Below are 57,671 nucleotides of genomic sequence, written 5' to 3'. Positions count from 1 at the left end.
TCAATCGAACAGAGGTGTCTTTCTTCGTTTTCCAAATCTCTTTACTGGTCATTGGATAGTAGATCGTTTTCAAATACGTTTCTGTGGACGGACGGTCTGGGTGTGGTGTCTTGGCAAAACGGATATTTACCGAAGTGACCGGATGGTATGTGACATAGGTCAGCTTTTCCTCATCGTAATAATTCCGAACAACGCCTCGGTTCAGAAAATCAGTTGCGCTAGAGAAATAGGGGCTGTAGGCATAGGTCATGGTCAAGCCTTCCACCGGATACTTCACCTGATGGAGAAGCTCGTAATTGACGTACCCCCGCTCATTCCAGTCCATATCCAGATACTCGGAACTCTCTATACCTTTATAGTCCAGTGGAATCTCTTTATTCTGCGCGGAAAAATAGTAGTTGGGACGAAGGTTAAACTCAGCTTTCCCAAAGACTTCGGAATCAAGGTAAGAGTATTCGGCAATGACCTTGCTTCCCCCTCCGTTGACATCGTGCTCGATGACACGGTCTGGAGTCGTGCCTGTTCCCCATGCGTACTCGATATGCTTCAGCAGCTTGCTTTTGGAGGTATCGGCATACACCTTCAGGCTTTTTCTCGTTAACTCGATATACCGTCCGACGCTATCGGTAATCTGTATCGGATCATTGTTATACGGAATTTTGTAGACAATGGTATCGCCGTATGCATTCCTTTTGGTGATGACATCAACAGGGGAAGGATCGTAAACGCCCTCCCTGGTGAAGCTGTAGTGGTAGCCGTTGTAATCGACCCAAGCGATCGACTTGACGCCATTTGTTGGATTTTGGTCTTTGGAATAGAAATGCATCGACGCTCCTTTGTAGGGATAATTCACCCAATCTTCACCGGAGCGTGAGGAAGATTCAAGCACCGTGCCATCATCCAGGGTGAAAACATAACGAAATTTCCCGGATGTTCTTCCGCATACGTAAGGTGGATTATTCTTATCAACGTAGTTGCACGCGATTCCATCTTCGTACATTTCTTCAGCCATCGGGATGTTCAGTCTCCAACCGAGCGGCATGTTGTACTTTTCCCAATGATTGTTGTTATAACTGGTCTTGTTGCCGCGTGTGCTGTAGTAGAAACGCTGTTCAATGGAATCAAACTGCGAATAGGTCCTCTCCAGCCTCAGATCCATCCCGTGCTTGCCTTCGAGAACCAGGTCCGTCTCCGTGATAGTAGACGTTCGGTAGACATCATCTACCGGCGAATCAATCGAACGCTTGTATTGATAGGTCAGCCCCGTCGGATCGTACACGGCATCCGGCAGGTCGGAGCTGAGCAGCCCGGCGTTTGCCGCTTTCGTTGTCGATGTCTCGCTTTCTTGCTTTGAAACGGCCATTTTTTCTTTCGGCTGTTTCGGTTCGGCCTGCTTTGCCTGCACGCTTTTCCACTTGCTGTAGTGCTCTGCGATAACCGGAACTTCCTTTGCCAGCCGGTTGTACGCATCAGCCGGAAGCTTCGCGATCTTGGCCATCACATCCCGATCGGTCCAGCCGTACTTCTCTACCTTTTCATTGTGGGACAGCAGCCGGTCCACCTGGGGATAAAACCAGGCGGCTACCTGCAGGCTGGTGCGATCCAGCTCAGCCTTCATGCGGATGATCGCGTCGGCGGCAAACGGGTCCCACTCCATTGCCCTGATCTCCTCGTCCTTATAGGAAGGAATTTCTGCCGGTTCGAGCGTCGTTTCGGCTGTCTCCTGGGCAGCCTTGGTGAATTGCGCCAGCCATTCCTTTGTGCTCGGCAGCTTCGTTGCGTCAGGGGCTGCATTCGCCTTGCCGCTATGGAGCAGCCCGTTTTGCACCGCCCCCTGGGCCTGAACGACGCTTGGAATCAGCAAAGCCGCCGACAAAAGCAGCTTGAAGCCGATGCCGATTGACTTGTTTCGTCTCATAGTTTGCCTCCTTTTCGTTCTTCTAGCGAACGACTTTTCGTATCAAATTTCCGTTATTGTCGTAGTAGAAATCGACGAGGACTTTGCCGTCCTGCTTCATCTGGACAAGCAGCCCTTTTTCGTTGTACACGTACTCGACGCCGAGGTAGCGGACAGCGAGCCTGGCGTGAACTGCTTTCCCGTTCCAGCCTGACACGCTGAGGAAGTAGTTCCGTCCTCCGTTCAGAAGCAGGGTGACACTGGAAAAGGGCGGCTTCTTGCCGTCGTCATTGGTCGCCAGATGGCGGGTCCGCTCGTAGTCCTCGTAGACCGAGAGGATCGTATCGCTGGTGCCCTCCGCGGGATTTCCCAGAAAATAGTCGGTGTAAATCTCATAGGTACCCGTCGCGGGCGGGGTAAATTTTATGAGCTGATACTGCGAGGCAGCGACGTCCAGATCCCTGGGTGCCTGCAGGGTGACAGCAGGCGTGTCGGTAAACGCAAAGGAGAACGGATTCGTCGTCACATCCTCCAGAGCCCCGACAATCGCCTCCTTGTAGATAGTCACGGATGCTTCGCCGGAATCCTTGTTTTCATGCGAGAGCGCTTTTCCGCTGAAACGGATTGCCAGCTGTTTATCGTTCAGTCTGACCACCTGGGTCTCCAAGCCTTCCGGAAGGTTGTTGAAGCTGACCCGGCGCGAGGAGACAGTTGGAGCAAATACGCTTCCCTCCAGTGTGATGATCTGCTGCTCCGCCACGCTGCCGTCGTTGGCTTCGGTTTCGTGCAGAATCGGGACTTCTGCGGACACATTCGGCTTGGATGCAGCCGTCAGCCTGGCGTGGACCTGGCCGTCGTTTGCCGAAGGAGCCACGTACAGGTAGTAGGTCAAGCCTTTTGTCAGATTGACGTCAAGCTCTGAAAAGACGGTATCTTCTGACGCATTGTCATTTCCGCCCAACAGTTTTTGCATAAGCTCATCCTCGAAAAGCAAAAGCAGCGTGTCGTTGGGCAATCCCGTCCCCGCATAAGGAGATGTGAAAAAGCGGAAATTTCCCGTCGCCGGAGCCGTAATCCGATAACCCGGCACCACGCCTTCCGGAACATCGATATCTACCGGCGTTCCCCATGCGAGCTCGGACGGGTTGCCGACTATGAGGTTGTATCGGTCCGTCGTGCTGAAGTGCTGATCCATGCTGAAGACGACAAAATAATACGTTGTCCCGGCTTTAGCCTCGAAGGCAACCTTCTCCGCCGCCCCCGGTTCGCGCCCGAGACTTGAGCCGACGTTTTTGCTGGTCCCTTCCATGACGATCAGGTCGTAGTTCTTGTCTTTCGGGACGGTAAGCTTGACCGTCAACATGCCGGAGTAGGTTCCGGAGTCATAGCGGTAATAATCGAAATCGGACTCTGTCGAAAGCAATGACAAGTAAGAATACCCGTTTTTTGCCGGGTAGGCTTCCGGATAGTCGTCATTCGGTTCAAACGTATCGCGGACCGCAGCCGCACCAGCTTGAGGCTGCCGTGCCGCACTAGCGCTTGTGTGTGACATCCTGTCCTTTTTTCTCTTGGAAATGTAATCAAGCGCTTGTTGCGTCCTTTCGGGGCTTTCCGGCTCAGGATTCGGATTGTAGCTCCTCTGAAACAATTCAATGATTTCATGCGCGTGGGCCGTCTGGCTAAAGCCGGGCATCGTCATGACCACCAGGATCAGGCACCCCCAAACAGCCAGACGCCTCCACTTTCCTATGCGTGTTGGTTTCACGTTACTCACCTACCTTTTCTTTGATATCGCGCAGCTCGCCGATAATCACGTCGTATTTTTCGCTGAACTTGTCCAGCAGGTCTTGCAAGCGGTTTTCCCGCTCCCGGTTGGCTCTCATCACATAAAACAAGAGCCAAACAAAAAGAGCCGCGAACGGCCCCTGCTGCAAGATCGACTCCAGATGCAATTCCTCCATCACTCATCCCTCCTTTCACACAATGTCACACTGCCATCGTAACAAGCAGAGGAAAAACATGTGTGCCGCATCCGTTTCGAAATCGTTTCACGCGGGACTCTCCTCTTCGTGATATACTTCCATGCCAAGCCCCCCGGCCAGCTTGCGAAACGCACTGCTGCGGGTCCGGTAGTACGATGAATGCGTCATATTCAGCATGATGTAGGCCTCTATATCCGTCCGGTCCTCGCCGTCAAACCAGCGCGTCCAGATCAGCTCCCGTTCCCGGGAAGACAGGCGATTGACCGCTGCGAGGATTCGCTCGACGTACTCCCGCCGCTCCTGTTCGATCGTCGCGTTGCGGACGGCTGCGTCCTCTGTGCTGCTGCGAAACTTGTTCGTGACCGTAGAGGGTGTTGAGTGCCAGCCCGCTGTCGTCCGTGCCTCGATCCCCGGATGAAATCCCATGCGAATAAAATCGCGCGCCAGATCGAGCGCTTTTTTCACTCTCCGCTGTGTAGCCGGCCAATTTACTTTTGCTGTAGAAAATGCAAACCATGTTTCCATCATCTCACTCCTCACTTACAGGATATTTGTACTTTTTCCACATTCATACAGGACAATCCGATCATAAAGTACAAGTATCTTGTTAGTCAATACATTTATCACAATTTTTTCATACACACTTCCCTAAATATCTCCAATCATGTACAATATAGTTGTACTCACTAACAGGAAGGACTGGTTCGTTCATGCTCTCCCAGCGCTTACGAACAGCCCGCAAGGCAAAAGGACTGACGCAGGAAGAACTGGCGGAAAAAGTCCAGACAACCAAAGGCACGATCAGCAACTACGAAAACAACCACAGTTCACCGCCAAATGAGATGCTGGCGCAGTTGGCAGACATCCTTCAGGTCTCCACAGACTGGCTGCTTGGCCGCGTGGACGATGAGCTTGCTTCCTCCTCTGCTGCCGCGGTCCAGAGCCACAACCGATCATTGGAGGATTTGCTGCAGGAAAAAATCGACGACCCGGATGACTATTATTTTCTCGACGGTTATCTGGAAGCGTCCGAAGAAGAGAAAAAAGAGATTCGCCGATACTGGTATGATTTGAAAAAACAGATGCGGGTTCATCAGGTGAAAGAATCCCGCACTCCATCCCTGTATGCGATTACGGAAAAAATAAAAAGAGAAAAATAAAAATAGCCCCTCTTAACAGGGGCATTCTTTCCGCCACAAAAACGAACAAACGTTCCCGAATCAAGGAGGTCGTCACTCATGTTCTCACTAGTCTCCGACGTCTTCGAGCCGCAGACCTGGCTAGAGTCGCGCGTCTATGATTTATTGGAGCTTCATGACATCAAGCAGCCGGAAGAGATTCACCTGACCGAGCTTTGTGCAGCGTACGGGATCGAGCTGTGGAACATCACCGGACGCAGTCGGGCGCATCCGCATCCCTATCTGCCCAACCGCTACGTGATCGCTGTAGACGAGCGCCTCCCTCTGCCTTCGAGACGGGAAAAAATCGCCCATGAGCTTGGACATCTGCTGCTGCATGAAGGAATCCAGCCGATAGGGAGCACATCGATGATCCATTGGCAGGAAGCGCAAGCGAATCACTTTGCCGAGCATCTGCTCATGCCGTTTCCGATGTTTGTGCCACTGCTGGAAAACTGCAACCGCTATGAGGCTCCCTTTTTGCTGGCCCGAATCTTTCGCGTTCCTCTCGCCCTGGCCCAAAAAAGATTCGACCGCTTGCTGGGCAGGCTTTACGCAAAAGGCCACCCCATCAATTGGTAATAAACCGATAAAAAGGAAAAAGGAGTTCGGAATGAAAAAAGTATTTTTGGCCGGAGACGCTTACAGCTCCCGCTTTTTTGACTTGTCTTTGGATGACGAAGAGCTTTCCTTGATGCCCTGGATTGCCGCAGCGAGCTATCATGTAGCCCGCTTTGCCTTGCTGATGCAGGACGACGGTCTTGCCGGACTCGGCATTTCCAGCGGAGATGCCCTGCTCATCTCTGATTTTTCCATGGAACCGATCACAGGCAGGCCCGTCCTCGTACGTCAAGAGGGACAGTATATCGTTCGTATTGCCAAAGACGTCAATCCGGTAGAATGCGTTTTTACCTGCACGAACGATCTTCCGCCTCTGATCCTGCCCTCCGAAAACATACGCATTACAGGGGTGGTTTCCGGGATCATCTCTGAGCCGGCGATACACCGCGGAATCGACAGGCAATGAGACGGCTGTCATTTCATTTTCGATCCAATCCGGCGACCGTCGATTTCATCCATTCCTTCAGCACAGCGGCGGTCTGCTGCCACTGGTCTCCCGGGGGAATTGCGGCGGGCTGGTCTCCTTTTTGGGCCCCATAGCTTCCGAATTGAGCATGATTGCCCCCGGGAATCTTCAAGTAGACCGTATTGTCAGGGAGATACTGACGGGCCATTTCATAGGCCGAGCTGTTCACCACACCGTCTCTTGATCCGATCAGAGACAGCACCGGAATGGTTTTTTCCTTCAAGCTCCCTTTTTGATCGGGATACGATGCCAGAAAAAAAGTCCCCAAGACACGCTCGGGATGACTGGCTGCATACCGTGAGGCCATCGTCCCGCCGAGTGAATGCCCGCCGATCACGAACGGTTCCTCCGGATAAGCCAGCAGCACATCATTCGCACGGTCAACCCCGGTAAAGGCAAGATTCAGCGGCATTTTCACAATAACGGTCCGATGGCCGGACATAGCCATCAGCCTGGCAAGAGGCGCATAGCTCTCCGGACCGACCAATCCGCCCGGATACAGGATGATCCCGGGAGGAATATTTTCACCGCCTTCAAAGACGATCAGCCCCCCTCGTTCAGTTACGTTGACGCCATCCCCGTCACGCATAGCCTGCATCGCGGCATCATCCGGCTGATACGGATCGAGATACCAGGCGGCAATCGCTACCAGCACAGCCACGGCCACAAATACATAGATCAAGTAGCGGATAAAGTTTTTCCTCATCACTGTTCCCCCCTCTCGCATTGACTCATTTTTCCTATCAGTAGTATGCACTTTCATTGAAATCGTTTTCTCGATTTTTATTGACAATGAGATTCGACTATTTTTATAATGAATTCAGAGAATACGAAATAGGAACACTGTTCCTTATTATGGAACAATCAGGAGGTGGAGAAAGATCAAGACTCCAAGAGATACCTCTTCGGTTCAATCCGTCGATAGAGCTCTGCACATTTTAAACCTGCTCAAGGAAAATGTGGACGGCTTGGGTATTACTGAATTATCCAACCGGATGGAACTCGCGAAAAGCACTGTACACCGCTTGCTCTCTTCCCTGAAAAACCAGGGATTCGTCAGACAAGACCCGCTTAGCGAGCGTTATCTTCTCGGTCTGAAGCTGATTGAACTGGGGTCGATCGTATCACAATCATTGGAAATACGAAAAATTGCCAACCCGATCATGAGCCGGCTGGTGCAGGAAACGGGCGAAACCTCCCATTTGGTCGTGCTGGAGGATGGAGAAGTGGTCTATATTGAAAAAATTGAAAGCCCTTACACCATCCGCATGTATTCGCTGATCGGCAAACGTGCCCCCGTTCATTGCACGGGTGTCGGAAAAGCGATCATTGCCCATATTCCGGAGAGTGACGTCAGAAAAATCGTCGAGCAGAAGGGTCTGAAGAAGTTTACCGAAAACACGATCACCACGATCGATGATCTGTTCGCGAATCTCCAGGAAATCCGAGAAAAAGGCTACTCGCTTGACAAAGAAGAGCATGAGCCCGGCATATACTGTGTCGCAGCTCCCATTCTCAACCACAATGGCGAGTCCGTCGCCGGTCTCAGCGTATCCGGCCCAACGATGCGCATGGATGAAGAGAAAGTGAAGTTTTGCATGGATCGCGTCGTCTTTTACGCTCGTGAAATTTCCAAACACCTTGGATTCCGAGGGTAATTTTTTTCACAGTATTTAGGAACAATGTTCCGCATTAAGGAACAAATGACTTATAAACAAATTGTCTACGCACTGCCCATGTACTGCTTTCAAAGGAACACTATGAACACATTCCTTAATTATTGGAGGATGACATCATGAAATTGAAAAGCATTTTCTCTGGTCTCGCCGCTACCGCTCTTATCGCATCTCTCGTCGGATGCGGTTCTGGCAACTCCTCTGCTCCCTCTGGCGATCAAGCAGCAGGAGAGGCAGAAGCGTATCCGAAAAAGCAAATCGAACTGATCGTTCCTTACGCAGCCGGCGGCGGAACCGATGCAGTCGCCCGGGCATTTGCGGACTCTGCGAACAAAGTTCTGCCCCAATCCATCGGCGTCGTGAACAAGACAGGCGGCGGCGGTGCCGTAGGCATGAGCGAGGGAGCCAAGGCAAAGCCGGACGGCTACAAGCTGACGCTGGTCACAGTGGAAATGACAACGCTTCCTCCACTCGGTTTGGCCACCTTCAAGCCGGATGACTTCAAACCGGTTGCCCGCCTGAATGCGGACCCGGCAGCCATTACGGTCAGTGCAGACGCTCCTTGGAACACGATCGAGGAATTTGTCGCCTACGCCAAGGAAAACCCGGGCAAGGTGCGTATCGGAAACTCCGGTACAGGCGCGATCTGGCATCTGGCTGCAACCGCGCTGGAACAGAAAATTGATACCAAATTCAACCACATTCCTTTTGACGGGGCCAATCCTGCTGTGACAGCTCTGCTCGGCGGGCACATCGAAGCTGTTTCCGTCAGCCCGGCAGAAGTAGCTGCACAGGTGGAAGCGGGCAAGCTGAAAATGCTGGCCGTCATGGCTGACGAGCGCCTGCCGAAGTTCAAAGACGTACCGACGATGAAAGAAAAAGGAATCGATCTGTCCATCGGTACATGGAGAGGAATCGCGGTTCCGAAAGATACACCGGACAACGTCGTCACCGTATTGAAAGACGCCGCGAAAAAAGTAACGGAAGACAAGGCGTTTACAGATGTACTGGAAAAAATGAACCTGGGCGTATCCTATGCTGACGATGCAGCCTTTTCAGAAGCTGTGAAAAAAGACAGTGAGCTGTTTACGAAACTCGTCTCCGATCTGGGGTTGAAAAAGTAAGAAGCGCTGGACACGGGCGATGCTGTAGTGCACTCCCCGTGTCCTCCGTTTTAGGGAGGGTAGCTCGTGAAGAAGACTGATCTGTTTGTCGGTATTGCTCTCATTCTTTTGTCCGTAGCGGTCTGGATCACGTCGGGGCAATTTCCGTCGGTCGGCGATACAGATGTCGGCCCCGGATTCTTTCCCCGCCTGATCGCCGGCGGCCTGATCCTGATGTCGCTGGTGCTGATCGCAGCCGCATTCCGTCCCGGACAGGCGGCCGAAGAAGCCGGGCCTCCTACGTCCTGGAGACGGACCATTCTTGGTTTTGTCTGTATGTTCGTATTTTTGGCACTCGTCTACCTCGGCGGTTTCCATCTGGCGACACCAGTGTTTTTGCTCGGTTTCATGTGGCTGTTCGGCTATCGGAAGCCGTTTGCGTCGATTCTCGTAGCCGTCCTGGTTACGCTGTTTATCTACCTCATCTTTGAAACAGTGCTGCAGGTTCCCCTTCCTGCAGGCGTCTTGTTCGAGTAGAGAATAAGGAGGGAACCGCATGTTTGATCTATTTGTAAACGGGTTAACGAACATCCTGACTGACCCCTTTGCCCTGCTGATGGCTGTCGTCGGCGTCATTATCGGGATCGTGGTAGGGGCTCTTCCCGGACTCACCGCCACCATGGGAGTCGCACTGATCTTGCCGATGACGTTTGGAATGGAGCCTGTCGCAGGTCTTTTGCTGCTGTCCGGCGTATATTTCGGCGGCGTCTACGGCGGCTCGATTACAGCGATTTTGTTGAAAACACCAGGAACTCCCGCAGCCGCGGCTACCGCTTTGGACGGCTATGCCCTGGCACAAAAAGGGATGGCGGGAAAAGCACTCGGTGCCGCGACTCTCTCCTCCTCTATCGGAGGCACGATCAGCATCATCATCCTGATGTTTCTCTCCCCTGTTCTGGCTACGATCGCTCTCGAATTCAGCGCACCGGAGACCTTTGCTCTGGCTGTATTCGGTCTTAGCATCATTGCCAGCATTTCCGGCAAATCGCTGGTCAAAGGACTGATTGCCGGTCTGGTCGGGCTTTTGCTCGCCACGGTCGGACTTGATCCGATCCTCGGCTTCCCGCGTTTCACCGGCGGCAGCGAACAGCTTTTGAACGGCGTCCCGTTCATTCCGATCATGATCGGCCTATTCGCCGCCTCGGAGGCGTTCAAGTCGCTCTCTGACATGAATGTAAAAGAAAAGGTCAAAGTGAAAATCGAAAAAATCGTACCGAGCTGGGGCGAATTCCGCGGCATTATCCCGACGATCCTCCGTTCGACCGGGCTTGGAACCTTTATCGGAATTATTCCGGGAGCGGGCGCCGATATCGCAGCCTTCGTGGCGTACAACGAAACGAAACGGTTCAACAAAGACAAAGAGCCTACGGACAAAAGCAGGATGGCTGGCGTTGCCGCATGCGAATCAGGTGCCAATGCATGTACCGGCGGCGCTCTGGTGCCGCTTTTGACACTGGGAATTCCCGGAGATGCCGTTACTGCTGTCATGCTCGGCGCTCTGATGGTCCAGGGACTGCAGCCAGGTCCGCTTCTGTTTAAAAACAACGGCGACCTCGTCTACACCCTGTTTATCGGGATGATCATCTGCTACGTGGTCATGTGCTTGCTCGGATTGTTCACGGCTCGCTACTTTGCCAAGGTTGTGCAAATTCCGAAAGAGATTTTGACCCCAGTCATCCTGGTTCTATGCATTGTCGGATCATATGCGATCAACAACAGCTTCTTTGATGTGTTGATCATGGCGGTAGCGGGTGTGATCGGCTTCTTTATGCAAAAACACGACTTCCCGGCTTCGCCGATCGTGCTGGCTCTGATTCTCGGCCCGATGGCAGAAAGCCAGTTCCGCAGAGCGCTAGCGCTTTCCAGCGGCAGCTACGATATTTTTTATACGCGGCCCATTCCGCTCATTCTTTTGCTGCTGTCGGTCATTACCCTGCTCACTCCGATCGTAAAAGCCATTTGGCAGCAGAGAAAACGCGCTCATCAATAACGCAGCCTGGAGGAAATCATGATGGACGTAGTCACTTTTGGAGAAACGATGGTACTGTTTACTCCGGAGAGCACTGGACTGATGCGCTATGCGCACACCTATACGAGAAAATTTGGAGGCTCGGAAACCAATTTTGCCATTGGGCTTGCCCGCCTCGGCCATTCTGTCGGCTGGATCAGCAGGGTAGGCAACGATGAGCTGGGCAAAGCGATGCTCTCGTTTGTCCGGGGAGAAGGGGTGGACACGAGCTGCGTCCGCCTTGATCCCGATGCGCCTACCGGCCTTTATTTCAAGGAAATCCGCAACGCCAGCGATGTCAACGTGTACTACTACCGCAAGGGCTCCGCTGCCAGCCGGATGACCGCTGCCGACCTCGACGAAGCCTATCTCGCGCAAGCCCGCTATTTGTTCGTGTCGGGGATCACGCCTGCGCTGAGCGAATCGTGCCGCGAGATGGTATTTGAAGCGATTCGCATGGCAAAAGCAAGCGGATTGACTGTCGTCTTCGACCCGAACCTGCGGAAAAAGCTGTGGACGGAAGAACAGGCCCGCGAAACGCTGCTTGCCATCGCCGCCCAGTCCGACATTATTTTGCCCGGACTGTCCGAAGGGACGTTTCTCTTTGGAGAAACCGATCCTGTCAAACTGGGAGAGCGATTCCTCAGCCTTGGTGCCAAAATTGTCGTTTTGAAGCTGGGCGAAAAAGGAGCCCACTACTTTACGCCAGAGGAAAACCTGCACATTCCCGGCTTTCATGTCGAGCAGATGGTTGACCCTGTCGGTGCCGGTGACGGATTCGCGGCCGGGTTTGTCTCCGGTCTGCTGGATGGCCTTCCGCTTCCCGAAGCGGTCAAACGGGCCAATGCTGTCGGTGCCATCGTCACGATGGTGAACGGCGATGTCGAAGGCCTGCCGGAACGCTCCGATTTGAAACGGTTCGTGGAATCGCCCGGCGAAGAAGTGATGCGGTAAAAGCTCGTTTTCGATAATGGGAAGGAGAATATGAGATGACCAAACTAGAGAAAATCCTCGACAGTGGTGTGGTAGCCGTGATTCGCGGGGCCAAGCCGGAAAAGATCATGGCGGTGGCAAAAGCGCTCTACGAAGGGGGCGTGACTACACTGGAGATTACGGTGGAAACGCCGAAAGTGCTCTCTTTGATCGAACAGGTTGCCAGCGAGTACGGAGACAAGCTGGTTATCGGTGCGGGAACAGTGTTGGACCCGGAAACAGCCCGCGCCGCCATCATGGCCGGGGCCCAGTTCATCTTTTCCCCGACCGTGAATCCGCAAACGATCCAGATGGCCAAGCGCTACGGTGTCGTGAGCATTCCCGGCGCCCTGACACCGACCGAGATTTTGACGGCGTATGAGCACGGCGCAGACGTGATCAAAGTATTTCCGGCCAACGTATTTGGCCCCGGCTACTTGAAAGACGTGCACGGTCCGCTTCCGCACATTCCGCTGATGCCGACCGGAGGCGTCGATCTCTCCAATGCAGCCTCCTATATCAAGGCCGGCGCGGTCGCCGTTGGCGTAGGAAGCTCTCTCGTCAGCTTCAAGGGAGCGGTGGACGAGGCGTATCTGAACAGTCTGACCCAAACAGCGCGCCAATTCGTCGAGATCGTCAAGGCAGCGCGATCCTAGAGAGGAGTCGAAACAGATGACAAAACCGCTTGTTTTTGTCCCTCACCGCATCGCTGAATCAGCGCTTGCCCTGCTACGCGAGCGCTGCGAAGTGGATTATCGCGACATCGAGGAAAAGCTGGACGACGCATCGTTTGCAGCCGGTCTGCAGCGGGCCGACGGGTTGATGATCTACTCCCGGCACAAAATCAATGCCTCCGTCCTGGAAAAGGCTCCCCGTCTGCGGGTCGTCAGCAATATCGCGGTCGGTTACGACAATCTGGACCTTCCCGCATTGACAGCCCGCGGCATCCTCGCGACGAATACCCCGGACGTCTTGACCGAGACAACCGCCGATCTGACCTTTGCCCTGCTGATGGCGGCTGCCAGACGTGTACCGGAGGCTGACCGGTTTGTGAAAAACGGTCAATGGAATGAATGGCTCCCCAGTCTGATGCTCGGAAAAGACGTGCACGGCGCGACCATCGGGATCGTCGGGATGGGCAGGATCGGAGAAGCTGTCGCCCGGCGAGCCAAAGGCTTTGACATGAACATTCTGTACTTCAACCGCTCCCGCAAGCCGGAAGCGGAAAAAGCTCTGGGGGTACAGTTCACCTCGCTTGACGATCTGTTGTCCCGGTCCGACTACGTGGTGGTGATGACGCCATTGACCCCGGAAACAGAGGGCCTCATCGGAGAACGCGAGCTGGCTCTGATGAAAAGCGACGCCATTTTGATCAATACCTCCCGGGGACGTGTCGTCGATGAACAGGCCTTGATCCGTTCTCTGACGGAGCGCCGGATAGGCGGAGCCGGCCTGGACGTCTTCCAGATGGAGCCAACGCCAAAAGACAATCCGCTGCTTTCCTTGCCCCACGTGGTCACACTCCCTCATATTGGCAGCGCCACGAGGGAAACCCGGGAGAAGATGGCGCTCAAGGCCGCGCGCAACATGCTTGCAGGTCTTTTTGGGAAACGTCCGGAAAATTTGTTAAATCCTTCTTGACTCCGCTTTTTCAGCGTGATAATATCTAACCCATACGAAATCGGAAGGGTGACTTATGAACAATGGACATCTAATCCTGTCTCCATGAAAACAACCGTTTGAAAATAACCATGTCTGTGGGAAACGAAACGGTTTCTGGATAGGATTGGTATGGGTGTTCATAGTCGCAAGCATCTTTTTTCGCTGTCAACAGCTTGCTTTGTTGTCGGTACGAGGATGCACTCCTGAAGGGTGAACTTGCTTCCCAGATTCATAGAAGCATGGCACATTCCTTTGGATAGAAGGAAGCCCCTTTGAGCTGTTTTTGGGCTTATGTTTTGTCTTCCTTGCGATCACGATCTCTTCGCCTCCTGTCCAGGAACTTGGATGAGGAGGTTTTTTTATGCGAGAAAAAGGAATCTTTCGCAATAAAGTCATACAAACGATCCTGCTGTCTGCGCTGTTTTTGCAAATCGGCGTATGGGTCCGCAACTTCGCGATCCTGCTGTTTGTCATGCAGCAAACAAACGGCGATCCTTTGGCTGTCTCGATGATTTACGTGGCGGAATACGCTCCGATCTTTATTTTTTCCTTTATTGGCGGGACGTTCGCTGACCGTTGGCGCCCCAAGCGAACGATGGTCTGGTGTGATATTTTAAGCGCGCTGTCTATCTTCGGAGTCCTGCTTGCTTTTGTGTTCGGAACCTGGAAAGCGGTCTTCTTCGCGACGCTGATCTCGGCCATTTTGTCCCAGTTTTCGCAGCCGTCCGGCATGAAGCTGTTCAAAATGCACCTTCCTGCCGAGCAGATGCAAGCGGGTATGTCCATCTATCAAACGCTTTTTGCCATTTTCATGATCCTTGGCCCTGCCCTCGGGACGTTTGTGTTTCAGACATTTGGGATCGGTGTAGCAATCGCGGTGACCGGTGTCGCTTTCCTGCTCTCCGGCGCCGTTCTTGTGCGGCTGCCCGCCGACCACGTAGAGGAAAACGGGCAGCCGCCGACAACTCTATGGCAGGAAATGGTCGACGGCATCCGTTATGTGTTGAAAAGCAACATTCTGACAAAGCTGGGCTTATGCTTTTTGGCAGCGGGCCTAAGCATCGGACTCATCCAGCCTCTGAGCATTTTTCTCGTGACGGAGCGATTGGGCTTGCCTATGGAATCCCTCAAATGGCTGATGACAGTCAACGGGATCGGCATGATTGTCGGGGGTGCGCTGACCATGACCGTTGCCAAAAAAGCCTCTCCGCAAAAGCTGTTGGTCATCGGCATGCTGGTCAATGCAGTCGCCATGAGCATCGCGGGCTTATCGACCAACCTCTGGCTGACGTTGACGGCCCAGTTGTTCAACGGCCTGTTTATGCCTTGCATTCAGATCGGGATCAATACGATGATCTTGAAGCATACCGAGGGCGCTTTTGTCGGCCGCGTGATGGGAATCCTGAGCCCTCTCTTCACCGGAGCCATGGTTTTGACGATGAGTATCGCGGGTCCATTGAAAAAACTGCTCTCACTCGTCTCTGTTTTCGAGATGGCTGCGCTTCTGTTCATTGTCGGCCTGCTCTTCATCGTACCGCTTTTGCGGTCGCAAGCAGGTTCGGAACAAGAAGCTTCCGGTTGAACCTGTTGAATGACAAAATGAAACCACGCGGGAGAATTGCACCTGCGTGGTTTTTTGTATCCTGCCGGAAGAGTTCCGGTTTTTGGGTTTTTGGGTTTTTGGGTTTTTGGGTTTTTGGTTCTGCCGACTGTCAGGATATGTCGGCTTTCCGGCTTTCCGGCTTTTCGGCTTTTCGGCTTTTCGGCTTTTCGCCTTTTCGGCTTTTTAGCTTTCCGGCTTTCCGGCTTTTCCGCTTTCCCGCTTCCAGCCTTTCCCCTACCCGAACGCCTGTGCAGCAATTGCGTACAAGCGGCCGTTCCTCTCCGGCAGCTTTTCCGCATTCCTGATCATGATCGGAGGCTGGCTCGCCTTTTGAAATCCGCACTGCTCCAGAAAAGCCAGGAATTCTTCATGTCCAGACGGTACATCGATCCGCAGCTTGCCTTGATATCCGCTCGCAAGCTGTTCCACGATTTGTTTCGCTCCCTGCAGGTCAAAAGCGACGATCGGGCCGAGTATCAGGTTGACCGGCCCCTCTACAGACAGGCCATAGCCAATGACAGCTCCATCCTGCCGCTTCAAGACGACGCCATTTTGCGCCTGCTGGATGCGATGAATCAAAAATCTTCTGCGTTTCGCGCCGACTGCGGCCTTGTCCAGCTCCACGATTTGCTCCAGATGCTCCCCGGTCAGCTTCTCTACAAATGTATCTCCTGTATCAAACGATGCTCGATGCCGCTGGTACGCTTCGCATAAGTATTTGTGCACGCAATCTACGGACACAAAGCCCATGCTTTCGTACATCGGCTTTCCCTCCGGTGTGGCGATCAGCATCAGGGCTGTATCCGCTGAAGTCGAGGCGGCATCGATACAAGCCTGTGTTACTTGTTTCCCCAGCCCCATCCCTCTGCATTCAGGATGAACGATGACCATGCCGATGGAGGCAAGCGTTTCGCCGTATGGAACAATCGCGGCGCTTGAGTACACTTTTCCCTGGTCATCACGGTGTCCGAATACTCTCCCTGCAGCAATGAGGGTTGCCAGCTCTGCTTCATGGTAATCCCAGCCTACCGAAGCAGACAGCTCGATCAGCCCCGGAATATCCCCGCTGGCAAGCTCGTCCAACCTCAATTCGTGCCGTTTGCTGACAGTCATGTTCTTTTCTTCTCCCTTTCTCCCGATCTTCCTGGATTTATGTGTCTTTCCTCTCCTTTTTTTGCCGCTCGCGAAAGCGCCGCACTTTCATCAGGTTGCCGCACGCCTTATCGTCGCACCAACGGCTGGAGCGGTTGCGGCTCTCGTCGTAATACACCCAGAGGCAATTGGCGTTTTCGCAGATCTTCAATCGCCGCAAATCGGTACCAGCCAGAAGCTCGGCGAAGGAAAGTGCGATTTTCCCCATGACCAGGTCCCATTCTTCGCCTCGTACAACCTCCTCTATTTGAAAGCCATCCGGCCGATGAACGATGCGGCGGCAGCTAGGCACAGCCGCAAGCACCTGATTGATGCCGACCAGATCGCTTGGATCAGGTGCTTGTCCTGTTGCCACCGCTTCCGTGACATTTCGCATCTGCTGCCGCAGTTCTCTCAAGCTCTGGAGCAGCATAGGGTCTGTAGGAAGGGGGACTTTCAGCTCCCACTTCGTCAAAAAATACTGCCACCATTCAGGCTTGCCAAGCCGGTCATCCCGCTGTCCGGACCCTCGCCAGTCTCTGCAATCGCTGTTGATAAAATCAAGACATATCCACTCCACGGAGTTTTTTCTCCTCTCTTGAACCACTCGCCAAAATATGGTAAGGTATTGTTTGTAACCACCAAAATGTATTTAAGTAGTTACAGACGGTATTCTTCTCCAGATTCTACCTTCATTATACCGCCGTCAATCACTCTTTCCCAGATGAGGAGGACTTGCATGAACCGTATGGAGTTGCTGTTGCACGAGTGGGATTGTACATTCGCCAAAGAAGATTGGTATCCCCCCTTGAAAGACGCCTTGGCAGGACTCACCGCAGCCGAAGCAAGCTGGCGGCCGCCTGGCGAAGCTGCCAACACCATTTGGGAGAATCTGAGCCACTTGCTGTTTTACAAGGAACGGCTGCTTCACCGTTTGAAGGGCACCGAACAGCCTTCTACAGCTTCCACCAACGACGACACCTTTGCCCCATCCGGAGGACCAGAGGACGAGGAGGCCTGGCAAGCGGACGTCAAGCGGATGGAGACTCTCCACTATGAACTGAGAGACGTGCTCGCTTCCATTCCGGAGACCTCCTTCGATCAGCCGTCGCCTTCAAAGCCTTTGGGGCTGAGCGTATTCAGCATCATCATGCACGATGCGTTTCATACCGGACAGATTGTGCAGATTCGCAAACTGCAAGGCACCTGGCCCGCACGCAGGTCTTTTGATTAAGAATCCGCTTCCTAGACAAATACCCAAACCCGCCCGGCTATGCCCTCATACATTGTAGGGAAGTTCATCGGAGCGAGGCGATTCCATGAGTCAAAAGTCCGAAGGTTTGTCGGCTGACGATCTTGCTTTATTGGCGGCTGTGATTGTATTAATCGGAGACATTCTGGCGCTATTGGCCTTGGTGCGGGAGCGGCAGGAAAAGACTAAGAAATGAAGAAAAGCCGTTGCTCGCGACAGCAACGGCTTTCATTCGTAAATGAAGGAAATCGCCCTCTGCTTTTAGTAAGGCGATCCTTCTTTGCTTTCATTGATCGGATCACCGGGCTTCGGTGTGATTCCATACTGAAACGGGTTGCCTTTGCCCGATGGAGCCTCTACTTCAACGGCCGGAAGCTTGTCGACTGCCTGCTTGAATTCAGGGGCGTAATAGCTGGTCAGCTTGATTGTCGCCGTCATCCTGCTGTCTTTGGGGACGGTAAATTCATCCTTCTCCGCCGCAGCGACAGTGAATTCATCTACCCGCAAATATCGGGACAATCCCTGTACCTCCTTGAGGAAGAGGTACAGCTCATCGTATCCTCCCTTTACAGAAAGCGTGATCTCCACGCTTCCCAATGCGGTTTCCGGCAGCAGTCTCCTGAGCGTGTCTGCCGTGGGCATGGCAAGTGCAGCGCTGCGGTCCTTGGCATTGGGTTCAGATGCTATTCCTGTTGCTTCCGCTGTACCTGTTTCCTTTTTGTCCGTATCTGAGTTTGTTTTCGGCTCTTTGGCTCCAGTTGACTCTTCGGCCGCTGTATCCGCCCCCTGCTCTTCTTTCGAAATGATCTGCTCCACCATGTCTTTCGTCGACAGCACTTTTGGCTGGGCAAAGCTGGCCGTAAGAATCTCGACCTTGCTGATCGTCTGGAGCTTGCCCAAATCCTTCACGAGCTGATCTGTATAGGAAGAGACGGGGATTGCCTCCGTTACCTTTGCCAATGCTTCCTCGGAAACGGCATCATCCTTCTTTTCCTCTGCATTCCTGCTGCTCAGCCCTTGCACCGTCGCTTGCAGCTGAGCCAGTTCTACCGTTAGCTTGCTCTTTTTTGCCTGCAACGGCGTGAGATAGATATAGTAGAAGACAGCGAGCAGGGCAAACAGCAAAGCAACAAACAAGAACAGGTATTGACGTGTTTTCTCAGCCATGTTCACTCTCCTACTTCTTCTGCTCTTGTGTACGTGCAGCAAGCTGCTTGTTCAGCACGCCCAGGTCCAGGGTGAGTACCTTCACTTCAAATGTAGCCGTGTAGCGGGGCAGGATGTCTCCGCCCACCGCACTCAACGCTTCCGAAAGGGGCCTGCCTTTCTCGTCCACCGGCCCGGTCCACTTCACGGGTACGGAAGCGATTGTTTTTATCTGCGCTTCCAGTACGTATGGCGAAGCCTGCAAATTGTGCAGATAGGCGGCCACATCGTCATATTGCTCAAAGCGGCCGGTGAGCTGCACCGTGCCATCCAGGGCATAACTGATTTTCAGCAGCTTTCCCATCTCCGGCAGGTTTTCGGAAAAATTGTCGAGCAGGAGCGTTGTCGGGTAGAACAGATGCTGCATCTTCTCCGACAGCTCTACATAGTCTTGCAAAGTCGCTGTATTTGCTTTCAAGCCGATCCGCTTTTCCGCTGCCTGGACCATTTGTTTTTGCTGCGCGATTTCCTGCTGCAATCTTTCCACCGTTGCCTGATCGGCATAGTAGGCAAAGCCCATCCAAGCCGCCCCGATAAGCCAAAGCAGCCCTGTCGCGGAGAGCAACAGGACTCCGCCTCTAACCTTTTTCTTTTTTGGTAATAGGTTAATGGTTACCACTTGCGTCAACCTCTCAAGGTTAGTCCCGCCGCTGCCGTAAAGGCCTGAACATTCAGCGGTTGCGTATGCTGAAGGCGGATATGGTGGATGGGCAGAGGAACGATCTCAAAGCTCGTCATGCGATTTTTAAGAAGCTGGATGGTGTGCTCCAAATCGTCATCTTCACCGGTTACATAGATCGTCTGAATACGGGTCCCGTCATTTTTCATGCTGAACTGATAGAAGTTGATCACGCGGTCGACTTCCCTGACCAGATCAGCTACAAATAATGCATGGACGGCAGCAGCACCGTCTGTCCCCCCGGATGCGGAAGCCTGCTCATAATGGGCGAGATGGATCGGAATGTTTCGCAAAAACTCCGGAATATCGCTTTGAAAAATGCTGACGTTGACCGAATGCCGTCCGAGCTGCAGGAACATGAAGTCGGTTTTGTGGACTTCCCCGCTCTCCTCCAGCAGCCGGTACAGAGCAAGCGGTTCGATATCAACAGCCGTTACTTCGATATCGAGTACCTTCAACAATTCGATATATTGGTCGATCAAATCACCAGGAGCGGCAATCACCAAGTATTCATCCTCCGGCTGCGGCTCCTCCGCGAGGCTGTACTCTCCCAGCTCGTCCATCTCCAGCGACGGCGGCACTTCTCTGATCTTGTGAAAGTCAAAATAGGGCCTTGCAAAAGGAAGGTGAATGGTCGTCCCCAGCTCGATTTCGAGCAAAGAACGAATATCGTCCGTCGTCAGCTTGGGCTGAATGGTTTTTCGAATCACCACGGTTGACGTCGGAACGGAGAGAACCGCCTTCTTTTTGGAAAGCCGCAGCTCCTTCTTGGCTAGAGTCAGCTGTATTTTTACCCGCTCGATATCCGTGATCCGCCCGTTCTCGAAGGTTCCTTCCTCCAGCGGGATCAGACCTGCCTGCCGTATCTCCACGCCTGTGTCCGTTCGCCGTGCTTCTGTAAAGCGAAGCCCGTCTTCTTCCACGGCAATGCCGATACGAACGGGATTCGTCATAAAAGGGATGCGCAGTTTCATCCGCCTCTTTTCCTTTCTGTCAGCCCCAGAGCTGATGCAATTCCAGTTCCTGTGTTTGGGAAATCCGGTTCCTTAATGCATGCGCAAGCTTTCGCCCTGTCGATGATTATTGTGTTATAGGAAGCTTGCCACTTGACGAAATTCTTCATTTTTCGACACATTTCTTCTATCACTCACTTATTTTTCGACACACCTTCCCGGTCAACCTGCTGCTTAGCGGAAAAGGAAATTGCTATTTCATTTGCTGTCAGAAGAACACATCCACATACCAGCCGATGATCGCATCTCCTTTGAGATAGGCAAGCAGTGACCCGGCAGCGATGAATGGTCCAAATGGCACCTGCGTTTTCCTCCCCGTCCCTCGAAAGAGCATAAGTATGATGCCAAACAGCGTTCCCAACAGAGCTGACAAAAAGATGGAAAGCGCCAGCAAAGGCAGGCCCAGAAACAGACCCACTACGGCAAACAGCTTGATGTCGCCTCCCCCTACACCGCCGCGGGACAGTACGGTGAGCAGGAAGAACAGGCCAAATCCGACTGCCATGGCGATCAAGTGCATCCAGTAGGGCTGTGTCGGGTGGACGAGCAGCCGGAGTATGAGAAACAGAGCCAGCGCAGGCAGAGTCACCTTGTCCGGGATAAGCCGATAGGCGAGGTCAGCCACGCTCACAATGACGAGCAGCGAGACAAACAGCAAACCCATAAACATCTCGGCGCTCCAGCCGTAGGTGAGATAGACAAGGGCAAATGAGATACCGCAGATGCCTTCCATGACTGGATAAAGCAGCGAGACTTTTGTCCGACAATAGCGGCATGCCCCCCTATTCAGCAAATAGGAAAGAACAGGGATCAGATCGAGGGGACGCAGCCTGGTGTCGCAGCTTTTGCAATGAGACGGCGGTTGGACAATGGATTCCCCCTGCGGGACTCGCAGACCGACGACGTTGAAAAATGAACCGAATACGAGGCCGAATACAAACAGGACGGCCGTGATCAGGTACTCCATGGCTTCTCTCCTAGTTGGTGGAACGGGTATAGTTTGCTTTGATTCAGGAAAAAACTTCCTGCACCGCATTGGGATGTAGGAAGTTTTTATTGGTTCATTTTGTTGCCCGTGTTTTAAAAAGCGCTCGTAGCCGTGGCTGTAGTGGAAGAAGCCTGTTTCCAGGCTCCCTCCGGTTCCGCCCTGCATAGAAGCGGGGCCTGTACGCGCCGAGGCGATTCGCGTAGGAGCGTCAAAGTCGGACAGCTTTAGGGGCAGGGTCACTCAGAGGTGACGCTCCTGTTTCCTGCGACTCGCTGCTCTGCTGAGCCAGGCTGGACAAGTCGTACATCAGGAAACAGGCTTCTTCGGCGAGCGTTTGTTTTCTCAATAGATATATACTCTCTTATAAATCTTGAGTTGATTTTTTACTTTTTACCATCAAGGTATACTTTGTCTCGATCCAAGGCACTAATATCTTCATCTACAAAAACCCTATCTCCTTCCTGCAACTTTACTTTAATTACTTGCTTCGTAATTTTTGTATCATTGTCCTCTTTAGCGGTAATTGTGACTTCGCTTTTCTTAACATCGTAAGTTTTATCTTCCCCTGGAACCTGAATGTCACTAATAAATCCTTCTTTTTGCAACTCTTCCAAGGTATAATCCCCAGTCGCTTTCCCTTCAGCAGTAGCTGCCATTCTCGCCGCATTTGCCAACATTTGCGCATTCGCGATGTGCGCATCCTTGCGGCTATTTTCAATGATATTTCCTACTGACGGAATCGCAATCGCCGCAATAATCCCCAAAATCACCACAACGGCGAGCAGTTCGACCAGCGTAAGGCCTCGTTGATCCTTCAAATAACGTGTAAACATATAAGTTCCTCCCCACAATATCCTTCATGCCTAGCGTACTTTACCAAAAATTTCAAACATCGGAATCATGATGGCGAGTACAATCGTACCCACAATCGCCGCAAGCAGGACGATCATCAATGGTTCGATCAGCGACTTGATTTTGTCAACGGCACTGTCCACCTCCGCCTCGTAGAAATCAGCTACCTTTTCCAGCATCTGATCCAGTGATCCGGTCTCTTCTCCGATGGCGATCATGCGTGAGACGAGCGGCGGGATTACCCACGCCCGCTTCAGCGGCTCGGATAGCGGCCTGCCCTCGCGCAAGCTGGTTTTTGATTCATGCACGGCTTGACTGATAATCTTGTTGCCAACGACATCTTCTACAATCGTGAGTGCTTGCAAAATCGGCACCGAGCTGGAAAACAGCGTACTCAACGTCCGGCTCATGCGGGCCAGTGCGCCTTTCTGCATAAGTTTGCCAAATATCGGCAATCTCAGTGTAGCATAATCCGCAAAATATCGTCCATAAGAAGTATTTACAATAATGCGAAATACAAAATATATGCCAATTATACCTATAGCATATAGGTACCAAGAACTAACTACACTTTCACTAGCTGCCATGACCATCCGGGTCATCGCAGGGAGCTCGGCGTGAAAGCTGGCGAACATCGAGACAAAGGTAGGCACGATGTTGATCAAAAGGTACATCGTTACGGCAATAGACAAAATCCCGACCGTGATCGGGTACATCATCGCCGACTTGATTTTTTCCCGCGTGTAGTGCGACTTTTCGTAGTAGGTAGCAAGCCTGTCCAGGACGATTTCCAGACTTCCCGACGCTTCCCCGGCCCGAATCATGCTGAGAAACATTGCTTCAAAGACCTTCGGATGCTTGCCGAACGCCTCAGACAGCTGTCCGCCCTTGCGAATCTCCGCTTCTACCTCCTCCAGTATCTTGCGCAAGACTTTACTCTCGCTTTGCTGGGCAAGAATATGGACGGAATCGACAATCCCGATCCCCGCCCTGATCAGGGTGGCAAGCTGGCGCAGAAATACGACGAACTCCTGCGACTTCACCGGCTTGCCGAAATGGATTTCGCGCTGCAGGAAGCCTTTCGCTTCCTGTTCAATCGAAAGCGGGGCCAGCCCTTGACGCTTCAGCTCAACGATGGCGACTGGCTTGGCGGCAGCCTCGATCTTCCCGCGCTTGCGCCTGCCTGTGCGGTCCTTCGCTTCGTAAATAAACGTCGGCATCTACTCTAGCGCCCTTTCATTCAAATAGTGTTGCGCGGCTTCGGGAGTAATCTGTCCCTTGTCCACTAGCTCTTTGACGGAGCTTTCCATCATGTGCATTCCCAGTTCGCGTCCCGTCTGCATCAAGCTTTTGATTTGATGATTCTTCTCGCTGCGTATCAGGTTGGCGACAGCATGTGTATGAACGAGAATCTCAGTGGCGACTGCCCGGCCGCCCCCGACCTTCGGAAACAGGCGCTGCGAGACGATCCCGACCAGAACGGAAGACAACTGCATCCGAATCTGGGATTGCTTGTCGCCCGGAAAGACATCGATAATCCGGTCGATGGTCTTGGGCGCATCGGTTGTATGCAGCGTCGCGAGCACCAAATGTCCCGTCTCCGCCGCTGTGACTGCTGTCGAGATCGTCTCCAGATCCCGCATCTCGCCGACCAATATGACGTCAGGGTCCTGCCGCAGCGAAGCCCGCAGTCCGCTGGCAAAATCTTTGGTATCAAAGCCGATCTCCCGCTGATTGACCATGGAGAGCTGATGCTTGTGCAAATACTCGATCGGGTCTTCCAGCGTAACGATATGCTTTCTCATCGTCCTGTTCATGTAGTCGATCATCGCCGCCAATGTAGTCGACTTGCCGCTTCCCGTCGGCCCTGTAACGAGCAGTAACCCTTGGGGCTTGTGGCAAAGCTTCCGGATTACCTCCGGCAGTCCCAGCTCTTCCAGTGACGGGATGCCTGTCGGAATGACCCGGGCGACAAGCCCGATGCACCCGCGCTGGTGGTACGCATTGACGCGGAAACGCGAGATGCCCGGCAGTCCGTAGGAGAAATCCAATTCTCCCTTTTCCAGAAAGGACGGATACAAATGCTGCGGGATCAGCTCCTTGGCCATTTCCTCGGTGTCGCTTGGCGCAAGCGGAGAAATGTCGAGCCGGCGCAGTTCCCCGTCAATTCGGAATACGGGAGAGGTGCCTACTGTCACATGCAGGTCCGATGCCTTTTTTTCAAAAGCGTATCTGAGCAGCTTTTTGATTTCGACGCCAGCCATCCGTTCTTACCCTCCTTGGCATTGATCCGGCCACTATTCCGGCAGTGCGATCCGGTAGATTTCTTCCAGGGTAGTCAATCCCTGTCTCACCTTCAACAGGGCATCGTCAAACATCAGCACCATCCCGTTTTTTACGGCGTGTCGCTTGTATTCGACAGCGGGGAGACGCTGAATAATCATCTGCCGAAACGCATCGTCCATGACGAAGCTTTCGTGGACCGCCAGCCTGCCGCGATACCCTGTCATGCTGCAACTGCCGCATCCCACGCCGCGCCAAATCGTCTCAATGCGCAGTCCGCGCTGGGAAAAGATCGCTTTTTCCTGCTCGGTGGCCGGCATCTCTTTTTTGCATTCCTTGCAGATACGCCGGACGAGCCGCTGGGCTACGACTCCGTTGAGCGAAGAAGCCAGCAAAAACGGAGGAATGCCCATATCCAGCAAGCGCGTAACGCTGCTCACGGCGTCGTTGGTATGCAGCGTGCTTAGCACCTGATGCCCTGTCAATGCTGCCCGGATCGCGATCTCGGCCGTATCTTTGTCGCGAATCTCCCCGACCATGATAATATCCGGGTCCTGACGCAGGATGGAGCGCAGCACGGATGCGAAGCTCATGCCGAATCCGTCGTTTACGTGCACTTGATTGATTCCGTCCAACTGATACTCGACCGGGTCTTCCACCGTAATGATATTGACATCCTCCTGGTTGAGGTGGTTGAGTGCCGCGTACAGCGTGGTCGTCTTCCCGCTTCCCGTCGGTCCCGTCACCAGCATGATGCCGTTTGGCCGGTTGATCAAATTCCGGAAATAGGAGAGATTTCGATTGGTCAAGCCCAGCTTGTCTATTTCGATCAAGGCATTGGACACATCCAGGAGGCGCATGACGATTTTCTCGCCGTAAATGGTCGGAAGTGTCGATACCCGAACGTCGATCTCCTTGTAGTCCACATGCATCTGAATCCGGCCGTCCTGGGGAGTGCGCCGCTCCGCGATGTTGAGGTTGGACATGATTTTGATCCGCGCTGTCAAAATGCCGATCATGTGGCGCGGCAGCACGCGCTCGGTCCGCAAGACGCCGTCTACCCGATAGCGGATGCGGACCCCGTCCTCCTGCGGATCGATATGGATGTCGCTGGCACGCAGTTGGACTGCCTGTTCAAACATCTGGTTGACCAGGCGAACGATCGGGGAATCTTCATCGACGATGCGAGATTCTTCAATCTCGTCCGCCTCGATCTTTTCCATCAGCTCCTTCACCGAGCCCTGCATGCTGTACATCCGGGAAATCGCCCGCTGGACCTCGTCCCGGGTAGCAATGACCGGCTCGATGACAAAGCCTGTGCTGAGCCGCAGCTCATCGATCGCAAAGTAGTCGAGCGGATCGATCATCGCCACGGTCAGCTTGTTTCCCTCTTTTTTCAACGGAATGAGAGAATATCGTTTCGCCACCTCTTCCGAAACGATGCTGGACAAGGACGGGTCTATCTTGACGCGATACAGGCTGACGTGAGGGATTCCCAACTGGAATTCCAAAATCTCGATCAGCTGCTGCTCCGTAATGTAGCCCTGCTGCAGCAAATGATCCCCCAGCTTCAGCTTCGACTTTTTCTGCTCGACCAGCGCCTCCTGCAGCTGCTCTTCGCTGATCAGGCCGCTTTCGACGAGGATGTCCCCCAGCCGTTTCCTACCCATGCCCGTCACCTCTCAGGCGCGTCATGCAAAATAATGACGCCGTTGTTTTTCTCGACCTTTACCGCTGCTCCCGCACCAACCGAAGCTGAGCCTTGAGGAACGGCAGCCCCTGCGTTTTCCGGCAAAGGGGCTATATCGGGAGGTCTTGCGCTGCTGCCTGTATCGGCAGGCGCGTAGCTATCCCCGTATGGCTTCACGCTTCCGTAGATGATTTCCGGCGGCAATTCCTCTTCCGCTTCGCTGCCGACCCATGGCTCCGCTTCCGCTTCTGTCGGCCAGTCGTCCTCCCGGCTTTTCGTTCCGACCGCTCCCACTTCTCTCGGACCGACAGCGATCACGTTCGGGACAGGCTGATACAGGTTGTCCGAGACGAGCACCTTTTTATTCGAACCCGGATCGTAGAGGAACACCTTTGCCCGCAGCCCTTTTTCTCCGACGCGCACGATCCGCTCCTGATTCGGTTTCATATCGCGGTCTACCCGAACGATCGTACCGGGGCTAAAGGTTTCGGTCGTTTCCGCCATGAGCTGCGGCTTGCCCTTCTCCAATGACTGACCGCTTCCGTAGAGAGCGACCCGTAGACGGCCCTGCTCAACCGCTGCATGGATATAGACCGGCGTCTTCATTCGATTGGCCAAGCGCAAATCCATATCCCGTCCGTTTACGAATGCTTCCAGTCCGATCCTTTGAAAATCGACCGGGCGTTTCGCGCTGTGCCGCTCCACCACGCTCAGAGAGCTGGTGAGCGCCGTTTCGTACAACGCAGAGGCTACCTGTACGGCGCTTCCGCCAAGGCCGTCGGGTATTGCCTGCCGTTCATCTATAAGCTGGTAGCCTTTTGCTGTCGTAAACGGCCCGGCAGCTTCATTGAAGGAAAACACCTGGTCCGGCATCAGGATGGTGCCATTGAGCAGTTCGGCAGCCCTTTTCACGTTCACCAGGCGAGAAGGCCCCCCCGTGCCAATCGTCCCGTTCCACTCGCCCAGCAAATCCACGCTTTTCTCCAGATCCTTTCGTGTGATTGCCGGCTCGTCCTTTTTCGCCTTGATCGGTATGCGCAGGCCGTAGCGCAGGGTGCGAAACTCTGTTTCGACAGCCGAAACAGTCTCTTCCACATCGACCTGATAACCAGCCTGATCCGGTATCACGACTGCTTTATTGTTTTCGATTCGGAGTGTAGCCGCGGCCGCTTTCCGGTCAATTTCGCCGGCGATGCGCTCCACCTGCCGAACCAGCTCGGAGCGGTCGTAGTGAACGGCCAGCGGTACTGTGCCGTCCGCTTGTTTCCCTGCCAGCCGCTGAAACCATCCTGTCAATCCCGCAGAATCGCGAGAGCGCTCAACGGCTTGCCGGATCGTCTCTTCTGCCTCGAAACGCAATCCCAGCTTTTCCTTGTCAAGTAAATAGGTGCGATCTTCGAGGGTAAGCACGGCGGGCATTCCGGAGAGGTCCTCAACCTTTCGTTTCACGCTGGCCCGCGCTTCTTCTATCGTCAGCCCGGCTAGCGAAAGGCCGGCTACCTGTACATCGGACAGCCTCCCGCCCGCCTCCGAATCCGGTTGGTCCCACAAGCCGGAGGCGAGCAGGGAGACCGCCCCGAACACACATGATTGGATAAGCAGGAGCGCAAAGGCCCCGCCAAACAACTTGTACTGTTTTTTTTCCAACACGATCCCGCTCACTTCCGATTTGATGTGTCCTGCTCATGCTTTGCTACCGAGGCATGGCCCGGCGATGTTCCAGTGCCTGTCAATGTTCCGGCACCTGTCAAAGAAGGATCATCCACACGGTCCAGTTCTTCCTCGAACCGGCTCAACAGCCTGCCGGATTCATCATGCAAAGACCCGACCAGGGAGAGCTCCTCCCAAAAACGTTGTCCATCAGGGGACGTCGGCGGCTCCCCTGGCTCCGTTCCGGGTGAATCTGCGTCCTGCGAAAAGAAATCAGCGTTTATCGGCTCATCCGAAAATCTCCACCCGAAATCGTCCAAGTCCTGCTCCGCCGATTCTGCCGTCATTTCAGAACCTGCTTTTATCTCTGCCATTTCTATCTTCTCGATCTTCTCTATCTTCTCTGCCTTCGCTATCCTCTCTATCTTTCCGCTTCCCGTGTCCTCCTCCTCAAACTCAAAGAACGGCAAGGGTGATAAGCAATCCGCTTTCGTTTCATCCGCTGCATCATCCGTTTTCAAACCGGATTGTCTTCTCGTATCTATTCCCGTGTCTTCGAAGCTGCCAAACTCCGCAAAAGCTGGATCAGCAGCGTGGTAGTACGGGAACGCTTCAGCGGGGCTTCCCTGTTTTTCGGCCCATTCAGATTCATCTGCCGGTTTACGTTCCGGTTCAGGCCACGGTTTAAGCTCTGATTCAGGCTCTAATGCAGTCTCCGATTCGGTCCACCGCCCAGCCTCGACGCCGTCCGCTTCCTGCTCCATGGCAGCCGCAATCTCCTGGAACGCTATGCTCTGTCCCTGCTCATACCAGTAAAGCCGCTCTCCACGCTGATCAGGAGCAGTCAAATCTTTGGAAGCAGCAGCGTTTCCGCCACCAGGCAGCCCCTGCTGAGCAGCAGTATCGGCAAATACTTGAGCAGCGAGAATCCCGGTGTTTTCCGTAAAGTCATTTTTGGCAAAGTCTCTCGCAATGAAATAGGAAAGGAGCAGGGTGATCAGGATGGTTGCAACAGCCGTTTCCAACCTCCCGAAAAGAGACAGGGAAAATGGCAGGAGCGCTCCGAGCAGGAAGGCACCCCCGGAAGCTGTCATCACGGACAGCCGTTTACGAGAAAAGAGGCGGCGACGGAGCAGCAGGTACAACAGAAGGGTTAGAAGCAGGTACACAATGTAATAGCCGCTTAAACCTGATAGAAGCATAGGATCACCTGTTTTATAGCCAAAAGGCGTAGATCATAGTACATTAGTAGTAGATTAGCATAGTTCTTTGGTTGCATCCATTTTTATGCAATAACTTAATTTCGACAGGTTTCATGCATCTCCTCTAAAATTTTGTCGAAAAATATTCTCCCTCCCTCGAAATGTCACCTTTTATCCATATTGGAATACGCTTTCAACCGATTATCATGAAATACGAGAATTAGTAAGAAAGGAGGAATTGCGATCGTGTGGGAACAAAGCAGAAATGAAAACGGGATGACGCTGATCGAAGTGCTCGCTTCCATTGTCATACTCTCCATCGCTTTCCTATTGCTGAGCAATTTTCTCGTGCGCGGTCTGGAGCTTTCCGGAAAAGAGGACAGCAAGCTGGTTGCGATGAATCTGGCAAGGCAGCTGGCAGAAAGCTGGCGATCAGGGAACGGAGACTTGAAGACTGCAGCGCTCCCGGATGATTCCCTCCGAGACTATGCCTCCGACAAGCTTACTTATCCAAAGCTTGCGGCATTAACCGACCACCTGAAAAACAGGGAGATTTCCTTTCCCGATGTGGAGGTAAACGAACGAATCTATCAGCCAAAGCTCTCTCTTTCTTTTCTGGACAAGCACAACGGCGGATACAGGCTTGACGATCAAACGATGATCCTCATCACAGTTCGCGTCACTTCTCCCGAGGGACAGCAGCTTGCCATGCTGCAGACCGCCGTCGCCGATCCCCGGACAGGAGGAACAACGCCATGAAGCTGAGGACTCGAATCTCTCGCCTCCTGCGTGATCAATCGGGGATGACGCTGCTGGAAACGCTCGCCTCCCTGTTCATCTTTCTGATCATCCTGATCCCGTTAACCTCTGTCTACGTCTCAGGCGTCCAGGTCTTCAACCAGACGCGGGAACAGACCGACCTGCGCAATGTCGCTGACTTTGCCATCGGTGAAGTGATGCGGACTGTGCAGGGAGCGACTTATTTTGAACTGGAAAAAGACGGCGGTTCACTCGATTCCGAAAACGAGGAAATGGACACTTTGCGCCAGATCATGCAGAGCAAAAAGGCCGGCGAGCTGCTTTTGGCCGAACAGGGAGGAGCGGGAGCGGGGAGTAACGGAGCAATAGACGCGGAAGAAGGCACCCGAGAAATCGGCGTATCGCCCCAGTTCTCTACTGGCCTTGTCGTTTTCACCAGCTCGACTGTCTATGTCCCTTCCGATCAAGACTCTTCCGATGCCGAGTCCGGCAGCACGCAATCCTTTGTAAAACGAAATGTCTACCGCTTTACTCCCTCTGATCCTTCAGACGGGCTGGTCAAGTCATTTCGCTTTGAACCGGGTTATCTCGTCCGCGGACTCTTTTCGACCTCGGCGGACAACAAGACCTTGTCTCTCTATCTGGTGGTCGCACCGTACGGAGAAAGGGTTGTCGACCGCGACGGGCAGCAGATGAGGTTTCCAAATCTGGAGGAGGTCAGGGCCGAGCTGGAGCGAACAGAAGCATCCGGCAAAGTCAACAGCTACATTCGCCTGGTCAAAACGGAATTCGCCGTCTCCAATCTGCAGAGGAGTGAGTAGATGAACCGCCTCAACAACGAACGCGGAAGCGCGCTCTTGATCGTCCTGTTTATCGTCGTGCTGTTTACGGTGCTCGGGCTGTCCATCCTCAGCTACGTCGCGCAAAGCTCCCGGCAGCACGTATTCTCCGAAGACGAGATTCAAGGGAAAATGCTGGCTGACATGGGCCTGGCCTACTTTCAAAAATACGCCGAGCAAAACCTTTCCTTTGACGATGAGGAACTTGCACAAGCGCTGGAAGATGGGAGCGGCCAGGAAAAAATCAAGAACGTCCTAAGCAATATCGCCGCTGAAATGAACGACACCGACTGGGAGAAGGGCCCTTACAAGCAAACCATGCTCCCTCCCCTGCCGGACGGGACAGCCCAAGGCTTCGCCATCGGTTACCGCATTCTGGACGAAATCCGTTTGCAGAAAGATCCCGGACAGCCATACGTGCTGAAGCTGAAGGTCTCCGTGATCGGCATTCCGGCTCGCGGAAGCGAAGACCTGTCCGTAGTGAAAAGCCGGGTTCGCCTGGATTCTACCGTGTACATAAACACGATCGCCGCACCGTTTCATTATGCAGTCAGCACTCCCGGAGAGCTGCGCCTGTTCGGCGGCTCCAACATCATCGGCAATGTGACGGCTCACCATGTGGTCACTGCGACACACTACCGGTACAGCAAGGAGACCCCCGATGGGCAAGGCGCCGAGTGGACATCAGGCTCTTTTGAAAAGAACCTCCCTTATCTGGAAGGCGTACTGTCGCTTTCACAGAATGCGAATCGTTCCGGCGGACTTGTAAGCGGACTGTATCAGCTTGAAAGACTGGAGGAGGAGGCTCCTTCCGCTGCAACGCTCGCAGACGAAGCCGACCAGGCACTCATCTCTGACCGGCAAAGCCTGGCGTCGCTTTTTTCTCCCAAGACGCTGCCCAAAGACAGCAAAGAGACGCTTCTCTCCGCGCCATCGGACAGGCCGTACGAGCCCGGCTATGAGCCGCCCGTCGTGCAAAATACAATCGATTCGGCCAGGTCTCTGTCCTTCCCTGGAGGAGAGTCGACGAAACAATACATCTCTCAAATGATACGTGAGGGAAAAGCAAGCTCGCACGAAGAAAGAGTAGCAGCAGACGAGTCCGTTCAATTGGAAGAGCACAGCGGGGACTACGCGTATCTGAATGAAGGGTTTCGCCTCATCGACATTCCTACCGGAAGCGAATCCATCGCGATTCTGGCCGAAGACAGCAAGGAAGGCTTGGACGGCTCCTCCGCCGTATCCCTGACCGCCCGCTTGACCGGGGATGAATTGGCCGGGGGATCTGTGCGCAAGCTGTATATCGCACCTGCCTCTTCGGACGAGGATTCTTTGGCTACGGTTGAAATGGGCAGACTGGGCTCCTTCATCCCGGATGCGGACGCCTCCGAGAGAAACAGCGGAGAGCCCTTCACCTTTGAGGGAACGATCTATATCAAAGGAAATCTGGACATCGTCGGTGACATCCGCATCAACGGCACCATTTTTGTCGATGGCGATGTGCTGATCCGGGAGATTACCAACCTGGACGACAAGAATCTGGCGATCGTCGCAACCGGCAAGATCAGCCTGACCTCCCGTTACACCGAGGAGACCGATCATACGAGCAGCGTCGATGCGTGGAAATCGCTTCCGCCCATCTCGGCCTTTCTCTATTCGGAAAAGTCGATGGAAATCTACTCGGTTGCCTCCTTTAACCGCATCCAGGGCGGCATTGCGACTGGCGGCCCGTCCTCCTACATCGAGCTGAACACCAAACGAAACGAGGACGACCGTCTCGCCTCCCGTCTGGCCATTCAGTTCAACCGCAGGATTTTCGAGCAGGAGACCCCCGGCCTGCCTGTTGCCGAGGAGTTCTTCGTCGATCTGTACGATCTTCAGTACAGTCCCCACCCCGACGAGGTGGAGCTCGTTCCGTAAACGTTCAGTGATATCCTGAGCGAGTCCGGGGATGCTCGGCTTTTTCGGCCTTCCCCCTCGTCTCGCCCCTCCCCGTACGGGCCAAAAATAGAAACGACCCTATCAAGCCAAAAAGAACCTGAAGCCTTTCACAGCTCCAGGTTCTTTTTGCTAGTTCAAGTTGTTTTTCGCTTTGACGGTGACCGTTTCGATCTTCTGATACGGCCTGCTCTCCAATAGCTCGCCTGTTAAAGAGTGATAAATATTCACCTTCACAAAGATCGCGATCTGATACGTTTGACTTTGACCGGAGCTTGTCTTCAGGTTTTTGACGATTTTGTTTTGCTTCCCGTTCAGAATACTGGTTCCTTTACCCGCAACGATTTCTCTCAGCAAGTCCGCATCCCCATCGGAATCGCCAATCGCATATCTCGCTGCAGCCAGCTCCAGATCCTTCTCTGCTCGGAACGAATACCCGATCTCCACTTGAACAGCCCTGTTTTCCAAAGCTGCTGTACCGTTGTTCACTCTAACGTAAAGGTTGGGCAAATCATCATAATCCGGGTCACCCCCACCGCCGCCGCTTCCCGGTTTGGGCACTTCTATGATCGCCGTTTTTACGGTGGGAATCCCCAAATGGATGTCGCCATTCAGCGGATTTACCGCCTTTACAGCAACCGGCGTATCCACGTATTTGCCGTTCACTTTTACGTAATCGACCAAAAACTCTCCTCTTGCCTTCCCCTTGTCGTTCTTGTCGAAAGCCACCGGGAAAGACTGCCACTCGCCCGTCCCTACTCTGTAAAACCATTGCGTATGCTCGTCAACGGTATCCATGACAGGGGTGACAATGACTTTTGCGCTGTCCGGCAGCGTCAAGCCCTGGCTCAGTTCAAAATCAGGCGGAACGATAGGTTGTCCCAATGACACCTCGCGAACGACAATTTCATTTTCATCCGGTGTCCCATCCGGTTGGGCATAGTTTCCATCGCGGTTAAAGTCCTGAAACATCCCGACGACAAGCGTGGTCGGACCGGAGGGATTCAAGGGAATGCCGGTCGCCTTGTTGCCCAGATTAAAAGGAACCCACGGGGAGGATGCGCCCACCTCCGAAAGGTCGACACCGGGCATCCAGAAAAACTTCACGTCTTCCATGACCAGCGTTGTCGGCTCTGCCTTCAAGCTGCCCTTTTGATTCAATGGCGAACCCTCTCGCTCCAGTGTCGCTGCAAATGCCGTTACGGGATTCAGCAGCAAGGTATTGCTCACAGGATCGGCCGATTTGCCGCTGGCGTTTTTCGCCTCTGCCTGGACAGGCGTCGGCCCCACTCTCAGCACTTCGCCGATTTCCTCGCCGCTTTTCTTGCGAGCCGCTTCCACTTCAAATGTATAGGTGACCTTTTGTCGCCCATCTCCCAAAGAAGACGGCTTTGCTTCATACAGCGCTGAGGCGGGGAGCTCAGCACCGCCAACCTTGACTGTCAGCTTCATCGGGAACGACTCTGGAAAATCGATGACTTCCGCCGTTACAACCGCTTTTTCCGGATACATCGCATCCCAGCCATTGTTCGCAGCAAGGTCGAGGACTGGCTTGCTCGTTACCGTAATCTCACTTGAGGAGGAGAATTTGCCGTCCGGTGTTCTGGCGGTAATGACCGCACGCCCTGGCTTCACCCCCGTGACGATGCCGTTGGAGGAGACTGTAGCGACCTTGCTGTCAGCAGACGTCCAGATCACGCTTTGATCGGCGTTGTCAGGCGTAATTCTGGCCTTCAAGCCGACCGTCTCCCCTACGAGGATCGAGGCTTTTTCCGGGGTGACCTTCAGTCCTGTCACTGGCGGAATATTCGTATCCACCTGCAGTGTCAAATTGTTGAAGAAACGGCTGTTGACCGCGTTTCCTTCCCGGTACGTCAGCTGCGAGTCGGACAGCAGGTACGTGCCGGTCCTGGTCGGCTTCACGGTTATGCCAAACGAAACGGGCGCAGCCTGATACACATCCCCTTTGCGCTCGTAGGTGATGTCCGGAAGCTTCAGCGTCAGCGTCCCATTGTCGCTTCGCTTGCTCCACGACTTATCGATGCTCTCGATTGGCACCTCCGCAGGGAACGGCTCGGTCAGCGTAACGTCCGTGACGGCGAATGTCTCCGGCAGCGGACCATAGCCCGCAAAATTAGCGATTACCCTGTTGTTGACTACAGACAACCCAAAAGTGGCAAAGGCGTTGACCGTGACCGAATCGCGGCCCTTCAGCATATCGGCGAGCTGGCTTTCGTCTACCAGGGGAATGGTGATTTCCTTGACTCCCGAGCGGATCAAATCTTTCAGCGTGTCCAAAATGTCATCCTGCTTTGCGCTCGGTTCCGCAGTGAGCTGTTGGTTGACAGACACTTCGCCGCTATAGCCCGATCTCATCACACTGAGAAAATGGCTTTTTCCTCTTCCACCCAAAGCAAGTCCGCCGTTGTTCGAATTCCCCTTTCCGTTCACCTTCACTTTGTCCAGTTCATAACCGATGTCATAGCCTTTTGAGTAGACAAACGGCTGATTCAGCAAAAAGAACGGACGAATCCCCGTTGCTCTGCCGGCGGGTTTGTCGGCCAATCCCTCAGTCGAAAAGGACTTGGGCGTGACCGTGTAGCGGATTACACTCGTTTCCCCCAGCTTGATCGCCGATTTGGACAGGGAACGGGCGAGGTCCACCGATGTGAGCGGCGTATGGACCGTCACCTCGTATGTGCGTTTCGTCTTTCCGTCCTGCGCCGTGACGACGATCGTGACCTTGGTCGCACCCGGCTTGACCGGGATCACCTTGGGGGTGCCGCTCTGATGACCCTCTCCGTTTACGGTCATGCTCGCCCTGCTGTCTTCGAGCGTGGGGGTGATCGCAACAGTTTGGACATGGCTGTTCAAATGAACGTCATAGCTGCCTTGCGACCTGTCAAAGCCGGGCTCAAGCGGGACCAGTGTCTCCCCTTTTACCGTCAGATTTTGCAGGTAGGCGTTGTCGCTTGGCTGCGGGGCGAGCTGAAAGTCCAGTATAGCGGTGTCTCCTGCCTCAAAGTTTTCAATCAGCTTGAGCTGCGGGATGTACCCGTCCTTGGCCGCTTCCACAGAGACCAGACCTGCGGGGACATCCTGGAGGATGTACTCGCCTTTCGCATTCGTCACTGCCGAAACAATTCCCCCGGCAGATACGACAGCACCCGCGAGCGGCTTGGGAGGCGAGCCCGAATCCGTAACCTTGCCTTTGATCGTACCGGTGTGCTTGTACTCTCCGAGATTGATCAGCAGCTTGACAAAATCGATGGCTGCGCCGTCTCCGTACGGATTTCGCGTCGTCTTGTCATCGAGAAGGATGGTCAGGCTTCCGTCCTTCAAGAGCGGCAGGTATTCATCCGGAATTTGGACGCTGATCAGCTTTCCGATCGGCCCATGCTGGTTGAGCGAGTTGATAACGTTCTCCAGAAACGGCGCCCGGACGCCGTTCAGCTCGGCTGTATATTTGACCCGCCCCGGATACTTCCGCGGCTGATAGTCATTGATGAACATCTGGAGAATGGCCCCTTCGATCGGGGTGTTTTTCGTGTCAAAGGTTACCTTGATGGGAACGACCGGATTGGCTGTCTTGCTGTAATTGTTTCGGGTATAGCCGTCCGCCACATGATCATTGGCATCATTTTTGGGGTTCCGCAAATCCGGATATTGAAAGGAGCTGATCACCATCAGCTGGTCCGTTCCTGCCGGATCGGTCGGCTGGTGAGTTACTTTCGGATATGGGGCCCCTGTGCTTTTTCCCGAAAATGGATCGTAGCCGTTCGGCCAGCCTCCGCCCAGATTGTCGATATCCCCGACCCGGACCATCAGATCGGCCTCTGTCGTATCGTACTTTACGGCATACGGCTTGGACCAATCCCCGTTTAACGGATCGTTCGTGCGATTTACCGCCGACGCAGCCATAGCAGGACTGCTTGTCCATTCCAGCGAAAAACCGGTAAAGCAGATCAGAAATGCGAGGCACATCAAAAACAGTCGATGCAGACTCCGCTTCATGAAAACGGCTCACCTCTTTCCTTTATTTGCGTTCGAGCTATGCAGTGTCTTTGAAGGGAAGACATCTAACATTCCTAATTATGGTACTATTTTACCATGAATAAAGACTCAGATGACTAGATGGTTTTTGTAGCATCTGTTACACATTTTTTTGCAGCCTGCGATCCCATTAGCTGTCATATCCACACCATAATCTTCATACTGTCAGAGCATGGCCCTCTTTTCCTTCGTACCCTTCTCCAGCTTCGATAAACCAAAAATAATAGACCGTCGCGATGTCCCGGACCTCACTGCCACAAAATCACACTTGATTTTAAAGGAAAAACCCATATACTTGAACCATAACATAATCTCATAGCAATTATCCTCATCAGACACGATGAGGATAGAGGTCGCGGCTTTTATATTATTCTGTACGAGATCCAGAGAAGATTGATGACTCCAGAAGAAGGAAAAGCTGCCGAAGTCTGCCGTGTATTCTCTGTACACACAGGCTGGGGCTGTACCCGACAAGGGACAGAACTGTCACGTTTGCCAGCCGAGCAAGCGTGGTGTGCTATCTTCCGTGAAGGCTTGGTGGGGATTGGATCATACCGCCCTTTTGCCGTTTTTGGCTTGTGGTGGTATTTTTATTTCCGGCCTTCCTTCCCGCAAATCAAGAGAAAGGTCGTGTTTTTATTTTATGTCTTCCAATCAATTGCAACGCGGATTGAAAGCCCGTCACTTGACGATGATCGCCATCGGCGGATCGATCGGTACCGGACTTTTCCTGGCGAGCGGCGGCTCCATTCACTCTGCCGGTCCGGGCGGTGCTTTGGTTGCCTATATAGCGATCAGCCTGATGGTCTTTTTCCTGATGACGAGCCTCGGTGAGATGGCGGCGTTCATGCCGGTATCCGGCTCCTTCAGCACTTATGCGTCCAAATTTGTCGATCCGTCCCTCGGCTTCGCGCTCGGATGGAATTACTGGTACAACTGGGCGATCACGATTGCCGTCGAGCTTTCAGCCGGTGCGCTCATCATGAAATACTGGTTCCCGGACACGCCGTCCATTCTCTGGAGCGCGCTTTTCCTCGTCCTTATGTTTGGCTTAAATATGTTATCAGTAAAAGGATACGGCGAATCCGAATATTGGTTTTCCTTGATCAAAGTAAGTACGGTCATCATCTTTATCATCGTCGGCGTATTGATGATTTTTGGCATTATGGGCGGCGAAGCAGTCGGCTTCCACAACTTTACCAAGGGAGATGCGCCGTTCAGCGGCGGCTTTATGGCGATGCTCGGCGTCTTCATGATCGCCGGCTTTTCCTTCCAGGGAACCGAGCTGGTCGGGATTGCCGCAGGCGAGAGCGAGGACCCGGCCCGCAACATTCCGAAAGCCATCAAGCAAATCTTTTGGCGCATCCTGCTGTTCTATATTTTTGCGATCTTCGTCATCGGGATGCTGATCCCGTACGACAATCCGAATCTCATAAACAGCGACATTACGGACATTGCAGTCAGCCCGTTCACGCTGGTGTTTGAAAAAGCGGGGTTTGCCTTTGCCGCTTCTGTCATGAACGCCGTCATTTTGACATCCGTCCTCTCGGCGGGCAACTCCGGGATGTACGCGTCTACGCGGATGCTGTATGTTCTCGCCAAAGAAGGAAGAGCTCCCAAGCTTTTTGCCAAAGTGAACAGCCGTGGCGTGCCGACCAACGCCCTCCTGCTGACAACGCTTATCGGGATGTTTGCCTTTCTGTCCTCGCTGTTCGGGGATGGCACCGTCTACGTCTGGCTCTTGAATGCTTCCGGGATGTCCGGCTTTATCGCCTGGCTCGGGATTGCGGTGAGCCACTACCGCTTCCGCAAGGCTTATCTGGCACAAGGCTACGATCTGAAGCAACTGCCTTACCGGGCGAAATGGTTCCCGTTTGGACCGATCCTCGCCTTCATCATCTGCCTCATCGTCGTGCTTGGCCAAAACTACACCGCCTTTACCGGCGAGACGATCGACTGGGGCGGCGCACTTGTATCGTACATCGGCCTGCCGCTCTTCATCCTCGTCTGGCTGGGCTACAAATACACGAAAAAAACCAAGGTCGTTCCGCTGCACAAAGTGGATTTGACCAACGAGCAATCATAAGCGGCGGCTCTCCTGCTCTCCTGCAATGATGTGCTCACCATCCAACAGGCAAGGCCGGGATCAGCTCCCGGCCTTTTTCCATGCACGCCAATCTTATTTGGCAGAAACCTTTTGGACAAAACGTCCCATCCGCTCCAGCGCCTTTTGCAGCTGTTCCAGCGAAGTCGCATAGGAGCAGCGAATATGGCCCTTGCCGCAGTCGCCAAACACATCACCCGGCACCACTGCCACCTTTTCCTCCATCAGCAGGCGTTCGGCAAATTCGGCTGCCTCCAGGCCCGTAGAGCGAATGGAAGGAAACGCGTAGAAGGCTCCCTCCGGCTCATGGCAGGCCAGGCCGATGTCCTGAAACCCTTGAACGACGAAATTGCGGCGCTGACGGTAGCTCTCCACCATCCGCTCCATGTCTGCCTGTCCGTGACGCAGCGCTTCCAAGGCAGCCATTTGAGCCATTACCGGCGCGCACAGCATCGTGTACTGATGGATTTTCAGCATCCCCGCAAGCAGGTCGGGAGAAGCGCAGACATAGCCGAGCCGCCATCCCGTCATCGCAAATGCCTTGGAAAAGCCGGAAATCAAGATCGTCCGGTCCTTCATCCCCGGCAGAGCCGCGATGCTGTCGTGCATTCTTCCATAGGTCAGCTCGGCGTAAATCTCGTCGGAGATGACCAGCAGATCGTGCTTTTCAATCACCGGAAGCAGCTTGCTCCACTCCTCGGCAGTCATCGTGCTGCCCGTCGGGTTGTTCGGGTAGCAGAAGATAATCGCTTTGGTCCGCGGGCTGATGTGGGCTTCCAGCTCCTCCGGCGTCAGCTTGAATTGCTGCTCAGCGTTCGTCCGCAGGAAGACAGGCTCCCCGCCAGCCAGCCGGATAACCGGCTCGTATGATACGTAGCAGGGCTCGACCACCAGCACCTCGTCGCCCGGGTCGATGATGGCGCGCAGCGCGATGTCAATCGCTTCACTGGCCCCGACAGTGATCAGCATTTCTGTCTCCGGATGATACGAAACAAAGAAGCGCTCCTCCAGGTATTTGTGAATTTCTTTTCTGAGCTCCAACAGCCCGGCATTGGACGTGTAGGCCGTATAGCCCCGCTCCAGCGATGAGATGCATGCTTCCCGGACACGCCAAGGAGTGACAAAGTCCGGCTCCCCTACGCCGAGCGAGATGACGCCCTCCATCGAAGCCGCCAGATCAAAGAAGCGGCGGATGCCGGACGGCTTGAGCGAAGCAACAGTTTGCGACAGGCGGTTTCGTAACACAGTGTGCTGACTCATGGGGTGACCACCATCCTGCGGTCCTCATCCCGGTCCTCAAACTGGATGCCGTCATGCTTGTATCTTTTCAAAATAAAGTGCGTCGCTGTCGATACGACCGAATCCATCGTCGCCAGCTTCTGCGAAACGAATGCAGCCACTTCCCGCATCGTTTTGCCCTCCAGCACGACAGACAAATCGTAGCTGGCTCCGGACATCAGGTAGACAGCCTGGACCTCAGGAAAGCGACAGATGCGATCCGCCACCTCGTCAAAGCCGACATCGCGCTTCGGCGTTACCTTGACATCGATCATAGCCGTGACGTACGGATGGTCCTCGACCAGCTCCCAGTTGATCAGCGCCGGGTATTTCACGATCACTTTTTCGTTTTCCAGCGCGGCGATTGCCTCTTCCACCTCCGCCTGCGATACTCCCATCAATCTGGCGATCTGTTCGGCGCTGCGACGGCTGTCCTCTTCCAGGAGCCGCAGCAGCTCGCGTTGCTTCTGTCGATCCATTTCCTTTCCACTCCATTCCATTCATGTTGTGTGCCCGTGAATAAAAAACGCCCCGGCAACCGACCCGGCTTTATCCGGATTGTCGGTTGCTGAGGCGATCTGTTCGCGGTACCACTCAGCTTTCTGTTTTCCTCACGAAAAACAGACTCATGAAGTCTTCCATAGACTTGCGACTGATAACGGAGTCCTGTCCGCTGCTTTCTACTGAACGGTTCAAAAGCAGAGCTCCAAGGCGGCTTCAAAGAGAGGTGACGGCCGCCTTCACAGCATTCAGGCAGGCTCTCTGGGCGTCAGTGCCCTCTTTTACTCTTCCTTTTCCAAGCGATATGTGGTGTTCATCTTTGCATTTCGGGAATGTCTCAGATTATAAAAAGTTCTCGGGCTGTTGTCAACAAAGGGTTGCCTGGGAGTCTCTTCCATCCCCCTTCACATCCCTTTGTTTATAAGCATTGAACAAGCTTCCGTTTTTTTCAACAATGCATAGGGCCAACCAAAAATCGCTTGCAGTGAATTGTTGCTGGACGTGGGACAAATCCGGCGCATATGCAACAAAAAACCAAATCAGCAACTGATTTGGCTCTCATGAACTATGAAAAATATCTTTTTATGAGCTTCCCTGGGAAAGCAAAATATTGGCGTACCAGGTGGAATGCCGCTGCTCATCCTCTGCTGCCCGCTGAAAAGCCCTTCTGATGCGGGGATCGGTAGCTCGCTCAACGATATCCCGATAAGAATCGACCGCCTCCAGCTCGTCGCGGATGGCCAGCTCTACGCCTCGTTGAAATGACTCGGGCGCCGGGACAGGCTCACGCAAAAGCTGCGGTTCTCGACCGGTCAACCGAGAATACAGCTGCGAAAAGTTTTGCAGATGCTTGAGCCGTTCGTCCTTGATGATCGTAATCAAAACTTTCACATTTTCCGTAGGGGCTAGTTCTGCCAGGCGCGTGTAGAAATTTCCAGCCCGCTCCTCCCGATGGACTGCCTGCAGGATTTCCGCAGCCAGCGAGCGATCTGTTGTATCAACAGCCCTGCGTCTTCCGCCATCCTGGACAGGCAAGGGCCAATGAACATAGTTGACGGGGTATCCGTACATGCCTTCTACCTCCAGACGGTATAGGTGTTTATACCATAGCTTATGTCGCGCCCAAGAGGTGGTGCGCCCAACTATGCTCTCGCGAAAGGATTGCGTTCCCTACGCTTCCGCCCCCTTTAGCCATCCTGTCCGCTGCGTCCCTTCCAAGAGCCAGTCAGTTGTTTTGAACAGCAAGCAAGTAATGTTCAAAATCCCGCGTCGGCAGAGGCTTGCTGAACAAATAGCCCTGACCTTGATCACACCCGTTCTCGCTTAGCGCCGCTACCTGATCGAGCAGCTCGACACCTTCGGCGATGACGTTGAGATTGAGGCTTTCCGCAATCGTCACGATGGCTTTCACAATCGCCTGGCTTTCCTGATTTTGATGGATATCCTGAATAAATGAAGCATCGATTTTAATCGTATCGATTGGCAAATGTTTAATATAACTAAAAGAATTATAGCCTGTTCCGAAATCATCAATGGAAATTTGAACGCCTGATTCGCGTATCGCATGCAAAATGGTGATGGCTTCTTCCAATTTGACCAGTACACTTTCCGTGATCTCCAGCTCCAGCCACTGCGGATCAAGACCTGTTTCCTGAAGGATGGCTTCGATCACCTCGACCAGATTTTTCTGGTGAAGCTGGCGGGCCGACAGGTTTACCGATACTTTTAGCGGAGGAAATCCTTCCTCCTGCCAGCGTTTATTTTGCTGACAGGCACGGCGCAAAATCCATTCGCCCAGCTCGATAATCATACCCGTTTCTTCAGCGATCGGGATAAAGCGGTTGGGCGGAATCACACCCAGTTCAGGATGAATCCAGCGCACGAGCGCCTCCATCCCGGTCAGCTTCCCTGTAGACAAGTCTTTTTTCGGCTGGTAATAGATTTCAAAATGCTCCTGCGCTATCGCTTTGCGCAGTTCATTTTCCATCAGAATTCGCTCCAGCGTCTTAACCTCCATCGTCGGATCGAAGAACTCGTACCCATTTCGTCCCCTCGATTTCACTACGTAGAGAGCAGTGTCCGAGCGCTTCAGGAGATCATCCGTCTGTTCCCCGTCTTCCGGGAACATGGCGATCCCGATGCTCATGGACAAGGTAAAGCTCTGACCGGCTACCTCCAGAGGCTTGCGCAGCTCGCTTTGCAGTCGAAAGACAATCCCTTCCACCTCATCGCGCCCCGTGATATTGGGCAGGACAATCGTGAACTCGTCACCGCCCAGGCGGGCCACCATGTCATGCTTGCGTGTACAGCTTTTCAGCCGTTTCGACGCCTCCAGCAAAATCAAATCGCCGACGTCGTGCCCCCATGTGTCATTGATGTCCTTCAATCGATCCAAATCCAGGAACAGCACTGCGAGCTTGGAGCCGACCCGTTTGGCTTGGTTCAGCTCCTTGCTGAGATACTGCACAAACAGTCTGCGATTTGGCAAGTCAGTCAACGTATCATGGTAAGCCAGGTGATGAATCGTCTGTTCCGACTTCTTTCTCTCCGTAATTTCACGGCAAACCAAAACCAGTTTTCTTACATTTCCTGACTCGCTCATTACGGGAGTGATCGTCGTTTCGACCCAGATACATTTCTGCTCGAGCGTGCGGAGGCGGTATTCAATCTGCCTGCTCTTTCGGGCCGAAAACGTATGTTGAATGGCTTCGACCATAATCTCGCGGTCTTCTTCTTCGATCCAGGCGAGCAGATTGTTGACCCCGACATTACGGATATCGTAGCCGAGCACCGTTTCATGCGAGGGGGACAGGTATAGAAAATTTCCTTCCCGATCAATCACGGAGATCATGTCAGTCGTATTCTCCGTGATCAGCCGGTACTTTTCCTCACTCTGTCGGACTTCCTCCTCCATTTTTTTGCGTGCGGTAATGTCGTTTCGAATGGAGACGTACTGATACGGTTTGCCCTCTTCATCCAGAAACGGAACAATCGTCGTATCTACCCAGTAGAACGAGCCGTCCTTGGCCCGATTTTGAATCTCTCCGCGCCAGATCTCACCCGATCCGATGGTTGCCCACATGTCTTTGAAAAATTCCTTGGGGTGAAAACCCGCGTTCAGGATGCGATGATCCTGGCCGATCAATTCCTCCCGCAAATAACCGGAAATCTTGCAAAATTGATCATTCGCGTGAAGAATCGTTCCCCGGCGATCTGTAATCGCAACGATCGAGGACTGGTCGAGAGCGTACTTCACATCGGCAAGCTCTCGCTCCACCTCTTTTAGTTTGTCGGTTTGTTCCCGTGAAAGCTCCTTTGGCTCCCCCTGTTTCACAGAAAATGCGTCCGTACTCATGTTTTATCACCGATTCTTTTTATTGGATGCGCCAGCGCAAAAACGAATGCTCCGGCGGGTATACAAGAGCAAATTATTGAGATGCTTCATTTTACCTTACCATATCTATACAGGTTGACAACCAAATCGGAGGTAAGTTACGAAAAGTGTACGAATTGACAAAAGTTATTATCGTCATACCTCTCTCTTCAGCAGCTCCATTTTGACAACGCCGGAATTGGCATACAAGGCATGACCCGCCTCTTCTCTCCTTGTTTCATTAGAGCTTCAATCCAAATTCTTCTGACAGCCCGCTGATGCCTGCAGCCGTCACGCGAACAGCCCGCCCATCCGGAAGTCGCTCGATCCAGCCCAGCTCAAACAGCCGTTTGGTCAGCGAAGCCCCCAAGCTTCCTGCTACGTGATGGCGGCGTTCACTCCAGTCCAGGCATTGACGGGCAAAATGGCGGCGGCTTTTTGGGGGAGGATCGACCTCAACCCCCAGGGCCTGCAGCTTTGCTTTGCCTTCTGCACTCAACAGAAAGTCCTTTCCCGACTCCTGGATCAACCCCAATTCGAGAAGCCTGTCCGTCAAGGCCACGCCGATCTTGCCCGCGAGGTGATCGTAGCAAGTGCGTGCGTATTGCAAGGCCTTCATCTGGTCCGATTCCCGCAGCGAGCGTACCGGTTTCGGCACGGCAATTGCTTGCAAGGCTTCCAGTGCATGCGCCACCTCGGGATTGGCGAGCCGGTAATAACGATGGCGCCCATAAGACTCCTGGCTCAGAAGACCGCCTTCTACCAGCTTGGCAAGATGAGAGCTGGCTGTCTGCGGAGTAATTCGGGCTATGCGGGCCAATTCGCTGGCAGGCAATGCTTTTCCCCCGATCAGACTGATCAGGATCGCTACACGGGACGGTTCTCCGATCAGCGAAGCGACTTCGACAATATCCGGACTTGAATTCACTTCTGCACTCCTCCTTCACATTGCATGCACACTTCGACATGAACCGAAGCGATTTTATACTATTCTAAAAGCAAGCTGCAGAGACATCCGCATCCTGCATTCATAGTTCGATAGTAATCAAAATGTAAAATCAATACAATACTGAAAAAATCGTTGCCTGATTTATCCAGAAAATGGAAAAGCTGTTCTTTATCTCACCGGTTCCGGTCAGGCATCACAGTTTGAACTGATCACGGTCCGGGAGCAAATCTGCACCGTAAAATAAAATACACCTCCTAAAGCAGCATTGGATTTCATTTGCGATCTCCAATGCCTGCTTTAAGAGGCGCGCTTTCATAGCTGCAAGGCAGGTTCCTATTACTATCTTTGAGGTTCGCGATTTCTGTTTCTGCCCATTAAGCCTGCAAGACCAGCCAGGCCCAGCAAACCAATCCAGCCCCAGTCCGTATCATTGTCGGCAGCGGCTGTTCTGTACGTGCCCTGGTTTACATTATTGACGCCCGCATTACCGGGCCCACCTGCTCCGGTCATATTCCCGGGAGCATTGGTTCCCCCTACATTCCCTGTGCCTCCGGTTTCCGCGTTAGCGGTCAGTCCCATAGTTGCTGCCAGGACCAAAGCCAGTGCCAAAACGTTCATCTTTTTAAACATGAAGAGCCCCCCAAACTTTTTGTTGACTTGCTATTAGCCATATTTTCCATTGGAGGGGAAAAATATTCACTCCGCGACTGTCCGCTTCTGCTGAAGAATGCAATCAACCTGATGCGCAGAATCCAGTTTTTCTTGCTGTCGTTCCTCGGACTGTTTATGTAAATTCAGGCAAGGTTCATATGACTCCTATTTTATGGTATTATTACATCTGATTAAAAAAATTTTGATGGGAGGCTTTCTGTCCCTTGAATAATCGCTCGATCAATTTTTACATCATTGCCGTGTTGATCCTGTTGACGTGTGCCATACCGACCATTGCCAAAACTTTTATCGACGTGCACCCACTGCGCTATCTGTTTGTCGTGATATTCGTTATTGGCATAATCGTCGGATACTTGCGCTATCTGATGAAGCTGAAAAAAGAGAGCATGCAAAATAAGAGCAAATGGCTGCGATACGGGTTTGTGCTTCTCTTTGTCTTAGCCTACATGGCAATAAGGTATGGAGTACGGACTGTTGTCAGTTACGAGGTTTCCGGCGATGACTACGGCATCGTCATGGCTTTCTTTATTCTAGGCCTGTTTATTTCTTATTATGGTCTGAATCTGGTGCAGTTGTGGAAAGCAAAGAAGCAATAGGTCTCTCTTGAACGACAAGTTTTAAAAACCTAAGGGAGCTATGTTCATGTGAAAAATATGTCAATCCTGTTTGACAATGTCCTTAGCTCTCCTGCTGATTTCAGGCTGTGCTCCCGATGCTGGTGAACCTTTCAATCAGGCAACCATCCAAAACCCACTCAACGACTACCTCCATCAGGTTGATCAAACGGAGCGGGAAATTGAATTCAAACGCGTACAGACACATGCATTCACGTAAAAATCCGGGGATATCTACGCAGATATTCGCTACTCCTGCGGTGCAAAGCTTTGTGACCACGCATTGGTCCAGATTAAAAACGATGAACAGAAGGTTATCCACTTGCATTCCGGCAGCATTTTTCAGAGACATATTTTTTCCCCCGACGGCAACTATGTAGCTGTCCTATTGGGGAGAAATGAAGGGACGGAGGTTGTCAGAAACAGTGTCATGGTGATTCGCACAGAGCCATTTACCTTGGCAGAATTTCAAAGCAAAAACGAATTGGCCAGCATGTTGACTGCACCGGAGTTTACAATCCCGATCATTTCGCTGGATTGGGCAAATGACACAACGTTGAAAACCGAGATACCCGGCACAGCAGATTACACATTTGAAACGTTGGCAACATGGAATCAGCATAGAAGCAAGACGATGGATGTTAGGTTGACAGTCAAGTAACGGAATGGATGTTGATGTATATTTCTCTCCATGTAAAAACGCCTCTCTCGAATTGAGAAAAGGCGTTTTTATTGCTTCTTGGAGCGATGTGAATATTTCGTGTTCACTGACGCGGCCTCCGGTGTTTCCAGATATTGGGGAGAAACTTCATCAAAAGCTGCAAAACGAACGGTCAGGATAAAGAAATCGAAATGTGCCAGGGCACGATACTCTCATACGAAAACTAAGCAATTCAAAAGAAATGAGAACACAATCTGTGTGCTAGTATATTACACATAGTAATTTACTGACCATGACATCTAAAAAAGGAGGTTGAAAGCAGTGACAACCCCATCGAGCAAGAGGAGAACCGACACTGCTTCGAGAATCATCAAGGCATCCCCAAGCAAAATCTATGAGGCCCTCGTGGACCCGGTGGCTCTGATTTCGTGGCTGCCCCCAAAGGGGATGAGTGGCCAAATCTTAAAGTTTGAGGCTCGTGTCGGTGGATCTTATCAAATGTCTCTAACCTATCTCGATAAAGACCATTCAACCCGTGGTAAAACCTCGGAACATGCCGATGTCGTCAATGGTAAATTTTTAGAGCTTACCCCAGATGAGCGAATTGTACAAGCAGTAATTTTTCAGTCCGACGACCCCCAATTTTCAGGGGAGATGATCATGACATGGACTTTAGCAGCCGTTCCAGAAGGCACTGCTGTTACCATTCAATGTGAGAACGTACCTGAAGGTATTCGAAAGGAAGATCACGACGTTGGTTTAAGATCTAGCCTGGAGAACCTCGCCGAATACATTGAATAATTTACTCAAGAAATACATCATTCATGCAGACGAGAACGACCGTTTAACGGGACAAACGGCATTCTAGGACGTCATTCTTACTCCTAGCTGCCGCTCTTTTTTGTCCAGTCATCGCTTAACGTCGTCCCCGATCAGGTTCGAGGCCGGCTCATCGTCCTGGCGTTAATAAATGCCGCCGGGACTTCCCGAGGGCCGTTGATGGATTACATGACAGTGTGAGTAATCACATTTGATTCACCTTCGTTCTTTCCACCTGTAATGACAACCTACACCGTGCGGGCGACTTTCATCGCACACAGCGTTCTATCAACGGATCAGAAGACAATGTACAACGGGCAAAACAAAGCATACAACAGCATGGAATCCGCGTCTGCTATCGAAGGTTGACTGCCTACCCGTTCAGGGAAAAAGGGAGCCGAAACAGCAGCTCCCCATGAAAAAACGCCTCCCCCCATTTGAGAAAAGGCGTTTTTATTACCTCTTGCAGAGATGCATTTACTTTGGATACCTTGACGTATTACTTCTCCCGCTACCTCACAATCTCTTCCTTCTTCCCAAAAAACGTCCGCAGCGCTTTGTATACCTCGCCTTTTTCCCTGATCACGCAATGCATGAACTTCGGGTCCTTGATGTGCCGATAAGCGGACATCAAAGTGGAGTGCCTGTTGTATTGATTGACCTCCCCATACCCGAACATATTGCACCGCTCCATCAATTCCTTGACCAGCTTGACGCAGCGTTCATTGTCTGAAGTCAGGTTGTCGCCGTCGGAAAAGTGAAACGGATATATGTTGTACTGTGAGGGCGGGTAGCGGCTGTCGATGATTTCCAGCGCCTTTCTGTAGGCCGACGAACAAATCGTTCCCCCGCTTTCGCCCTTGGAGAAAAACACTTCTTCCGGCACTTCCTTGGCATCTGTATGATGGGCGATAAAAGCAATGTCCACCTTCTCGTACTTGGTCCGCAGAAAGCGAACCATCCAGAAAAAGAAGCTGCGGGCGATGTACTTTTCAAAAACCCCCATACTTCCCGACGTATCCATCATCGCAATGATCACAGCATTGGAGTGCGGCTTGATGATCTCCTCCCACGTTTTGAATCGCAGGTCGTCGTCGCTGATCCCCAGCTCCATGTCGCTGTACCCGGCCAGCGCATTGCGACGAATCGCCGCGATCAATGTCCGCTTTTTGTCAATATTGCCCATCAAGCCTTTTTTGCGAACGTCGTTAAACCGCGTCTCTTCGATCACGATCTGGTCTTCGTCCTTGCGCTGGAGATTCGGCAGCTCCAGCTCCGAAAAGAGCATTTCCTCAAGCTCTTCCACGGTGATTTCCGCTTCGAAATAGTCGACGCCCGGCTGGTCGCCGGCGCCCTGGCCCTTCCCGGCCCCTTGGGCGTGATCGCCGTCCTTGGCAATGACATCCCCTACTCTGGTGTCCCCTTTTCCTTGCCCGGCATGCTTTCCTTTTTGGAAGTTGTACCGCAGCCGGTATTCATCCAGAGAGCGAATCGGAATTTTAATCACGTCACGCCCGTTTGACATGATGATATTTTCTTCGCTGACCAGGTCAGGCAAGTTCTTCTTGATCGCTTCCTTCACCTTTTCCTGGTGGCGGGTTTGGTCCTGGTACCCTTTGCGGTGCAGCGACCAGTCTTCCCTGGAGACGACAAACGGTACCGAATCCTCCATAGGGTCCCCTCCTACTGGCGCAGCTGCGCCGAATTACTTCATCGTCAAGCCAGATCCAAAAGTGCCCTTTGGGTGCCCCCTTTTACCTATTCAGCAGACTGCCTACATATCGCAGCAGCTCGTTGGCACAAACAGGGCAATAGTGATGCTCATCGATCAACCTTCGGGTTACTTCATTGATCTTTTTCAATTGATGTTCATCCGGCGTTTTGTTGGAGGTCGTAATTTTGACGACGTCCTTCAAATCGGTAAACAGCTTTTTCTCGATCGCTTCGCGGAGCCGGTCATGCGTGCTGTAGTCAAATCGCTTTCCTTTGCGGGCGTACGCGGAAATCCGGATCAAAATTTCTTCACGGAATGCCCGCTTCGCATTTTCCGAGATGCCGATCTGCTCTTCAATGGAACGCATCAAGCGCTCATCCGGGTCCATCTCCTCGCCGGTGACCGGGTCGCGGAGCTTATTCATGTTGGCGTAGGCTTCCACATTGTCGAGGTAATTGTCCATCAGCGTTTTGGCGGACTCCTCGTAGCTGTAGACGAACGCCTTCTGAACCTCTTTTTTGGCCAATTCGTCGTATTCCTTGCGAGCCATGGAAATAAAGTTGAGATAACGCTCCCGCTGCTCCTTGGTGATGGACGGATGCTGGTCAAAGCCTTCCTTCAACGCGCGCAGAATATCGAGCGCGTTGATGCACTCCGTATCCCGTCGGATCAGCGCGCTGGAGATACGGTTGATCACGTAGCGGGGATCGATGCCCGACATCCCTTCGTCAGCATGCTCGTTTCTCAGTTCGTCCAGATCGGAACCCTTGAAGCCCTCCACCGACTCGCCATCGTAGAGACGCATCTTTTTCAGCAGATCGGCTCCTTGTTTCTTTGACTCCTTCAGGCGGGTCAAAATGGAGAAGGTTGCCGCCGACCGCAGCGCGTGCGGAGCGATATGCACGTGTCCCAGATCAGACTGCTTGATCAGCTTTGCATATATTTTTTCCTCGTCGCTCACCCGCAAATTGTAGGGGATCGGCATGACGATGATGCGGGATTGCAGCGCTTCGTTCTTTTTATTGGCAATAAAAGCTTTGTACTCTGACTCGTTCGTATGCGCGACGATTAGCTCATCGGCAGAAATCAAGGCAAAGCGTCCAGCCTTGAAATTGCCTTCCTGTGTGAGCGAGAGCAGGTGCCAAAGAAATTTTTCATCGCACTTCAGCATTTCCTGGAATTCCATAAGGCCCCGGTTGGCCTTGTTCAGCTCGCCATCGAAGCGGTAGGCGCGGGGGTCCGATTCCGAGCCGTATTTCGTGATGGTGGAAAAATCGATGCTTCCCGTCAAATCAGCAATATCCTGAGACTTGGGGTCAGATGGACTGAAGGTTCCGATCCCGACACGCTCCGCCTCCGAGAAAAAGATTCGCCTGACGGGGAAGTCTTCAATACGCCCTCCGAACTCGGTTTCCAGACGCATGCGATTATAAGGAGTCAATTCCCCTTCGATCTTGATCCCCAGCTCTTCCTCAATTTCCGGTCTCAATTCATGCGGAATCAGATGGAGCGGCTCTTCCTGCATCGGGCATCCGTCCAGTGCATAAACGGCTCCCTCATCTGTCCGGGAATACTCCTCCAATCCCTTTTTGAGCATCGTCACAATCGTCGATTTCCCGCCGCTGACCGGGCCCATCAATAGCAAAATCCGCTTGCGTACATCCAATCGGCGGGCGGCAGAGTGAAAATATTCCTCCACCAATCGTTCAATCGCGCGATCCAGACCAAAAATCTCCCGACTAAAAAAACGATAGGAGCGGCTATCGTCCTCGTTTTCCTCTACGCCGGCACTCTTGATCATATTATAGACGCGTGAGTGAGCAGTCTGGGCAATCTGCGGATTTTTACGAACCAGTTCCAGATATTCAGCAAATGTGCCTTTCCACATCATCTTTTCTTCTCGGGCCCGATGCTCGGCGATGCGCTTTAAAATGTCCATGCTCGTCTCTCCTCCCTCTTAAGCCCTCTCTCTTCGCGAACGACCATGTACTTTCATGTATATGTCCGCCAGCGGCCACGCATTCTTATCGAAGCTGCTCTCAACCAAAGACACGACATTTTTGCTGTCTTTTCCTATCTGTATGCGCGAAGACGACACATGTTTCAGCGAACTTGATGATCGGATAAGCGTTTTGGCATGGGCCTGTATCGCTGCCCGTTCCCTCTGGAAAACGGCGCCAAAAAATTCATCAGAATGACAGAAAGCGCTCTCCGTATTTCCCTTGCAAACAGGGAAGGCTAGGTTATAATGGGAGTAGTTTGGTAACGAAAGGAGCAGTCCAACATGGGTACGTTTATCGTAGGATTGGTCTTTGCCGCATTTCTGTTTTTCATTCTGACGGCAGGATATAACGAAGACAAGACCTGGAATCTGTAAGGCCAAGCTTAATTGAGGCTTTCCTTTTCACATCGCTCCCAGGAAAAAAACAGGCTGCCTTTGACAGGCATCCTGTTTTTTTTTTTTTGATCGCGAAACTTGGATAGGTCAAGCTTTTCGCCGAAGCCTTCGCTCCCTTATCCTTTTGATCGAAACAAAGGAGCCATCGAAACACGATGACTCCATTCCCCAAGACCCACTACGAGGGTTGTTACACCTGATTCTGTTGCTGAGCTGCTTGTTTTGGTGCTTGTTTTGGTGCTTGTTTTTCCTGTTGCCTTGCTTCTTGCTTCGCCTTTTGCTTTGCCTCTTTGCTCGCTTGCTTCTCTGCTTGTTTCTCAGCCTTTTTTTCGGCTTTATTCGCTGCTTTCATTTCGGCCTTTTTCGCTTTGATCGCTTCCTTCAGCTCTTTTGCTGTTTTTCCAGTTGCATCGGTCCCCAGCTGAGCCGCCTTTTCCTGCAGCTTGGCAATATGCTCTGCCTGTTTGGCTTGACGCTGCTGTTTGGTTTCGGCCTTTTTGGCCTGGATCATCTGTTTGATTTCCTTCGGAGTCTGGCCAGCAGATGTTTCTACCCCCGCTTTTCCGGCCTTTTCCACAAGCTTGGCCAGCTGCTGCTCGTGCTTTTCCGCTTGTTTTGCCTTTACGGCTGCCTTCACTTCTTTAGCCGTCTTTCCATCGAGCTGTATGCCCCACTTTTGGGCCTTTTCCTTGAGCTTGGCCAATTTCTCCGCGTTCAATTCCGCACGCTTCGCTTTGTAGGCCTCTTTCATTTGCTCGACTGTCATGTTCGTGGTATCAATGCCCCATTTTTCTGCGAGCGCTTTGATTTTGTCCAGATGCTGCTGGCGCGCTTCAGCCTTTGCCTGTTTCCCGGTGTTTGCAGGTTTGCTCGCTTTTGCATGAGCTGCCTTGTCCACGGATGGCACTTCCGCTGCGTTGACAACGGATACGCCTCCCAAAAGCAGGCTCAATGACAAAATGGAAGACACACATTTTTTCATCAAAACCCTCTCCTTCACTCTTGCCATCTCCAGATTTCCTGGTGCAGGAATAGAGTAGCCAAGAACTATGTGAAAATGATGGGATAACAATGAAAGATTGTGGCTTGTCTGCTGCAGCAGCAATATACGCAATCTGAGCATGCGCTTCTCCTACGGCGTACGTCGCTGGGTGAAAACCGTACGTGTGTCTCTCGGATTTTCTCGCCATGCGATCTGAACATGCGTCCCTTCCGACCTACGTCGCCGGCGCAATCTGAACGTGCTCCAATTCTGAGTTAAATTGCGGCGCAGTATGGCGGTGGTCCAACCACCACAAAAAGAGCAGGCACCTGGTACCTGCTCAATCTTTCAGTATAAATCGCTGCCTTCAGCATTACTTGGCAAACAGGCCTGTCCGCTCCGTGATCGCCGTATAAAGCTCCTCGAGCGTTCCCTGTTGATCGACTGGATATTGCGGCTCTCCGCGATCCTCCAGCCAATTTGTCACGAGGAACGTCTTCATCCCCACTTTGCTGGCGACCATATCTTCCTGCATGTGGTTGCCGACCATGACGCATTCCTCAGGCTTGACTCCCAGCTTGCTGCAGATCTCCTGGAAGTAGCCCGGATTCGGCTTGGTAAAATGGGACTCCTCGTAGACTGTGACCAGCTCAAAATCGTCCGGAGACAGTTCAATCCAGGCCAACCGGCTATGAATGGCATCACGCGGAAAAACCGGATTCGTGGCGACAGCTACACGATACCCTTGCTCTTTTGCCGCTTCAATAATTTTTTTCGCCCAAGGGGACGGATGCGTCAGATGGGAGAGCGATGGGAACACTTCTTGATAAAACTTGTCGAACAGCGGCCACAGCTCTTCCTTTGACCAAGGGCTGTGCTCTGCAAAGTATTCGATGAAGACTTGCTCATTCGTTTTTTCGGGGTCCTGGTTCATGATCATCGTTTTGGTCGCTTCCCAAATGATCCCGAGCAGCGCCTGACTATCGTAGTTATCCCCCATATACTGCCCCAGTTCCTTCAGGTATCCTTTTACGAACGGGTCCGTCCTCATTTCCAGCAGTGTTCCATCGAGGTCAAATAGGATCGTTGTCGTGTTCATGTACGTTCTCTCCCTTGTTTGGATGATTGTCAGGCTACGGGTCATGCTCGTTATTTGAGTCCGGGGAAGCCCAGCTGTCTGAGCCCTTCAAACAGGACAATGGCAGCGCAATTGGACAAATTGACGGATCGGGTGGCGCCGCTCATCGGAATGCGAATCGTCTGTTCCCGGTATCGGTCTGTCAACTCCTCCGGAAGACCGGTTGTTTCCTTGCCCAAAATGATATAATCGCCATCACGGAAGGAAACCTCCGTGTAAAGCTTTTCTCCCCACGTTTCCACGAAGTAAAACGTACCGGCGTTTTCCCCCTGCTCGCGGACGAAATGGTCGAAATCATCGTAGTGATGCACCTGTACCGCGTGCCAGTAATCAAGACCTGCCCGCTTTAAATAGCGGTCGTCTGTGGAAAAGCCGAGCGGATGAATCAAGTGCAAATGCGCACCCGTAGCAGCACAGGAACGGGCAATATTTCCCGTGTTGGCAGGGATGAGCGGCTCATGAAGGACGATGTGTAACGGCATAATCAAAAATCTCCTTGGTTACCGGACTTTCAAACATCCTCTATTATACATAAACAGACATAGGGAAGGCCACCCGTTTGCCCCGTTGGAATGGCTTTGTAACAGGCTCCGCGTTTAACACTGATTCGCTTCATCCGTTTTGTATCGTATCGCCTTTTTCATAAAACAAGTTTTTCTTATCATCCCTTTTTCATAAAATCCGCTATTCATCTCATCCTCTTAGGAGATCATCTTCTTATCGGATCATTCCTATCCAGCAGGTTCTGAAGGAGGAAATCCGCCCACTCTTGCAATCGCAATAACCTTCACTTTCCAACAAGCGTGTAACGAACATTGCTTTTGAAGACGCCACTTCCTGTAACAAATCAGAGGTGTCCTGCATCAAAAAGAAAACGGGTATCGCACCGAAAGGGAGTGGCCTTGCAAATGCGTTTGTTTCGTTTCCTTGCCTTTATCGTCAGTCTGCTTTTTCTCCTTGCTGTATTTTGGATCAAGTGGCCGCAATTTTCTTTTTTCCGCACGCCTGAAGCCCTGAGTATGATTTCCGGATATTTGGCATTCCTGCTGATCAGCCTCACTTTGCTGCTCGGTCCAATCAAACAGTGGCTTGCGCGCTTTGCCCCCCAGCTTTTGTTGCTCCGAAGAGACTTGGGCATTATCGGCGGCGTGTGTGCACTGGTCCACGTCGCACTCGTCCTGTTTATTTTCGAAAAAGGGCCTCAGCTGCATTTTTTGCAAAGCGATATAACCGCAAAAGGGTGGCTCGGTCTTTTCTTCCTGGACGCCAGTGTCTACGGCGGCGGACTGTCTCCCAATTTTACTTTTACCGGCATAGCCAACTACATGGGTCTGATTGCTTTTATCCTCCTGTTCTGTCTCTGGATTACGTCTTCCCGCTATGCAGAGAAGCTGCTTGGCGGCTCCAGCTGGAAACGCATCCACATGAGCAATTTCCTGTTATTTGTCCTGGTCGTGTTTCACGCCCTCATCTATGTGAATTCGATAAAAGGCGAACCGCATACTCCGGGCGATTTTTTGTGGATAGCCGGAATTGTCGTCGCCATTCGTCTCATTGCCTTTGTAAAAACCGTCTTCTTGCGCCGGACAAAATGAATAAGGCCTCTCGCACAGAGAGGCCCTGTCTTGTTTATGGATAGCCAACAGACTCCGCATCCGATCACGTTCCACGGATGCGAAAAAAAGCGTACCGGATTTGCGGGGTATAGGCCGTCGAATCGCGGTAGTCCCAGTAACGCAGGCGGCTGTTGGTTGTATTTGCATTGACCAGAGGCATGTTGTTCGCGTCTTTTGCCACGACGATGGTATTGTGCTGGAATCGTCCGTCGCCGTTAAAATCATAGCAGATGATATCTCCCGGCTCCAACTGCTCGACAGAGGGCACTGCCACTGCCCGCATCGGCGGCCGGCCAGACTTTAAGAGCAAATATAAACTATGTGCCACCGTCCAGCTGTAGCTCCAGTTGGCACCTTTTCCGCTGCCCCGCATCCACCAGCCCTTCCCCTGTTCCCGGGAAAAAAGCATCGGAATCCCGCCTGCATGCAAGCATTGCGAGATAAAGTTCGTACAGTTATCAGTAAAGAGCGGATAGGCAGGATTGGCTGTATTCCAGTATCTCTCCGCATACGCGATAGCCCGACCCGAATTGTATCCTCCTGCTCCGTGCACGAAAAGAGTAGGGAGGAGATTATCCTCGGGTTCTTCTAGAGTTGACAGCGTTTCTTTCGTTTCGTCAGACAAGGCTCCGTCACCTTTGATTTCTTCGATATGATCGACATGCCATCCTCCGTCTGCGCGGTTCAGGATGACACGCAAAATTCTCTCTGCTTCCTCTACTCTGCTCTCTCCCTTTAATGTATACCATCGCTGGACGTTCCAGCTCATGCAAAGCTGAATTTCTCTGCCCTTTTCCATCCAGAAGAGGGGGATGGCACGCCCGTGAACAGCGGTAGTAACCGCCCCTCTCTCCTGAAGCTGATCTTCCCAGCGCTGCCACTGTCTCCAAAAGAGCGATTCCCGTATTTTCCCTTCTTTCCAAAACGGCCAGATGCGTTCGTAACCCTGATCAACTCCGTAGCGGTGAACGTCATCCAGATAGTCCTTTAGAAACTGCTGCCATTCTTCTTGATTCACAGCCGCCGCTGAATCCTGCCGGTTCACCAATGCACTTCCTCCCCTCTTTCTAGTCTGTCCTGCCGGGCTCCTGTGCGTCCTGTCAGGCTCCTGTGTCTCCTGCCGGGCTCCTGGGTGTTCTGTAAAGCTACTGTGTGTCCTGTCAGGTAGCCTGTATCTCTCGTCAGGCGTCTGTTGTCTCTTCAGGCTCAGGCTCCAATGCGTCTTGTCACAAACCTGTACGTCCTGCCACATACCTTTTATTTCATGCATGCCTTCCATGCTGATAAAATATGATCCGACACATTGATTCAGAAGAAAAAGATACCAGCAGGAGCCCTCCTCCGCGGCTGTTTTTGGAACAGCCGGAAAGCCGAGTCACACTTGGATCTTTCTATTCTCGATGTTCCAGATGCTCGCAAAACCAATAAAAAAGCTATCCGGACTAGCGGATAGCTTTTGCTGATTCGATGGAAGGAGCGGGGTTTCCTGCTCCTTCCAAAGCTAATAGTTGCTCTTTAATGGATAAGCCGCCTCCGTAACCGACAAGCGCTCCATTTGAACCGATTACCCGATGGCAAGGAACGATGATCGGAATCGGGTTGCGGTTATTCGCCCCGCCAATCGCCCGGACCGCTTTTGCCTGCCCGATGGCCAAAGCGATCTCCTTGTACGATCTTGTTTCCCCATACCCGATCCGGGTAAGCTCATTCCACACAGCTTTTTGAAATGGGGTCCCGAACAGTAGAATCGGAACGTCAAACCGCGTCCGCTTTCCGGCAAAATACTCTTCCAGCTCAGTTTGCACAGCCTGATTCAATGCAGCATCTTTCTCCAGATTTGCGCCGAGAAAGGTTTTGCGAGCCCACCGCTGCAGCAGAGGAAGCGCGGATTCCTCGTCTCCAAATTCAATATAGCACAGCCCTTCCTTTGTAGAAGCTAATAACAACGGTCCGATCGGTGAGTCCATGGTGGTGTAACCTATCGTTTGTCCCACTTTATCATTCCTCCCTTGCCGTTTTTTCTTCTCCTGTAAACGTGTGCTAACTGATCTCTTCCGTTTTTTCCCGGGAAACAGTCCCTTTCCGCAGA

General features: G+C 52.7%; 53 protein-coding genes, 1 riboswitch and 1 other annotated feature (1 of these 55 running past the window's edge). Of the genes, 21 read left to right on the top strand and 32 right to left on the bottom strand.

The genetic code is table 11. The annotated features are described in order from the left end of the window. The 4 genes from EDM54_RS13820 to EDM54_RS13805 form a co-directional block, all read right to left on the bottom strand. On the bottom strand, window positions 1–1,918 hold the 5' end (the start) of the coding sequence (locus tag EDM54_RS13820) for an RHS repeat domain-containing protein (protein WP_122958357.1). Its footprint begins 3,662 nt before the window's first position; only the first 1,918 of its 5,580 coding nucleotides appear in the window; the start codon lies at window positions 1,916–1,918; the stop codon falls past the left edge of the window. 22 nt (window positions 1,919–1,940) lie between these two features. Further along, window positions 1,941–3,662, bottom strand: a complete 1,722-nt coding sequence (locus EDM54_RS13815; RefSeq protein WP_141334219.1) for a hypothetical protein — start codon at window positions 3,660–3,662, stop codon at window positions 1,941–1,943. Between the two features lies 1 nt (window position 3,663). Next, a complete protein-coding gene (locus EDM54_RS13810) occupies window positions 3,664–3,858 on the bottom strand; it encodes a BhlA/UviB family holin-like peptide (RefSeq protein ID WP_003392110.1) in 195 nt (64 codons plus the stop codon). An 87-nt stretch (window positions 3,859–3,945) separates the two neighbouring features. Further along, window positions 3,946–4,404 carry an ArpU family phage packaging/lysis transcriptional regulator gene (locus EDM54_RS13805; RefSeq protein ID WP_024985526.1) on the bottom strand — a complete coding sequence of 153 codons (459 nt, stop codon included), beginning with the start codon at window positions 4,402–4,404 and terminating at the stop codon, window positions 3,946–3,948. 185 nt (window positions 4,405–4,589) lie between these two features. On the opposite strand from EDM54_RS13805, the gene EDM54_RS13800 reads away from it, so the two are divergent. The 3 genes from EDM54_RS13800 to EDM54_RS13790 all read left to right on the top strand — a co-directional run bounded on the left by EDM54_RS13800 (window position 4,590) and on the right by EDM54_RS13790 (window position 6,084). Further along, window positions 4,590–5,039 carry a helix-turn-helix domain-containing protein gene (locus EDM54_RS13800; protein WP_003392113.1) on the top strand — a complete coding sequence of 150 codons (450 nt, stop codon included), beginning with the start codon at window positions 4,590–4,592 and terminating at the stop codon, window positions 5,037–5,039. A gap of 78 nt (window positions 5,040–5,117) precedes the next feature. Then, entirely contained in the window at window positions 5,118–5,639 is a 522-nt protein-coding gene (locus tag EDM54_RS13795; RefSeq protein ID WP_003392115.1) for an ImmA/IrrE family metallo-endopeptidase, read from the top strand. Window positions 5,640–5,670: 31 nt separating this feature from the next. Further along, window positions 5,671–6,084 (top strand): hypothetical protein, encoded by a 414-nt coding sequence (locus EDM54_RS13790; RefSeq protein ID WP_003392118.1) that lies wholly within the window; start codon window positions 5,671–5,673, stop codon window positions 6,082–6,084. 13 nt (window positions 6,085–6,097) lie between these two features. Here the strand turns inward: EDM54_RS13790 and EDM54_RS13785 are convergent, their stop codons facing one another. Beyond that, complete coding sequence (locus tag EDM54_RS13785) at window positions 6,098–6,850, bottom strand: alpha/beta fold hydrolase (RefSeq protein ID WP_031933487.1); 753 nt, start codon at window positions 6,848–6,850, stop codon at window positions 6,098–6,100. 157 nt (window positions 6,851–7,007) lie between these two features. Between EDM54_RS13785 and EDM54_RS13780 the strand changes: the two genes are divergently transcribed. The 8 genes from EDM54_RS13780 (at window position 7,008) to EDM54_RS13745 (ending at window position 15,207) form a co-directional block, all read left to right on the top strand. Next, complete coding sequence (locus tag EDM54_RS13780) at window positions 7,008–7,802, top strand: IclR family transcriptional regulator (RefSeq protein ID WP_311135373.1); 795 nt, start codon at window positions 7,008–7,010, stop codon at window positions 7,800–7,802. Window positions 7,803–7,939: 137 nt separating this feature from the next. Beyond that, a complete protein-coding gene (locus tag EDM54_RS13775) occupies window positions 7,940–8,944 on the top strand; it encodes a tripartite tricarboxylate transporter substrate binding protein (RefSeq protein WP_003392124.1) in 1,005 nt (334 codons plus the stop codon). 66 nt (window positions 8,945–9,010) lie between these two features. Beyond that, the gene (locus EDM54_RS13770; RefSeq protein ID WP_024985521.1) at window positions 9,011–9,460 is read left to right on the top strand and encodes a tripartite tricarboxylate transporter TctB family protein; all 450 of its coding nucleotides are present in this window, start codon (window positions 9,011–9,013) and stop codon (window positions 9,458–9,460) included. Window positions 9,461–9,479: 19 nt separating this feature from the next. After that, a complete protein-coding gene (locus EDM54_RS13765) occupies window positions 9,480–10,973 on the top strand; it encodes a tripartite tricarboxylate transporter permease (RefSeq protein ID WP_003392128.1) in 1,494 nt (497 codons plus the stop codon). 21 nt (window positions 10,974–10,994) lie between these two features. Beyond that, window positions 10,995–11,945: a sugar kinase gene (locus EDM54_RS13760; RefSeq protein ID WP_003392130.1), complete on the top strand. Its 951-nt coding sequence runs from the start codon at window positions 10,995–10,997 to the stop codon at window positions 11,943–11,945. A gap of 35 nt (window positions 11,946–11,980) precedes the next feature. Then, window positions 11,981–12,619 carry a bifunctional 4-hydroxy-2-oxoglutarate aldolase/2-dehydro-3-deoxy-phosphogluconate aldolase gene (locus EDM54_RS13755; protein WP_024985520.1) on the top strand — a complete coding sequence of 213 codons (639 nt, stop codon included), beginning with the start codon at window positions 11,981–11,983 and terminating at the stop codon, window positions 12,617–12,619. A gap of 16 nt (window positions 12,620–12,635) precedes the next feature. Continuing rightward, the gene (locus EDM54_RS13750; protein ID WP_024985519.1) at window positions 12,636–13,604 is read left to right on the top strand and encodes a 2-hydroxyacid dehydrogenase; all 969 of its coding nucleotides are present in this window, start codon (window positions 12,636–12,638) and stop codon (window positions 13,602–13,604) included. Window positions 13,605–13,986: 382 nt separating this feature from the next. Further along, window positions 13,987–15,207 (top strand): MFS transporter, encoded by a 1,221-nt coding sequence (locus tag EDM54_RS13745; RefSeq protein WP_122958356.1) that lies wholly within the window; start codon window positions 13,987–13,989, stop codon window positions 15,205–15,207. Between the two features lie 255 nt (window positions 15,208–15,462). Here EDM54_RS13745 and EDM54_RS13735 read toward each other — a convergent pair whose 3' ends face one another. Next, complete coding sequence (locus EDM54_RS13735) at window positions 15,463–16,341, bottom strand: GNAT family N-acetyltransferase (protein ID WP_122958354.1); 879 nt, start codon at window positions 16,339–16,341, stop codon at window positions 15,463–15,465. A gap of 37 nt (window positions 16,342–16,378) precedes the next feature. After that, window positions 16,379–16,939, bottom strand: a complete 561-nt coding sequence (locus EDM54_RS13730) for a CGNR zinc finger domain-containing protein (protein WP_122958353.1) — start codon at window positions 16,937–16,939, stop codon at window positions 16,379–16,381. Window positions 16,940–17,098: 159 nt separating this feature from the next. On the opposite strand from EDM54_RS13730, the gene EDM54_RS13725 reads away from it, so the two are divergent. Both EDM54_RS13725 and EDM54_RS27005 read left to right on the top strand, forming a co-directional pair. Continuing rightward, window positions 17,099–17,593, top strand: coding sequence for a DinB family protein (locus EDM54_RS13725; protein WP_003392147.1), 495 nt, complete (start codon window positions 17,099–17,101; stop codon window positions 17,591–17,593). Window positions 17,594–17,678: 85 nt separating this feature from the next. Next, on the top strand, window positions 17,679–17,807 hold the full coding sequence (locus EDM54_RS27005; RefSeq protein WP_255320341.1) for a hypothetical protein: 129 nt from the start codon (window positions 17,679–17,681) through the stop codon (window positions 17,805–17,807). Between the two features lie 65 nt (window positions 17,808–17,872). On the opposite strand, the gene EDM54_RS13720 is transcribed toward EDM54_RS27005, so the two are convergent. The 10 genes from EDM54_RS13720 to EDM54_RS13675 all read right to left on the bottom strand — a co-directional run bounded on the left by EDM54_RS13720 (window position 17,873) and on the right by EDM54_RS13675 (window position 29,174). Then, window positions 17,873–18,778 carry a hypothetical protein gene (locus tag EDM54_RS13720; RefSeq protein WP_122958352.1) on the bottom strand — a complete coding sequence of 302 codons (906 nt, stop codon included), beginning with the start codon at window positions 18,776–18,778 and terminating at the stop codon, window positions 17,873–17,875. Window positions 18,779–18,788: 10 nt separating this feature from the next. Then, the gene (locus EDM54_RS13715; protein ID WP_141334223.1) at window positions 18,789–19,436 is read right to left on the bottom strand and encodes a PilN domain-containing protein; all 648 of its coding nucleotides are present in this window, start codon (window positions 19,434–19,436) and stop codon (window positions 18,789–18,791) included. Between the two features lie 5 nt (window positions 19,437–19,441). Continuing rightward, window positions 19,442–20,470, bottom strand: a complete 1,029-nt coding sequence (pilM, locus tag EDM54_RS13710; RefSeq protein WP_003392157.1) for a type IV pilus biogenesis protein PilM — start codon at window positions 20,468–20,470, stop codon at window positions 19,442–19,444. A 247-nt stretch (window positions 20,471–20,717) separates the two neighbouring features. Next, window positions 20,718–21,476: a prepilin peptidase gene (locus EDM54_RS13705; RefSeq protein WP_122958350.1), complete on the bottom strand. Its 759-nt coding sequence runs from the start codon at window positions 21,474–21,476 to the stop codon at window positions 20,718–20,720. Between the two features lie 404 nt (window positions 21,477–21,880). After that, window positions 21,881–22,330 (bottom strand): prepilin-type N-terminal cleavage/methylation domain-containing protein, encoded by a 450-nt coding sequence (locus tag EDM54_RS13700; RefSeq protein ID WP_024985514.1) that lies wholly within the window; start codon window positions 22,328–22,330, stop codon window positions 21,881–21,883. Between the two features lie 30 nt (window positions 22,331–22,360). Beyond that, complete coding sequence (locus EDM54_RS13695) at window positions 22,361–23,569, bottom strand: type II secretion system F family protein (RefSeq protein WP_122958349.1); 1,209 nt, start codon at window positions 23,567–23,569, stop codon at window positions 22,361–22,363. Then, the gene (locus EDM54_RS13690) at window positions 23,570–24,613 is read right to left on the bottom strand and encodes a type IV pilus twitching motility protein PilT (RefSeq protein ID WP_122958348.1); all 1,044 of its coding nucleotides are present in this window, start codon (window positions 24,611–24,613) and stop codon (window positions 23,570–23,572) included. It lies immediately after the preceding gene. A gap of 33 nt (window positions 24,614–24,646) precedes the next feature. Next, window positions 24,647–26,302, bottom strand: coding sequence for a GspE/PulE family protein (locus EDM54_RS13685; RefSeq protein WP_122958347.1), 1,656 nt, complete (start codon window positions 26,300–26,302; stop codon window positions 24,647–24,649). 5 nt (window positions 26,303–26,307) lie between these two features. After that, window positions 26,308–27,972 carry a VanW family protein gene (locus EDM54_RS13680; RefSeq protein ID WP_141334225.1) on the bottom strand — a complete coding sequence of 555 codons (1,665 nt, stop codon included), beginning with the start codon at window positions 27,970–27,972 and terminating at the stop codon, window positions 26,308–26,310. Between the two features lie 8 nt (window positions 27,973–27,980). Next, window positions 27,981–29,174, bottom strand: coding sequence for a hypothetical protein (locus tag EDM54_RS13675; protein ID WP_122958345.1), 1,194 nt, complete (start codon window positions 29,172–29,174; stop codon window positions 27,981–27,983). 246 nt (window positions 29,175–29,420) lie between these two features. Between EDM54_RS13675 and EDM54_RS13670 the strand changes: the two genes are divergently transcribed. From EDM54_RS13670 to EDM54_RS13660, 3 genes are read left to right on the top strand one after another with little or no spacing between them, the layout of a single operon-like run. Further along, window positions 29,421–29,933, top strand: coding sequence for a type IV pilus modification PilV family protein (locus EDM54_RS13670; protein ID WP_039071507.1), 513 nt, complete (start codon window positions 29,421–29,423; stop codon window positions 29,931–29,933). Continuing rightward, window positions 29,930–30,754 carry a type IV pilus modification PilV family protein gene (locus EDM54_RS13665; protein WP_003392175.1) on the top strand — a complete coding sequence of 275 codons (825 nt, stop codon included), beginning with the start codon at window positions 29,930–29,932 and terminating at the stop codon, window positions 30,752–30,754. The genes EDM54_RS13670 and EDM54_RS13665 overlap by 4 nt, the downstream gene beginning before the upstream one ends. Further along, window positions 30,755–32,692, top strand: a complete 1,938-nt coding sequence (locus EDM54_RS13660; protein ID WP_122958344.1) for a hypothetical protein — start codon at window positions 30,755–30,757, stop codon at window positions 32,690–32,692. A 150-nt stretch (window positions 32,693–32,842) separates the two neighbouring features. Here the strand turns inward: EDM54_RS13660 and EDM54_RS13655 are convergent, their stop codons facing one another. Beyond that, window positions 32,843–36,724 carry a cadherin-like beta sandwich domain-containing protein gene (locus tag EDM54_RS13655; protein WP_122958343.1) on the bottom strand — a complete coding sequence of 1,294 codons (3,882 nt, stop codon included), beginning with the start codon at window positions 36,722–36,724 and terminating at the stop codon, window positions 32,843–32,845. A 378-nt stretch (window positions 36,725–37,102) separates the two neighbouring features. After that, window positions 37,103–37,291: riboswitch (Lysine riboswitch) on the top strand. 115 nt (window positions 37,292–37,406) lie between these two features. Here EDM54_RS13655 and EDM54_RS13650 point away from each other — a divergent pair. Then, window positions 37,407–38,849, top strand: a complete 1,443-nt coding sequence (locus EDM54_RS13650) for an amino acid permease (protein ID WP_003392184.1) — start codon at window positions 37,407–37,409, stop codon at window positions 38,847–38,849. 93 nt (window positions 38,850–38,942) lie between these two features. Here the strand turns inward: EDM54_RS13650 and EDM54_RS13645 are convergent, their stop codons facing one another. From EDM54_RS13645 to EDM54_RS13620, 6 genes are all read right to left on the bottom strand, one after another. Then, on the bottom strand, window positions 38,943–40,127 hold the full coding sequence (locus EDM54_RS13645; RefSeq protein WP_003392186.1) for an aminotransferase: 1,185 nt from the start codon (window positions 40,125–40,127) through the stop codon (window positions 38,943–38,945). Next, window positions 40,124–40,624 carry an Lrp/AsnC family transcriptional regulator gene (locus EDM54_RS13640; protein WP_003392188.1) on the bottom strand — a complete coding sequence of 167 codons (501 nt, stop codon included), beginning with the start codon at window positions 40,622–40,624 and terminating at the stop codon, window positions 40,124–40,126. The genes EDM54_RS13645 and EDM54_RS13640 overlap by 4 nt, the downstream gene beginning before the upstream one ends. 87 nt (window positions 40,625–40,711) lie before the next feature. Continuing rightward, window positions 40,712–40,953: a binding site (T-box leader), on the bottom strand. Window positions 40,954–41,228: 275 nt separating this feature from the next. Beyond that, entirely contained in the window at window positions 41,229–41,717 is a 489-nt protein-coding gene (locus tag EDM54_RS13635) for a ferritin family protein (protein ID WP_003392191.1), read from the bottom strand. Between the two features lie 154 nt (window positions 41,718–41,871). After that, complete coding sequence (locus tag EDM54_RS13630; protein ID WP_031933501.1) at window positions 41,872–44,001, bottom strand: sensor domain-containing protein; 2,130 nt, start codon at window positions 43,999–44,001, stop codon at window positions 41,872–41,874. Between the two features lie 259 nt (window positions 44,002–44,260). Continuing rightward, a complete protein-coding gene (locus EDM54_RS13625; protein WP_003392195.1) occupies window positions 44,261–44,947 on the bottom strand; it encodes an ArsR/SmtB family transcription factor in 687 nt (228 codons plus the stop codon). A gap of 360 nt (window positions 44,948–45,307) precedes the next feature. Then, window positions 45,308–45,598: a WGxxGxxG family protein gene (locus EDM54_RS13620; RefSeq protein ID WP_003392197.1), complete on the bottom strand. Its 291-nt coding sequence runs from the start codon at window positions 45,596–45,598 to the stop codon at window positions 45,308–45,310. A 245-nt stretch (window positions 45,599–45,843) separates the two neighbouring features. On the opposite strand from EDM54_RS13620, the gene EDM54_RS13615 reads away from it, so the two are divergent. Next, a complete protein-coding gene (locus EDM54_RS13615; RefSeq protein WP_024985505.1) occupies window positions 45,844–46,236 on the top strand; it encodes a hypothetical protein in 393 nt (130 codons plus the stop codon). A 100-nt stretch (window positions 46,237–46,336) separates the two neighbouring features. On the opposite strand, the gene EDM54_RS13610 is transcribed toward EDM54_RS13615, so the two are convergent. Then, window positions 46,337–46,606: a hypothetical protein gene (locus EDM54_RS13610; RefSeq protein ID WP_122958342.1), complete on the bottom strand. Its 270-nt coding sequence runs from the start codon at window positions 46,604–46,606 to the stop codon at window positions 46,337–46,339. A gap of 36 nt (window positions 46,607–46,642) precedes the next feature. Between EDM54_RS13610 and EDM54_RS13605 the strand changes: the two genes are divergently transcribed. Together EDM54_RS13605 and EDM54_RS13600 are read left to right on the top strand one after the other, a co-directional pair. Then, complete coding sequence (locus tag EDM54_RS13605; RefSeq protein ID WP_141334227.1) at window positions 46,643–46,915, top strand: hypothetical protein; 273 nt, start codon at window positions 46,643–46,645, stop codon at window positions 46,913–46,915. Between the two features lie 321 nt (window positions 46,916–47,236). Next, window positions 47,237–47,716: an SRPBCC family protein gene (locus EDM54_RS13600; protein WP_024985504.1), complete on the top strand. Its 480-nt coding sequence runs from the start codon at window positions 47,237–47,239 to the stop codon at window positions 47,714–47,716. A 529-nt stretch (window positions 47,717–48,245) separates the two neighbouring features. Here EDM54_RS13600 and yhbH read toward each other — a convergent pair. The 5 genes from yhbH to trmL all read right to left on the bottom strand — a co-directional run bounded on the left by yhbH (window position 48,246) and on the right by trmL (window position 54,448). Then, the gene (gene yhbH / locus EDM54_RS13595) at window positions 48,246–49,406 is read right to left on the bottom strand and encodes a sporulation protein YhbH (RefSeq protein WP_122958340.1); all 1,161 of its coding nucleotides are present in this window, start codon (window positions 49,404–49,406) and stop codon (window positions 48,246–48,248) included. Between the two features lie 82 nt (window positions 49,407–49,488). Continuing rightward, the gene (prkA, locus tag EDM54_RS13590; RefSeq protein ID WP_003392210.1) at window positions 49,489–51,387 is read right to left on the bottom strand and encodes an ATP-dependent protease PrkA; all 1,899 of its coding nucleotides are present in this window, start codon (window positions 51,385–51,387) and stop codon (window positions 49,489–49,491) included. Window positions 51,388–52,036: 649 nt separating this feature from the next. Further along, the gene (locus EDM54_RS13585) at window positions 52,037–52,828 is read right to left on the bottom strand and encodes a hypothetical protein (RefSeq protein ID WP_003392212.1); all 792 of its coding nucleotides are present in this window, start codon (window positions 52,826–52,828) and stop codon (window positions 52,037–52,039) included. A 373-nt stretch (window positions 52,829–53,201) separates the two neighbouring features. Beyond that, window positions 53,202–53,927: an HAD family hydrolase gene (locus EDM54_RS13580; protein ID WP_003392214.1), complete on the bottom strand. Its 726-nt coding sequence runs from the start codon at window positions 53,925–53,927 to the stop codon at window positions 53,202–53,204. 50 nt (window positions 53,928–53,977) lie between these two features. Next, a complete protein-coding gene (gene trmL, locus EDM54_RS13575; protein ID WP_003392216.1) occupies window positions 53,978–54,448 on the bottom strand; it encodes a tRNA (uridine(34)/cytosine(34)/5-carboxymethylaminomethyluridine(34)-2'-O)-methyltransferase TrmL in 471 nt (156 codons plus the stop codon). 426 nt (window positions 54,449–54,874) lie between these two features. Between trmL and EDM54_RS13570 the strand changes: the two genes are divergently transcribed. Continuing rightward, window positions 54,875–55,561, top strand: a complete 687-nt coding sequence (locus EDM54_RS13570) for a ferric reductase-like transmembrane domain-containing protein (RefSeq protein ID WP_003392219.1) — start codon at window positions 54,875–54,877, stop codon at window positions 55,559–55,561. A gap of 64 nt (window positions 55,562–55,625) precedes the next feature. Here the strand turns inward: EDM54_RS13570 and EDM54_RS13565 are convergent, their stop codons facing one another. Beyond that, window positions 55,626–56,627: an amidase domain-containing protein gene (locus EDM54_RS13565; protein WP_003392221.1), complete on the bottom strand. Its 1,002-nt coding sequence runs from the start codon at window positions 56,625–56,627 to the stop codon at window positions 55,626–55,628. A gap of 397 nt (window positions 56,628–57,024) precedes the next feature. Next, window positions 57,025–57,576 (bottom strand): methylated-DNA--[protein]-cysteine S-methyltransferase, encoded by a 552-nt coding sequence (locus EDM54_RS13560; RefSeq protein WP_122958339.1) that lies wholly within the window; start codon window positions 57,574–57,576, stop codon window positions 57,025–57,027. Window positions 57,577–57,671 lie beyond the last annotated feature (95 nt).

Source organism: Brevibacillus borstelensis, assembly GCF_003710865.1.
Lineage (GTDB): Bacteria > Bacillota > Bacilli > Brevibacillales > Brevibacillaceae > Brevibacillus > Brevibacillus borstelensis.
This window is presented reverse-complemented; position numbering and strand designations above follow the sequence as displayed.

What these genes read in the sequence shown, in the direction of transcription:
- EDM54_RS13795 (WP_003392115.1), top strand. Translation starts at nt 5,118, where the DNA reads ATGTTCTCACTAGTCTCCGACGTCTTCGAGCCGCAGACCTGGCTAGAG.
- EDM54_RS13645 (WP_003392186.1), bottom strand. Translation starts at nt 40,127, where the DNA reads ATGAGTCAGCACACTGTGTTACGAAACCGCCTGTCGCAAACTGTTGCT.
- EDM54_RS13610 (WP_122958342.1), bottom strand. Translation starts at nt 46,606, where the DNA reads ATGTCTCTGAAAAATGCTGCCGGAATGCAAGTGGATAACCTTCTGTTC.
- EDM54_RS13665 (WP_003392175.1), top strand. Translation starts at nt 29,930, where the DNA reads ATGAAGCTGAGGACTCGAATCTCTCGCCTCCTGCGTGATCAATCGGGG.
- pilM (WP_003392157.1), bottom strand. Translation starts at nt 20,470, where the DNA reads ATGAAACTGCGCATCCCTTTTATGACGAATCCCGTTCGTATCGGCATT.
- EDM54_RS13695 (WP_122958349.1), bottom strand. Translation starts at nt 23,569, where the DNA reads ATGCCGACGTTTATTTACGAAGCGAAGGACCGCACAGGCAGGCGCAAG.
- EDM54_RS13580 (WP_003392214.1), bottom strand. Translation starts at nt 53,927, where the DNA reads ATGAACACGACAACGATCCTATTTGACCTCGATGGAACACTGCTGGAA.
- EDM54_RS13675 (WP_122958345.1), bottom strand. Translation starts at nt 29,174, where the DNA reads ATGCTTCTATCAGGTTTAAGCGGCTATTACATTGTGTACCTGCTTCTA.
- EDM54_RS13800 (WP_003392113.1), top strand. Translation starts at nt 4,590, where the DNA reads ATGCTCTCCCAGCGCTTACGAACAGCCCGCAAGGCAAAAGGACTGACG.
- EDM54_RS13585 (WP_003392212.1), bottom strand. Translation starts at nt 52,828, where the DNA reads ATGAAAAAATGTGTGTCTTCCATTTTGTCATTGAGCCTGCTTTTGGGA.
- EDM54_RS13775 (WP_003392124.1), top strand. Translation starts at nt 7,940, where the DNA reads ATGAAATTGAAAAGCATTTTCTCTGGTCTCGCCGCTACCGCTCTTATC.
- EDM54_RS13690 (WP_122958348.1), bottom strand. Translation starts at nt 24,613, where the DNA reads ATGGCTGGCGTCGAAATCAAAAAGCTGCTCAGATACGCTTTTGAAAAA.
- EDM54_RS13630 (WP_031933501.1), bottom strand. Translation starts at nt 44,001, where the DNA reads ATGAGTACGGACGCATTTTCTGTGAAACAGGGGGAGCCAAAGGAGCTT.
- EDM54_RS13790 (WP_003392118.1), top strand. Translation starts at nt 5,671, where the DNA reads ATGAAAAAAGTATTTTTGGCCGGAGACGCTTACAGCTCCCGCTTTTTT.
- EDM54_RS13745 (WP_122958356.1), top strand. Translation starts at nt 13,987, where the DNA reads ATGCGAGAAAAAGGAATCTTTCGCAATAAAGTCATACAAACGATCCTG.
- EDM54_RS13735 (WP_122958354.1), bottom strand. Translation starts at nt 16,341, where the DNA reads ATGACTGTCAGCAAACGGCACGAATTGAGGTTGGACGAGCTTGCCAGC.
- EDM54_RS13660 (WP_122958344.1), top strand. Translation starts at nt 30,755, where the DNA reads ATGAACCGCCTCAACAACGAACGCGGAAGCGCGCTCTTGATCGTCCTG.
- EDM54_RS13765 (WP_003392128.1), top strand. Translation starts at nt 9,480, where the DNA reads ATGTTTGATCTATTTGTAAACGGGTTAACGAACATCCTGACTGACCCC.
- EDM54_RS13620 (WP_003392197.1), bottom strand. Translation starts at nt 45,598, where the DNA reads ATGTTTAAAAAGATGAACGTTTTGGCACTGGCTTTGGTCCTGGCAGCA.
- EDM54_RS27005 (WP_255320341.1), top strand. Translation starts at nt 17,679, where the DNA reads ATGAGTCAAAAGTCCGAAGGTTTGTCGGCTGACGATCTTGCTTTATTG.
- prkA (WP_003392210.1), bottom strand. Translation starts at nt 51,387, where the DNA reads ATGGACATTTTAAAGCGCATCGCCGAGCATCGGGCCCGAGAAGAAAAG.
- EDM54_RS13785 (WP_031933487.1), bottom strand. Translation starts at nt 6,850, where the DNA reads ATGAGGAAAAACTTTATCCGCTACTTGATCTATGTATTTGTGGCCGTG.
- EDM54_RS13700 (WP_024985514.1), bottom strand. Translation starts at nt 22,330, where the DNA reads ATGTTTACACGTTATTTGAAGGATCAACGAGGCCTTACGCTGGTCGAA.
- trmL (WP_003392216.1), bottom strand. Translation starts at nt 54,448, where the DNA reads ATGCCGTTACACATCGTCCTTCATGAGCCGCTCATCCCTGCCAACACG.
- EDM54_RS13640 (WP_003392188.1), bottom strand. Translation starts at nt 40,624, where the DNA reads ATGGATCGACAGAAGCAACGCGAGCTGCTGCGGCTCCTGGAAGAGGAC.
- EDM54_RS13805 (WP_024985526.1), bottom strand. Translation starts at nt 4,404, where the DNA reads ATGGAAACATGGTTTGCATTTTCTACAGCAAAAGTAAATTGGCCGGCT.
- EDM54_RS13755 (WP_024985520.1), top strand. Translation starts at nt 11,981, where the DNA reads ATGACCAAACTAGAGAAAATCCTCGACAGTGGTGTGGTAGCCGTGATT.
- EDM54_RS13705 (WP_122958350.1), bottom strand. Translation starts at nt 21,476, where the DNA reads ATGGAGTACCTGATCACGGCCGTCCTGTTTGTATTCGGCCTCGTATTC.
- EDM54_RS13635 (WP_003392191.1), bottom strand. Translation starts at nt 41,717, where the DNA reads ATGTACGGATACCCCGTCAACTATGTTCATTGGCCCTTGCCTGTCCAG.
- EDM54_RS13685 (WP_122958347.1), bottom strand. Translation starts at nt 26,302, where the DNA reads ATGGGTAGGAAACGGCTGGGGGACATCCTCGTCGAAAGCGGCCTGATC.
- EDM54_RS13650 (WP_003392184.1), top strand. Translation starts at nt 37,407, where the DNA reads ATGTCTTCCAATCAATTGCAACGCGGATTGAAAGCCCGTCACTTGACG.
- EDM54_RS13725 (WP_003392147.1), top strand. Translation starts at nt 17,099, where the DNA reads ATGAACCGTATGGAGTTGCTGTTGCACGAGTGGGATTGTACATTCGCC.
- EDM54_RS13655 (WP_122958343.1), bottom strand. Translation starts at nt 36,724, where the DNA reads ATGAAGCGGAGTCTGCATCGACTGTTTTTGATGTGCCTCGCATTTCTG.
- EDM54_RS13570 (WP_003392219.1), top strand. Translation starts at nt 54,875, where the DNA reads ATGCGTTTGTTTCGTTTCCTTGCCTTTATCGTCAGTCTGCTTTTTCTC.
- yhbH (WP_122958340.1), bottom strand. Translation starts at nt 49,406, where the DNA reads ATGGAGGATTCGGTACCGTTTGTCGTCTCCAGGGAAGACTGGTCGCTG.
- EDM54_RS13720 (WP_122958352.1), bottom strand. Translation starts at nt 18,778, where the DNA reads ATGGCTGAGAAAACACGTCAATACCTGTTCTTGTTTGTTGCTTTGCTG.
- EDM54_RS13760 (WP_003392130.1), top strand. Translation starts at nt 10,995, where the DNA reads ATGGACGTAGTCACTTTTGGAGAAACGATGGTACTGTTTACTCCGGAG.
- EDM54_RS13810 (WP_003392110.1), bottom strand. Translation starts at nt 3,858, where the DNA reads ATGGAGGAATTGCATCTGGAGTCGATCTTGCAGCAGGGGCCGTTCGCG.
- EDM54_RS13750 (WP_024985519.1), top strand. Translation starts at nt 12,636, where the DNA reads ATGACAAAACCGCTTGTTTTTGTCCCTCACCGCATCGCTGAATCAGCG.